This is a genomic window from Roseomonas alba (assembly GCF_019430885.1).
In the GTDB taxonomy this organism is placed as follows: Bacteria; Pseudomonadota; Alphaproteobacteria; order Acetobacterales; family Acetobacteraceae; genus Neoroseomonas; species Neoroseomonas alba.
The window spans coordinates 512158-566043 of record NZ_JAHYBZ010000001.1 but is presented as its reverse complement, the minus strand read 5'-3'; the positions used below and the strand labels follow the sequence as shown (position 1 = coordinate 566043).

General features: G+C 70.6%; 59 protein-coding genes and 1 tRNA gene (2 of these 60 cut by a window edge). 32 read left to right on the top strand and 28 right to left on the bottom strand.

Translation table 11 applies throughout. The features are described from left to right. On the bottom strand, positions 1-79 hold the 5' end (the start) of the coding sequence (locus KPL78_RS02625) for a hypothetical protein (protein WP_219761204.1). Its footprint begins 281 nt before the window's first position; 79 of the gene's 360 nt are visible here — the first part of the coding sequence; the start codon lies at positions 77-79; its stop codon lies off the left edge, out of view. 166 nt (positions 80-245) lie between these two features. Between KPL78_RS02625 and KPL78_RS02620 the strand changes: the two genes are divergently transcribed. After that, a complete protein-coding gene (locus KPL78_RS02620; RefSeq protein ID WP_219761203.1) occupies positions 246-1199 on the top strand; it encodes a LysR substrate-binding domain-containing protein in 954 nt (317 codons plus the stop codon). A 73-nt stretch (positions 1200-1272) separates the two neighbouring features. On the opposite strand, the gene KPL78_RS02615 is transcribed toward KPL78_RS02620, so the two are convergent. Beyond that, entirely contained in the window at positions 1273-2874 is a 1602-nt protein-coding gene (locus KPL78_RS02615; protein WP_255568604.1) for a peptide chain release factor 3, read from the bottom strand. Positions 2875-3197: 323 nt separating this feature from the next. Here KPL78_RS02615 and KPL78_RS02610 point away from each other — a divergent pair, with 323 nt between their 5' ends. From KPL78_RS02610 to KPL78_RS02575, 8 genes are all read left to right on the top strand, one after another. After that, positions 3198-3488 carry a hypothetical protein gene (locus KPL78_RS02610; protein WP_219761199.1) on the top strand — a complete coding sequence of 97 codons (291 nt, stop codon included), beginning with the start codon at positions 3198-3200 and terminating at the stop codon, positions 3486-3488. Between the two features lie 52 nt (positions 3489-3540). Continuing rightward, a complete protein-coding gene (locus KPL78_RS02605; protein ID WP_219761198.1) occupies positions 3541-4704 on the top strand; it encodes a GNAT family N-acetyltransferase in 1164 nt (387 codons plus the stop codon). Next, a complete protein-coding gene (locus tag KPL78_RS02600; protein ID WP_219761196.1) occupies positions 4701-5156 on the top strand; it encodes a GNAT family N-acetyltransferase in 456 nt (151 codons plus the stop codon). The genes KPL78_RS02605 and KPL78_RS02600 overlap by 4 nt, the downstream gene beginning before the upstream one ends. A 5-nt stretch (positions 5157-5161) precedes the next feature. Continuing rightward, positions 5162-6040 (top strand): DMT family transporter, encoded by an 879-nt coding sequence (locus KPL78_RS02595; RefSeq protein ID WP_255568519.1) that lies wholly within the window; start codon positions 5162-5164, stop codon positions 6038-6040. Continuing rightward, the gene (locus KPL78_RS02590; RefSeq protein WP_219761193.1) at positions 6037-8064 is read left to right on the top strand and encodes a DNA/RNA helicase domain-containing protein; all 2028 of its coding nucleotides are present in this window, start codon (positions 6037-6039) and stop codon (positions 8062-8064) included. The genes KPL78_RS02595 and KPL78_RS02590 overlap by 4 nt, the downstream gene beginning before the upstream one ends. Positions 8065-8072: 8 nt before the next feature. Then, positions 8073-8942: an endonuclease/exonuclease/phosphatase family protein gene (locus KPL78_RS02585; RefSeq protein WP_219761190.1), complete on the top strand. Its 870-nt coding sequence runs from the start codon at positions 8073-8075 to the stop codon at positions 8940-8942. Further along, positions 8942-10180 carry an MFS transporter gene (locus KPL78_RS02580; protein ID WP_219761188.1) on the top strand — a complete coding sequence of 413 codons (1239 nt, stop codon included), beginning with the start codon at positions 8942-8944 and terminating at the stop codon, positions 10178-10180. Before KPL78_RS02585 ends, KPL78_RS02580 begins: the two co-directional genes overlap by 1 nt. A 67-nt stretch (positions 10181-10247) precedes the next feature. Further along, positions 10248-11129, top strand: a complete 882-nt coding sequence (locus KPL78_RS02575) for a polyphosphate kinase 2 family protein (RefSeq protein WP_219761187.1) — start codon at positions 10248-10250, stop codon at positions 11127-11129. Positions 11130-11259: 130 nt separating this feature from the next. Here the strand turns inward: KPL78_RS02575 and KPL78_RS02570 are convergent, their stop codons facing one another. The 6 genes from KPL78_RS02570 to KPL78_RS02545 all read right to left on the bottom strand — a co-directional run bounded on the left by KPL78_RS02570 (position 11260) and on the right by KPL78_RS02545 (position 17030). Beyond that, positions 11260-12039, bottom strand: a complete 780-nt coding sequence (locus KPL78_RS02570; RefSeq protein WP_219761185.1) for a hypothetical protein — start codon at positions 12037-12039, stop codon at positions 11260-11262. A 5-nt stretch (positions 12040-12044) separates the two neighbouring features. Further along, the gene (locus tag KPL78_RS02565) at positions 12045-12386 is read right to left on the bottom strand and encodes a carboxymuconolactone decarboxylase family protein (RefSeq protein ID WP_219761182.1); all 342 of its coding nucleotides are present in this window, start codon (positions 12384-12386) and stop codon (positions 12045-12047) included. 34 nt (positions 12387-12420) lie between these two features. Then, positions 12421-13044, bottom strand: coding sequence for a bifunctional nicotinamidase/pyrazinamidase (pncA, locus tag KPL78_RS02560; RefSeq protein ID WP_219761179.1), 624 nt, complete (start codon positions 13042-13044; stop codon positions 12421-12423). A gap of 409 nt (positions 13045-13453) precedes the next feature. Next, positions 13454-15811 carry an ATP-dependent Clp protease ATP-binding subunit ClpA gene (gene clpA, locus KPL78_RS02555; protein WP_219761177.1) on the bottom strand — a complete coding sequence of 786 codons (2358 nt, stop codon included), beginning with the start codon at positions 15809-15811 and terminating at the stop codon, positions 13454-13456. 109 nt (positions 15812-15920) lie between these two features. Continuing rightward, positions 15921-16262, bottom strand: a complete 342-nt coding sequence (clpS, locus tag KPL78_RS02550; protein WP_188970123.1) for an ATP-dependent Clp protease adapter ClpS — start codon at positions 16260-16262, stop codon at positions 15921-15923. Positions 16263-16532: 270 nt separating this feature from the next. Continuing rightward, the gene (locus KPL78_RS02545) at positions 16533-17030 is read right to left on the bottom strand and encodes a phasin family protein (RefSeq protein WP_219761175.1); all 498 of its coding nucleotides are present in this window, start codon (positions 17028-17030) and stop codon (positions 16533-16535) included. Between the two features lie 422 nt (positions 17031-17452). Between KPL78_RS02545 and KPL78_RS02540 the strand changes: the two genes are divergently transcribed. Next, positions 17453-18568, top strand: coding sequence for a D-alanyl-D-alanine carboxypeptidase family protein (locus tag KPL78_RS02540; RefSeq protein WP_408904473.1), 1116 nt, complete (start codon positions 17453-17455; stop codon positions 18566-18568). Positions 18569-18640: 72 nt separating this feature from the next. Here the strand turns inward: KPL78_RS02540 and KPL78_RS02535 are convergent, their stop codons facing one another. Genes KPL78_RS02535 through galU form a run of 3 tightly spaced genes read right to left on the bottom strand, consistent with a single transcriptional unit; the run spans position 18641 to position 20826 of the window. Beyond that, entirely contained in the window at positions 18641-18991 is a 351-nt protein-coding gene (locus KPL78_RS02535; RefSeq protein WP_219761171.1) for a DUF4087 domain-containing protein, read from the bottom strand. Between the two features lie 55 nt (positions 18992-19046). Further along, on the bottom strand, positions 19047-19961 hold the full coding sequence (locus tag KPL78_RS02530; RefSeq protein WP_255568518.1) for a polysaccharide deacetylase family protein: 915 nt from the start codon (positions 19959-19961) through the stop codon (positions 19047-19049). After that, a complete protein-coding gene (gene galU, locus KPL78_RS02525) occupies positions 19954-20826 on the bottom strand; it encodes a UTP--glucose-1-phosphate uridylyltransferase GalU (RefSeq protein ID WP_219761169.1) in 873 nt (290 codons plus the stop codon). Before galU ends, KPL78_RS02530 begins: the two co-directional genes overlap by 8 nt. Positions 20827-21019: 193 nt before the next feature. On the opposite strand from galU, the gene KPL78_RS02520 reads away from it, so the two are divergent. Beyond that, a complete protein-coding gene (locus KPL78_RS02520; RefSeq protein WP_219761167.1) occupies positions 21020-22210 on the top strand; it encodes an MFS transporter in 1191 nt (396 codons plus the stop codon). Between the two features lie 166 nt (positions 22211-22376). Then, positions 22377-22712 (top strand): hypothetical protein, encoded by a 336-nt coding sequence (locus KPL78_RS02515; protein ID WP_219761165.1) that lies wholly within the window; start codon positions 22377-22379, stop codon positions 22710-22712. 273 nt (positions 22713-22985) lie between these two features. On the opposite strand, the gene KPL78_RS02510 is transcribed toward KPL78_RS02515, so the two are convergent. After that, positions 22986-23450: a RidA family protein gene (locus tag KPL78_RS02510; protein WP_219761164.1), complete on the bottom strand. Its 465-nt coding sequence runs from the start codon at positions 23448-23450 to the stop codon at positions 22986-22988. 23 nt (positions 23451-23473) lie between these two features. Further along, on the bottom strand, positions 23474-24976 hold the full coding sequence (locus tag KPL78_RS02505) for a TSCPD domain-containing protein (RefSeq protein WP_219761162.1): 1503 nt from the start codon (positions 24974-24976) through the stop codon (positions 23474-23476). A gap of 158 nt (positions 24977-25134) precedes the next feature. Here KPL78_RS02505 and KPL78_RS02500 point away from each other — a divergent pair, with 158 nt between their 5' ends. The 6 genes from KPL78_RS02500 to KPL78_RS02475 all read left to right on the top strand — a co-directional run bounded on the left by KPL78_RS02500 (position 25135) and on the right by KPL78_RS02475 (position 27924). After that, positions 25135-25470, top strand: coding sequence for an NADH-ubiquinone oxidoreductase subunit NDUFA12 family protein (locus tag KPL78_RS02500; RefSeq protein WP_219761161.1), 336 nt, complete (start codon positions 25135-25137; stop codon positions 25468-25470). Between the two features lie 17 nt (positions 25471-25487). Next, positions 25488-25997 carry an outer membrane lipid asymmetry maintenance protein MlaD gene (mlaD, locus tag KPL78_RS02495; RefSeq protein ID WP_219761159.1) on the top strand — a complete coding sequence of 170 codons (510 nt, stop codon included), beginning with the start codon at positions 25488-25490 and terminating at the stop codon, positions 25995-25997. Further along, positions 25994-26212, top strand: coding sequence for a hypothetical protein (locus KPL78_RS02490; protein ID WP_219761157.1), 219 nt, complete (start codon positions 25994-25996; stop codon positions 26210-26212). Before mlaD ends, KPL78_RS02490 begins: the two co-directional genes overlap by 4 nt. Further along, positions 26209-26568: a DUF2155 domain-containing protein gene (locus tag KPL78_RS02485; protein WP_219761155.1), complete on the top strand. Its 360-nt coding sequence runs from the start codon at positions 26209-26211 to the stop codon at positions 26566-26568. The genes KPL78_RS02490 and KPL78_RS02485 overlap by 4 nt, the downstream gene beginning before the upstream one ends. 316 nt (positions 26569-26884) lie before the next feature. After that, positions 26885-27091, top strand: a complete 207-nt coding sequence (locus KPL78_RS02480; protein ID WP_219761154.1) for a hypothetical protein — start codon at positions 26885-26887, stop codon at positions 27089-27091. 74 nt (positions 27092-27165) lie between these two features. Continuing rightward, entirely contained in the window at positions 27166-27924 is a 759-nt protein-coding gene (locus KPL78_RS02475; RefSeq protein ID WP_219761152.1) for a DUF6065 family protein, read from the top strand. Between the two features lie 337 nt (positions 27925-28261). Here KPL78_RS02475 and KPL78_RS02470 read toward each other — a convergent pair whose 3' ends face one another. After that, positions 28262-28954 (bottom strand): JAB domain-containing protein, encoded by a 693-nt coding sequence (locus KPL78_RS02470; RefSeq protein ID WP_219761151.1) that lies wholly within the window; start codon positions 28952-28954, stop codon positions 28262-28264. Positions 28955-29087: 133 nt separating this feature from the next. On the opposite strand from KPL78_RS02470, the gene KPL78_RS02465 reads away from it, so the two are divergent. After that, positions 29088-30734, top strand: coding sequence for a hypothetical protein (locus KPL78_RS02465; protein ID WP_219761149.1), 1647 nt, complete (start codon positions 29088-29090; stop codon positions 30732-30734). A 147-nt stretch (positions 30735-30881) separates the two neighbouring features. On the opposite strand, the gene KPL78_RS02460 is transcribed toward KPL78_RS02465, so the two are convergent. Further along, on the bottom strand, positions 30882-31670 hold the full coding sequence (locus tag KPL78_RS02460; RefSeq protein WP_219761147.1) for a DUF3108 domain-containing protein: 789 nt from the start codon (positions 31668-31670) through the stop codon (positions 30882-30884). A gap of 95 nt (positions 31671-31765) precedes the next feature. Between KPL78_RS02460 and KPL78_RS02455 the strand changes: the two genes are divergently transcribed. Beyond that, positions 31766-31840, top strand: a tRNA-Val gene (locus KPL78_RS02455). Positions 31841-32151: 311 nt separating this feature from the next. Here KPL78_RS02455 and KPL78_RS02450 read toward each other — a convergent pair. Beyond that, positions 32152-32787 (bottom strand): EF-hand domain-containing protein, encoded by a 636-nt coding sequence (locus tag KPL78_RS02450; protein ID WP_219761146.1) that lies wholly within the window; start codon positions 32785-32787, stop codon positions 32152-32154. Between the two features lie 115 nt (positions 32788-32902). Beyond that, a complete protein-coding gene (locus KPL78_RS02445) occupies positions 32903-34291 on the bottom strand; it encodes a M20 family metallopeptidase (RefSeq protein WP_219761144.1) in 1389 nt (462 codons plus the stop codon). Between the two features lie 159 nt (positions 34292-34450). On the opposite strand from KPL78_RS02445, the gene KPL78_RS02440 reads away from it, so the two are divergent. Beyond that, positions 34451-34747, top strand: a complete 297-nt coding sequence (locus tag KPL78_RS02440) for a DUF1330 domain-containing protein (RefSeq protein ID WP_219761142.1) — start codon at positions 34451-34453, stop codon at positions 34745-34747. Positions 34748-34791: 44 nt separating this feature from the next. On the opposite strand, the gene KPL78_RS02435 is transcribed toward KPL78_RS02440, so the two are convergent. Beyond that, the gene (locus KPL78_RS02435; RefSeq protein ID WP_219761141.1) at positions 34792-35760 is read right to left on the bottom strand and encodes a D-2-hydroxyacid dehydrogenase; all 969 of its coding nucleotides are present in this window, start codon (positions 35758-35760) and stop codon (positions 34792-34794) included. A 75-nt stretch (positions 35761-35835) separates the two neighbouring features. Next, complete coding sequence (locus KPL78_RS02430) at positions 35836-36168, bottom strand: hypothetical protein (RefSeq protein WP_219761139.1); 333 nt, start codon at positions 36166-36168, stop codon at positions 35836-35838. A 307-nt stretch (positions 36169-36475) separates the two neighbouring features. Between KPL78_RS02430 and KPL78_RS02425 the strand changes: the two genes are divergently transcribed. Beyond that, positions 36476-37645, top strand: a complete 1170-nt coding sequence (locus KPL78_RS02425) for an acyl-CoA dehydrogenase family protein (protein ID WP_219761137.1) — start codon at positions 36476-36478, stop codon at positions 37643-37645. Positions 37646-37647: 2 nt separating this feature from the next. Continuing rightward, a complete protein-coding gene (locus tag KPL78_RS02420; RefSeq protein ID WP_219761136.1) occupies positions 37648-38490 on the top strand; it encodes an HAD family hydrolase in 843 nt (280 codons plus the stop codon). 378 nt (positions 38491-38868) lie between these two features. Here KPL78_RS02420 and KPL78_RS02415 read toward each other — a convergent pair whose 3' ends face one another. The 3 genes from KPL78_RS02415 to KPL78_RS02405 are packed head-to-tail and all read right to left on the bottom strand — an operon-like array spanning position 38869 to position 42161. After that, the gene (locus KPL78_RS02415; RefSeq protein WP_219761134.1) at positions 38869-39501 is read right to left on the bottom strand and encodes a hypothetical protein; all 633 of its coding nucleotides are present in this window, start codon (positions 39499-39501) and stop codon (positions 38869-38871) included. A 51-nt stretch (positions 39502-39552) separates the two neighbouring features. Next, the gene (gene glcE, locus KPL78_RS02410) at positions 39553-40725 is read right to left on the bottom strand and encodes a glycolate oxidase subunit GlcE (RefSeq protein ID WP_219761132.1); all 1173 of its coding nucleotides are present in this window, start codon (positions 40723-40725) and stop codon (positions 39553-39555) included. Next, complete coding sequence (locus KPL78_RS02405; RefSeq protein ID WP_219761130.1) at positions 40722-42161, bottom strand: FAD-linked oxidase C-terminal domain-containing protein; 1440 nt, start codon at positions 42159-42161, stop codon at positions 40722-40724. The genes glcE and KPL78_RS02405 overlap by 4 nt, the downstream gene beginning before the upstream one ends. A gap of 111 nt (positions 42162-42272) precedes the next feature. On the opposite strand from KPL78_RS02405, the gene KPL78_RS02400 reads away from it, so the two are divergent. Further along, on the top strand, positions 42273-42653 hold the full coding sequence (locus KPL78_RS02400; RefSeq protein WP_219761128.1) for a hypothetical protein: 381 nt from the start codon (positions 42273-42275) through the stop codon (positions 42651-42653). A gap of 125 nt (positions 42654-42778) precedes the next feature. On the opposite strand, the gene ykgO is transcribed toward KPL78_RS02400, so the two are convergent. From ykgO to KPL78_RS02380, 4 genes are all read right to left on the bottom strand, one after another. Beyond that, positions 42779-42904 carry a type B 50S ribosomal protein L36 gene (gene ykgO, locus KPL78_RS02395; protein ID WP_137125466.1) on the bottom strand — a complete coding sequence of 42 codons (126 nt, stop codon included), beginning with the start codon at positions 42902-42904 and terminating at the stop codon, positions 42779-42781. A 203-nt stretch (positions 42905-43107) separates the two neighbouring features. Beyond that, positions 43108-43683: a dihydrofolate reductase family protein gene (locus KPL78_RS02390; protein ID WP_219761126.1), complete on the bottom strand. Its 576-nt coding sequence runs from the start codon at positions 43681-43683 to the stop codon at positions 43108-43110. 280 nt (positions 43684-43963) lie between these two features. Further along, positions 43964-44497, bottom strand: a complete 534-nt coding sequence (locus KPL78_RS02385) for an SRPBCC family protein (RefSeq protein ID WP_219761125.1) — start codon at positions 44495-44497, stop codon at positions 43964-43966. Next, a complete protein-coding gene (locus tag KPL78_RS02380) occupies positions 44494-44859 on the bottom strand; it encodes an ArsR/SmtB family transcription factor (protein WP_219761123.1) in 366 nt (121 codons plus the stop codon). Before KPL78_RS02380 ends, KPL78_RS02385 begins: the two co-directional genes overlap by 4 nt. A 141-nt stretch (positions 44860-45000) precedes the next feature. Between KPL78_RS02380 and KPL78_RS02375 the strand changes: the two genes are divergently transcribed. The 5 genes from KPL78_RS02375 to KPL78_RS02355 are packed head-to-tail and all read left to right on the top strand — an operon-like array spanning position 45001 to position 47370. Further along, positions 45001-45615 (top strand): TetR/AcrR family transcriptional regulator, encoded by a 615-nt coding sequence (locus tag KPL78_RS02375; RefSeq protein WP_255568517.1) that lies wholly within the window; start codon positions 45001-45003, stop codon positions 45613-45615. Next, a complete protein-coding gene (locus tag KPL78_RS02370; RefSeq protein WP_219761120.1) occupies positions 45612-46088 on the top strand; it encodes a VOC family protein in 477 nt (158 codons plus the stop codon). The genes KPL78_RS02375 and KPL78_RS02370 overlap by 4 nt, the downstream gene beginning before the upstream one ends. A 26-nt stretch (positions 46089-46114) precedes the next feature. Beyond that, positions 46115-46468 (top strand): DUF1428 domain-containing protein, encoded by a 354-nt coding sequence (locus KPL78_RS02365; RefSeq protein WP_219761118.1) that lies wholly within the window; start codon positions 46115-46117, stop codon positions 46466-46468. Positions 46469-46483: 15 nt separating this feature from the next. Beyond that, a complete protein-coding gene (locus tag KPL78_RS02360; protein ID WP_219761116.1) occupies positions 46484-46906 on the top strand; it encodes a VOC family protein in 423 nt (140 codons plus the stop codon). After that, positions 46906-47370, top strand: coding sequence for an SRPBCC family protein (locus KPL78_RS02355; protein WP_219761114.1), 465 nt, complete (start codon positions 46906-46908; stop codon positions 47368-47370). Before KPL78_RS02360 ends, KPL78_RS02355 begins: the two co-directional genes overlap by 1 nt. 62 nt (positions 47371-47432) lie before the next feature. Here the strand turns inward: KPL78_RS02355 and KPL78_RS02350 are convergent, their stop codons facing one another. Further along, complete coding sequence (locus tag KPL78_RS02350) at positions 47433-47801, bottom strand: ArsC family reductase (RefSeq protein WP_219761113.1); 369 nt, start codon at positions 47799-47801, stop codon at positions 47433-47435. Positions 47802-47929: 128 nt separating this feature from the next. Between KPL78_RS02350 and KPL78_RS02345 the strand changes: the two genes are divergently transcribed. Beyond that, entirely contained in the window at positions 47930-48511 is a 582-nt protein-coding gene (locus KPL78_RS02345) for a dihydrofolate reductase family protein (RefSeq protein WP_219761111.1), read from the top strand. Next, positions 48508-49176: a glutathione S-transferase family protein gene (locus KPL78_RS02340; protein ID WP_219761110.1), complete on the top strand. Its 669-nt coding sequence runs from the start codon at positions 48508-48510 to the stop codon at positions 49174-49176. The genes KPL78_RS02345 and KPL78_RS02340 overlap by 4 nt, the downstream gene beginning before the upstream one ends. 220 nt (positions 49177-49396) lie before the next feature. Here the strand turns inward: KPL78_RS02340 and KPL78_RS02335 are convergent, their stop codons facing one another. Continuing rightward, positions 49397-51358: a DUF6212 domain-containing protein gene (locus KPL78_RS02335; RefSeq protein WP_219761108.1), complete on the bottom strand. Its 1962-nt coding sequence runs from the start codon at positions 51356-51358 to the stop codon at positions 49397-49399. Between the two features lie 41 nt (positions 51359-51399). Between KPL78_RS02335 and KPL78_RS30630 the strand changes: the two genes are divergently transcribed. Beyond that, positions 51400-53886 carry the 5' portion of a glycosyltransferase gene (locus KPL78_RS30630; RefSeq protein ID WP_219761107.1) on the top strand. Its footprint extends 90 nt past the window's final position, so the window shows 2487 of its 2577 coding nt (coding positions 1-2487); it begins with the start codon at positions 51400-51402; its stop codon lies beyond the right edge, outside the window.

Genomic DNA, 53886 nt, shown 5'->3' with positions numbered 1-53886 from the left:
CCAACGCGCGGGCGGCGACATCGGCCGGTGCGGGTCTGAGGCCCTCCGGCATCGAGGATGTCACGATCGCGCGCAGCAAGCGGCGCATCCTGGCCCTGAAAAACACTGGCACCTGGTTCCACGAGAAGCAAAACGGGGGGCGGACCCATACCGACTCCGTGTCGCAATCCCGAACGAAAGCGCTGCATTATGGTGTTCGCGATCATGCATGCTGTACCGTCGCGTGATCGCGTTCGGGGGATGTCATGACATCGCTGCGCGGGATGGACCTCAACCTGCTGCTGGTCTTCGAGGCGCTGTATGATACGCGCTCGGTCTCCCGCGCCGGGGAACGGCTCGGCCTGAGCCAGTCCGCAACCAGCCACGCCCTGGGCCGATTGCGCGAGGCCTGCCGCGACGAACTGTTCCTGCGCGCGCCCACCGGCATGACACCGACCCCGGTCGCCAACCGGATCTTCCCGGAAATCCATACAGCGCTCGATTCCCTGCGCCACTCGATCGAGGAAGCCCGTGGCTTCGACGCCATCAGCAGCACCCGCCGCTTCGAGATCGCCATCCCCCATCCGCTCGGCCCCGAATACGCGCTGCGCATCCGCGATGCGGCGGCGGCGGCCGCGCCGGGGGTCAGGCTGCGCTTCGACACGCGGACCCTGGCCGACGACGCCCCGCTGCTGATGCGCGAGGGCCAGATCGACCTGGCCATCGACTGGATCGCCGCCGAGGATGATCGCTTCGTCAACCGGCGCCTGTTCGACGACAGCCTGGTGATCGCCGCCCGCAAGGGCCATCCCCGCGCCAAGGCGCGAATGGGTTGGTCGGAGCTGGCGCAGGAGGAATTCGTCCGCTGCCACCGCCGCGCCTTCGAACGCCGCCCCAAGGCGCTCAGCGGCAAGCTGTGGGACCTGATGTCCGAAAGCCGGCTGACCGTCAGCGAATACCTGGAAGTGCCCTTCGTCGTCTCGCGCACCGACTATCTCGGCGTGCTGCCAAAATCCATGGCCTGCATCGCCGCCCGGGACTTCCGCATGATCGTCGTTGAAGTCCCGGGCCCGTCCATCCGCATCCCGATCTGGCTGGTCTGGCACGAAGGGCGGCGCCGCGACGCCGGCCACGCCTGGCTGCGCGGGCTCGTGCACCGGGTGATGCAGACGGCGGCGGTGGAGGCGGGGCTGCTGGCAGAGGCGTCGTCGCCAAAGTGAGGGGGCGACGGGAGAGGGATGGCGCCCCTCTCCGATCAACCGCGCCGGGACAGGGGCTACCGGCCCTTCCCGTTCACCCGGCCGTCGCCAGCCCGTGCTGTTCGCGCACCGGCAGGAAGCGGATCATCGGGAATTCCTCTTCCGCCCGCTTCCGGCGCCAGTCGGAGGTGAAGAAGGCGACCTGCTCGTCGTCATGGTCCTGCGCCATGTCCATGCGGTTCGCGGCCGAGAAGCGCTCGATCGCCTCGCGGTCCTCGCTCGCCATCCAGCGCATCGTGCTCCAGGGCGCCGCTTCGAAGGATGCCGGCACGCCATATTCGGCGCGCAGGCGGGACTGCAGCACGTCGAGCTGCAGCAGCCCGACCACGCCGACGATGGGCTGGGACCCGTCCAGCGGGCGGAACAGCTGCACCACGCCCTCATCCGCCAGTTCGTCCAGCGCCTTGCGCAGCTTCTTGGCCAGCATCGGATCGTCGAGGCGCACCCGGCGAAGGTGTTCCGGCGCGAAGGACGGTACGCCCTGGAAGTTGAGCAGATCGCCCTCGGTCAGCGTGTCGCCGATGCGGATGCCGCCATGGGTCGCGATGCCGACCACATCACCCGGCCAGGCTTCCTCGGCGACCTGGCGGTCCTTCGCGAAGAAGAAGAGCGGCGCATTGACCGGCACCAGCTTGCCGGTGCGGACCTGGCGCAGGCGCATGCCCTTCTCCAGCCGGCCCGAGCAGATGCGCAGGAAAGCAACGCGGTCGCGGTGCTGCGGGTCCATGTTCGCCTGGATCTTGAAGACGAAGCCGGACAGCTTCGGTTCCTCCGGCCGCACCGTGCGGACATCGGCCGGGCGCGGCCGCGGCGGCGGGGCAAAGCGGGCGAGCCCTTCCAGCAGATGCGCCACGCCGAAATCGCGCAGCGCCGAGCCGAAATAGACCGGCGTCAGCGACCCTTCGAGGAACTTGCCGAGGTCGAACTCGGCGCAGGCGCCGGCCGCGAGCTCCGCCTGTTCGCGCAGCGTCGCCGCGCGATCGCCGGGCACGCGGGCCTCGATGGTCGGGTCGTCCAGGCCCGTCAGCGGGATGACCTCGTCGGAATCCACCATGCGCAGGGATGGGTGCAGGATGTCGTAGACCCCGCGCAGATCCTGCCCCTGCCCCACCGGCCAGGCGACCGGGGTCGCCTCCAGCGCCAGCGTCTTCTCGATCTCGTCGAGCAGGTCAAAGGGGTCGCGCCCCTCGCGGTCCATCTTGTTGACGAAGGTGATGATCGGGATGTCGCGCATCCGGCAGACCTCGAACAGCTTGCGGGTCTGGCTCTCGATGCCCTTGGCGGCGTCGAGCACCATCACCGCTGCGTCCACGGCCGTCAGCGTGCGGTAGGTGTCTTCCGAGAAATCCTCGTGGCCCGGCGTGTCGAGCAAGTTGAAGACCGTGCCGTCCTTCTCGAAGGTCATGACCGAGGTCGCGACCGAGATGCCGCGCTCCTGCTCGATCTTCATCCAGTCCGATCGCGTACGGCGTGCGTTGCCCTTGGCGCGCACCTGCCCGGCGAGCTGGATCGCGCCACCCTTGAGCAGCAGCTTTTCGGTCAGCGTGGTCTTGCCCGCGTCGGGGTGGGCGATGATGGCGAAGGACCGGCGCCGCGCGGCTTCGGCGGCCACGCGGGAGTCCGCGGGTAGGGGCATGTCCATGGTGGGCGGAAACTAGCCGGGATCGTGTCCGGGGGGAATCACGCTGCGCGGCCGTGCCGCCATGCCGGAGGCGCGGCGGTCCGGACCCGGCCCGTCGTCCGACTTCTCCGCCCCGGTCTTCGGGGGCGGCGTCTTCATTTCCGCCACACGTCGAAGAAATATGGCGTCGCACAACCAAAGGTACCCAGGCCTGGTTGTGGGCCCAAAATGTTGGGTGTGGCAGGGTTGCAACGATCACCAATAGGTTGCGTTAATGGATTGCAAGGGCTTCTTGTGGCGTGGTCACATCCGCGCGTCATTGCACAAGGGAACGCCCCATGTCCGAGTTCGGGTTCCGGGGGACTCAGAACCTCCCGCTCGATACCCAGATCGGTCTGACGGCGGAAGGGCGATGGGCCATGGCCCTCGGGATCATGGCGCTGCTGATCGGCCTGGGGGCTGCCGCCGGCGGGGTCTATATCGGCTTCGCCTCCGCGGTCCAGCTCATTGCCCTGCCGGCCGGGCTGCCGGCGGCGGAACCGGAAACGGTAGCGATCCTTCTCGTCGCCTGCGGCGCCATCACCATGCTGCTCGGCGCCATCAGCATCTACAAGGCGAACGAAGTCTGACGCCTTCCTAACTGTCGCTTGCGCTGCCGCCGGGCTGCGCGACATTGGGGTCATGGCTGACGGCTCCGCCCCCCTGTCGATGTCGCTGCACCGGCATATCGCCGAAATCCCCGCACCCGAATGGGATGCCTGCGCCGGGGGCGACAATCCCTTCGTCAGCCACGCCTTCCTCTCGGCACTGGAAGACAGCGGCAGCGCCATCCCCGATCGCGGCTGGCTGCCCCAGCACGTCGCGTTGCGCGACGAGGCGGGCACGCTGCTCGCCTGCGCCCCCTGCTATGCGAAGTCCCATTCCCAGGGCGAATACGTCTTCGACCATTCCTGGGCCGATGCGCTGGAACGCGCCGGCGGGCGCTACTACCCGAAGCTCCAGGTCTGCGTGCCCTTCTCCCCCGTCCCGGGACCCCGGCTGCTGATCCGCCCCGACAGCGCCGTGCCGGCCGGCGCGCTGGGGCAGGCGCTGACCCAGGCCTGCCAGGCGCTCGGCACCTCCTCGGTCCACGTCACCTTCTGCACCGGCCCGGAGTGGGAGGCGCTGGGCGAGGCCGGCTGGCTGCAACGCCTCGGCACCCAGTTCCACTGGGCCAATCCGGGCTATGGCTGCTTCGACGACTTCCTCGGCGCGCTCGCCTCGCGCAAGCGCAAGGTGCTGAAGCGGGAACGGCGCGATGTCGCGGAAAGCGGCCTCACCCTGCGCTGCCTGCGCGGGGCCGAGATCACCACGCGCCACTGGGATGCCTTCCACCGCTTCTACCGCAGCACCACGGACAAGAAGTGGGGCCGCAGCGCCTACCTCACCCGGCGCTTCTGGCCGATGCTGGGCGAGCGGTTGGGCGATGCCGTGGTGCTGATGATCGCCGAGCGCGGCGGCGAACCCGTCGCCGGCGCGCTGAACCTGCTCGGCCGCGACGCGCTCTATGGCCGCAACTGGGGCGCGACGGTCGACGTCCCCTTCCTGCATTTCGAGCTCTGCTACTACATGGCCATGGACTTCGCGATCGCCCATGGCGTGCCGCGCGTGGAAGCCGGCGCCCAGGGCGAGCACAAGATCCAGCGCGGCTACCTGCCCGTGCCGACCTACTCCGCGCATTGGATCGCGCATCGCGGCCTGTCCGGCGCGGTGTCCGACTTCCTCGACCGCGAACGCCCGGCGATGTTGCGGGAAATGGAGATGCTCGCGACGCTCTCCCCCTTCCGCAAGGAGTCCGAGTCGTGATCCGCATCGCCATCGAGGACCCGGACCAGCCCGAGATCCGCGCCATGCTCGCCGCCGGAGAGGCGAACAGCGCGTCGCTCTATCCGGCCGAGAGCAACCATCACCTGCCGCTCGACGCCCTGCGCGCGCCGGACGTGCTGTTCCATGTCGCGCGGGATGCGGAGGGTATCGCCCTCGGCACCGGCGCCGTCGTGCTGAAGGGCGACTGGGCCGAGGTGAAGCGCATGTGGACCACCCCCGCCGCCCGCGGCCGCCGCGTCGCCGCACAGGTGCTGGCGGCGCTGGAAGCCGCCGCGCAGGCGCGGGACGTCCAGGTGCTGCGGCTCGAGACCGGCGTGAACAGCCACGCGGCGCTCGCGCTCTATGCCCGCGCCGGCTTCAGCGCCATCGACCCCTTCGAGGGCTATGCCCCCGATCCGCTCAGCGTCTTCCTGGAGAAGCGGATCGGCTGAGAGGCATGCGCCTCGCCTTTTTCCAACTGGCGCTGTCCATGGTGCTGGTGGGGGCCAATGTCGCCGTGGCGAAGCTGCTCGCCGAGGCGCTGCCCATCGCCATGGTCGCCTTCCTGCGCTGCCTGCTGGCGACCGTCGTGCTGTGGCCGCTCGCGCGCTGGATGGACGGGGCGCAGCGCGTGCCGGGTCCGATCTTGCGCAACCTCGCCTTGCAGGCGGTGTTCGGCACGGCGCTCTACAATGCGGGGCTGCTCGCCGGACTGCGGCTGACGAGTGCGCTGGAAGGCGGGCTGGTGCTGGCGACGCTGCCCGCCGTGGTCGCCATCGGCGGCGCGCTGCTGCTGCGCGAACGCCTGCCGGGGCGGCAATGGGCCGCGGTCGCGCTGGCGGGGGGCGGCATGGCGGCGATCACCGTCGCGCGCGTCGCCGGCGGGTCGCACGGGTCGGTGCTGGGCAACCTGCTGGTCTTCTGCGGCGTGCTGGGGGAGGCGACTTACGTCCTGCTCGCCCGCCGCATCGCCGGGCGCGTGCCGGTGGTGACGGCCAGCCTGTGGATGCAGGTCTTCTCCGCGCTGGTGCTCGCTCCCTTCGCGCTGCCAGGGATTGGCGCGATCACCGCGCTGGCCGAACCCAGCCTCGCCGCGCTGCTCGCGTTCCACTCCCTGACGGCGAGCGTGATCTGCCTGCTGCTCTGGTATGCCGGGCTGAAGCGCGTGCCGGCCGGGATGGCGGGAATCTTCACGGTCTTCCTGCCCGGCACGGCGGCGCTGGTGGCCATCACGCTGCTGGGCGAGACCTTCACCGCCGTCCACGCGGCCGGCTTCGCGCTGATGATCACCAGCGTCGCCGTGGCGACCTGGCCAGTGAGGGCCACTGTGCGATGAGAGCCTGGTTCGGCTGCACCGGCGCCGAGATGCTGGCGCGCGATCCGGCCGAGATCGCCGCGCGCCTCGCCGCAGCACAACAGGCGCGCGGCTATCCCGGCACACCGGACCAGCAGACGGTGTGGGAGACGACGATCGCCGCCCTGCGCGACGCCCTGCGCCAGGCTGATGGCGGTGCATGGACGATCGCCCTGGAATACGACCTGCTGCGCCTGGAAAAGCGCATCGACGCCGTGGTGCTGACCGACCGCGCCATTCTGGTGCTGGAATTCAAGCAGCGCGACGCCTCGCCCGCGGCGCTCGCCGAGGCCGAGGATTATGCGCTCGACCTGCGCGACTTCCACAGCGGTAGCCGTGCCCATCCGATCCTGCCCGTGCTGGTGACCGGCGGCGTCGACGGCTTTCCCCTGCCGCGCCAACCGCCGCTGATCTGGCATGGCGCGCTGCCGCCGATACACTGCGGGCTGAACGGCCTCGCGGCGCTGTTCGCCTGGGTGCAGTCCCAGGCACCGGCCGCGCCGCTCGATGGCCAGGCCTGGCTCGATGCGCCCTACCGCCCTGTGCCCGGCATCGTCGAGGCCGCGACGATGCTCTTCGCGCGCCACGGCGTCGCCGAGATCGCGGCGGCGCGCGCCGACGCCGCCAATCTGCGCGAGACCACCGCCGCCATCACGCGGGCCATTGCCGCCGCGCAGAACGACCGCGCGAAATGCGTCGTCTTCGTCACCGGCATCCCCGGCGCCGGCAAGACGCTGTGCGGCCTCAACACCGTCTTCGGCGCGGAACGGCAGCACGGCGCCGCCTTCCTCACCGGCAATGCCCCGCTCGTCGCCGTGCTGCGCGAGGCCCTGGCGCGCGATGCCGCCGCGCGCCGTGGCGTCGCCCGCACCCAGGCGCTGCGCGAGGTGAAGGCCGCGCTGCAGAACGTGCATCGCTTCCTCGAGGACAATGCCCTCGACCCGACCCGCCTGCCGCCCGAACGCGTGATCGTCTTCGACGAGGCGCAACGTGCCTGGGACGAGGCGAAGGCCCGCCGCGGCACCCAGAACCGCCCCGGCCGCCTCACCCTGAGCGAACCGGCCCACGCCCTGGAGATCATGGGCCGCCATGAGGGCTGGTCCGTCATCGTCGCCCTGATCGGCAATGGGCAGGAGATCAACACGGGTGAAGCCGGCCTGCGCGAATGGGGCCGCGTCATCGCCGCCGATCCCCGCTGGCGCGCCGTCGCCGCACCCCGCGTGCTGTCGGCCGGGGATCCCCTGCAACGCCTGGCGGATGTGGAACCACCCTGGCTTGCCCTCGATCCCGCGCTCGATCTGACGGTCCCGCTGCGCGCGGTACGCGATTCGGCGGTCGCGGAGTGGGTGGAGGCGGTCCTCGCCGATGACGCGCCACGCGCCGCCGCCATCGCCGCGTCCGCGACGGATTTCCCGGTCTTCCTGACGCGCTCGGTGGACGCCACGCGGGACGCGCTGCGCCGCTTCGCCCGCGGCCATCGTCGCGCGGGACTGCTGCGGTCGTCAGGGGCGAAGCGGCTGCGTGGCGACGGCCTCGCCGCCGAGGTCCCGCCGGACGACGTGCCGGACTGGTTCCTCAACCACTTCCTGCATCCGGCCCCGGCGCGCCCGCGCGACATCCGCGCCTCCGACGCGCTGGAAGCCGCCGCGACGGAATATGCCTGCCAGGGGCTGGAACTCGATGTCGCGGGCCTCGCCTGGGGCGGAGACCTGGTCCGGGCCGCCGAGCACTGGACCGCCCGTCGCTTCGTCGGAACGCGCTGGCAGCCGGACAGGGCGGAGGCGCATTACGTCCTCAACACCTATCGCGTCCTGCTGACTCGGGCGCGTTACGAGACGGTGCTCTGGGTTCCGCGGGGATCGCCGGCGCACGACCCCTTCCACGATGCCAGCCGCGATGCCGCGCTCTACGACACCGTCGCGGCATTCCTTGCCGCCTGCGGCGCGCGGCCGCTCGACCCCGCCCTCCCCGCCCCCACGCGCGCCGAACCCGCGACACTGCTATGACCCTCGCCATGCGCCTGCTGACGATCCTCCTCTGCGCCCTCCTCGCCCTTCCCGTCCGGGCCGCCGAGCTGAAGCTCGCCGCATGGAACCTCGAATGGCTGACCACCAAGGCGGCGGGGCATCCGGATCTGCCTTCCTCCCGGCCCGCGCGCTCGTCCGAGGATTTCGCCCGCCTGCGCGCCTATGCCGATCGCCTCGCCGCCGATGTGATCGCGATCCAGGAAGTCGACGGCCCGCTCGCCGCCGCCCGCGTCTTCGACTCCACGCGCTATGACTTCCACTTCCCCGCCGAGACCGACATCCAGCGCGCCGGCTTCGCCTGGCGACGCGGGCTGGCCGTGACGCGCAACCCGGATGTGATGGCGCTCGACCTCGCCCCCACGGCGCGGCGGTCCCTGCGGCGCGGCGCCGACATCACGGTGCGCGACGGCGATGGTCCGCCGATCCGCCTGCTCTCGCTGCATCTCGACGGCGGCTGCGCCCGCGATTCCGTCCTGCAGCCCGATTCCCGCGACTGCCAGAATCTCGGCCGCCAGGCCACGATCCTGCGCGACTGGATCGCCGCCCGCCGGCAGGAAGGCATCGCCTTCGCCATCCTCGGCGACTTCAACCGCCGCATGGCGCGCGACGACGAGTTCCTCGGCATCCTGACCGAGGCCGCGCCGCTCACCCGCGTCACCGAGGGCCTGTCCAACCCCTGCCAGTCGCGCGATTCCCGCACGCGCCCCTTCATCGACCACATCCTGCTCGGCGGGCCGGCACGCGACTGGCTGGTGCGGGACAGCTTCCGCGTCCTCGTCTATGCCGAACGTGATCCGGCGATCCTCGCGCGCCTGTCGGACCACTGCCCGATCAGCGTCCGGCTCGACCCGCGCTGATGGACCGCACGCCCGGCTTCAGCCGCATCACCCTGCCGCTGGCGGCCATCAACTTCCTCAACCAGGGGAACCGCGCGCTGGTCGCGACGATCGGCCCGCTCCTCGCGATCGAGTTCGGGCTGTCAGCGGCGGAGCTCGGCCTGCTCGCCGCCTGCTTCTTCGGCGCCTATGCGCTGGCGCAACTGCCGATCGGTGTCGCGCTCGACCTGCACGGCCCGCGCAAGGTGCAGAGCGTGCTGGCCCTGGTCGCCGCGACCGGCTTCGTGCTGTGCGCCGTCGCCCCCGGCGTGGGCATGCTGGCGATCGGCCGCATCGTCGCCGGCGTCGGCGTCGCCGCCGGGCTGATGGCGATGCTGAAAGCGAACACGCAATGGTATCCGAAGGCGCGCGTCGCCGCGGTGACCGGCGCCGGGCTGTTCCTCGCCGGCATGGGTGGCATGGCCGCGACGCTGCCGGTGCAGGCCGCGCTGCCGCTGCTGGGCTGGCGCGGGATCTTCGTGCTGCTCGCGCTGCTTGCCGTTGCCGTCTCGGTCTGGATCCGGCTGGCCGTGCCGGACCGCCCGATGGGCGCGGTGGTGCCACGGCGGCGCAGCCTGCTGGGCGAGATCGCCGAGTTCGGCCGCATCTTCCGCGACCGCGGCTTCCTGCGCTTCCTGCCGGCGATCATGGTGCTCTCGGCGCAGAACTTCACCTTCCAGGGGCTCTGGGCCGGGCCGTGGCTGCGCGACGTGGCGGGGCTGTCGGACGGGCCGCGCGCGACGGTCTTGCTGATCTATGCGACCGGCCTCGTCACCGGCAGCCTGGTGACCGGGCAGGCGGCCTCCTTCGCCCAGACGCGCGGCTTCTCGCCGATGTTCGTGCCCTATCTCGGCATGGCCGGCGTGCTCGCCATCCAGATCGCGCTCATCATGGTGCCGGAGGGCTTCTGGCCGGTCGCCACGGTGTGGTTCCTCTTCTCCTTCTTCGCCTCGGTCGGCGTGTCGGGCTATGCCGCGATCGGCCAGGGCTTCCCGCCCGAATTGCAGGGCCGCGTCGCCACCGCGATCAACTTCTCCATGCTGTCGCTGGTCTTCGTCCTGCAAACGGGCATCGGCGTGATCCTCGACTTCTGGCCGCGCAACCCGGATGGCGGCTGGGATCCGACCGGCTATGCCGTGGCGTTCTCCGTGACGTTTCTGTTGCAGGTCCTCGCCGCCCTGTGGATCGTGGTGGCGCCGAGGCCGCGGGCTGCGCACTGACGCAGCACCTCGCGGCAACGGGCTTCGTCCGATCGCGCGATGCGGTCACGTCACAGGGAGGGCCGCCATGATCAACAAGCGCGTCGCGAAGGTCCTGGACCGTTTCCGCATCACATCCGGCAAGGGCTTCCGGCTGAAGGACCACGATCCGGGCGACACCGGCGGGCTCGACCTGCAGAAGGACCACGCCGCGGACCTGCTGCAGCAGGGCATCGAGCGGCTCGCCGAATTGCAGGACATGCTCTACGCGCAGGATCGCTGGTCGATGCTGTGCATCTTCCAGGCGATGGATGCGGCGGGGAAGGACGGCGTGATCAAGCACGTCTTCTCCGGCATCAATCCGCAGGGCTGCCAGGTGCATTCCTTCAAGCAGCCGACGCCGGTCGACCTCGACCACGATTTCCTGTGGCGCCATTCGGTGGCGCTGCCGGAACGCGGCCGCATCGGCATCCACAACCGGTCCTGGTACGAGGAAGTGCTGGTGGTGCGCGTGCATCCCGACCTCCTGACCAAGGAGAAGCTGCCGCCGCGCCTGGTGGGCAAGACGATCTGGGAGGAACGGCTGGAGGACATCGCGGCCTATGAACGCTACCTCGCCCGGCAGGGCACGGTGGTACTGAAGTTCTTCCTGCATGTCGGCAAGGGCGAGCAGAAGCGCCGCTTCCTGTCGCGCATCGAGGAGCCGGAGAAGAACTGGAAGTTCTCGGCGGCCGACGTGGCCGAGCGCGGGCACTGGGATGCCTACATGAGCGCCTATGAGGAGGCGATCCGCGGCACGGCGGCCAAGCATGCGCCCTGGTACGTGGTGCCGGCCGACAACAAGTGGTTCACGCGGCTGCTGGTGGAGGCCGCGATCGTCGAGGCGCTGGAAGGGCTGGACCTGCACTACCCGAAGGTGACGAAGGCAGAGAAGGCAGCGTTGGAGGTGGCGCGGAAGGCGCTGGTCTAGCGCCTTTTCCGATCGAACGGCACCGGCCGCACCCCCACCCGGCCACCCATCCAGGATACTGTCGTTGGGTGGCCGGGTGGGGATGCGGGCCGGTGCCGATCCCGCGCGAGCGAAAAACGCCCTAGCGCCTTCAGCAGTTCAGGTAGCGGAAGGCGGCGCCATAGGCGCGCGGCAGATCACGGGTATGCCGCCCGACAAGCCCGCCCCAGTCCGCATCCGGCACGCCGTCGAAGATGCAGGCCTCGAAGGGTTCGAAGGCGGCCTCGCTGTCCCAGAAGAGGCGCCGGCGCTCATCGAGGTCCGCCCATCGGACAACCTGCCGCCGCGGCGGATTCCCGATGGTCCAGGCGCCCCGCGTGATCCCCGACGCTTCCGCCAGCATCAGCGTCGGCGGCGGGCTGCGCCATTCCGGCCGGCACAGCCACCATTTGCGGGCCGCGTCCCACAGCGCCTCGCCCATCATGTCTTCGGACCAGGTCCGGTTGATGTTCACGAGTATCGCCGCACGGTCGGTCCGCAGCGGCTCGGCCGCATGGTCGATGAGGATCGAATCGAGCGTCCGGATGCCGCATTCCGTCCCGGCGCCACGGACGAGATTCGTCAGTCGCACCTTCCATCGCAGAAGCACGTCGATGACGGTCGCCTCGATATCCGCTGCCGCACTGCGTCCGCCGAGCCTGCTCCGCAGGATATGGACCTTCGGCTCCAGCCCGGCGCCATGGATCGCCCTGATGCGGTCGAGCTTCGCACCGGTCTCGTCGGTCGTCAGCGCGGCGTGCGAATGGGCAAGGACGCGGTCGCCGACGCCGCGGCCGACATAGAACAGTATTCCGTCGCGCGGATCCTCCAACGCATAGACGTACTTGCCCAGCGCTTCCCGGACCTCGGCCGGCAGCGCCGACGGCAGCATCGCACTCAGCCTTCGTCCGCCCGGTCCAGCACGTGCAGCGCATAGGTGAAGGCCGCGCCCGCATTCAGCGCGATCGCCACCCCCGCCGTCTCCGCGATCTCCTCCTTCGTCGCGCCGGCGACCATGGCCTTGCGCACATGCGCGTCCATGCAGCCCTCGCATCTCGTGGTGATCGCCACGGCGATCGCGATCAGCTCCCGCATCTTCGCATCCAGATGCGTGGTCTTCGCCGCGCCGTTGTTCAGCGCCACGAAGCCCTTCACGATTTCCGGGTGCAGTTGGCCGAGTTCCTTGCCGCGCCCGCGCAGCGCCTCGGAATAGGCTTTCCAATCCTTGATCGCGCTCATTCTGGCATTCCCCTCGCGGCGCGGGATGGCGCCGTCAGGGCGGCAGGATATCCGCGAGCGTGGCGCGCCGCACCCCTGCCGCCGCCATCGCCTTCCACGCCGCGGCCAGGCTGCCGTCGAGGTCGATGGCCCGGCAGGCATCCTCGATCACCGTCGCCTCGAAGCCGAAGCGCCGCGCGTCGAGCGCCGTCCAGGCCACACAGAAATCCGTCGCCAGCCCGCAGATGTGCACATGCTTAATGCCGCGCGACGTCAGCCAGCCATCGAGCCCCGTGCGCGTGACGCGATCCGCCTCCAGAAACGCCGAATAGGAATCCACATCCCGATGCCCACCCTTGCGGAGGATGAGCTGCGCATGCGGCACGTCGAGATCCGGATGCAGCGCCGCACCATCCCCGCCGGCGACGCAGTGGTCGGGCCAGAGAACCTGATCGCCGTAATGCATCGCCTTGGTCTGGAAGGGCGCATGCCCGTCATGCTGGGACGCAAAGGACGCATGATCCGCCGGGTGCCAGTCCTGCGTCAGCACGACGTCGCGGTAGTGCGGCGCAAGGGCGTTGATCAGCGGGACGACCTCATGCCCGCCAGGGACCGCGAGCGCACCGCCGGGGCAGAAATCCTGTTGGACGTCGACGACCAGGAGGGCGACCGTGGTCATTGGAGGGGCTCCAGCCCATGGGTGCGGAGATCCCGGCGATGGCGCATCGGGGAAGGGCTCTGCCCTCCCCCGAACCCCCACCCGCCAAAGGCCACAAGGCCTTTGGAAACCGATACCTGGCGCTGGGCACCACGGTCAGACATGGGCCGAAACCCACCGTCGCGCACCAAAGGCGCTCGGTGGATGTCGCATGCCCGAAGTGCCCGGCGCCAACAGATTGCGTTCCAAGTGCTCCAAGCACTTGGCGGGGTGAGGTTTGGAGAGGGGCGGCGCCCCTCTCCAATCCCGCGCTGCGTCTCATCCATGCGCAAACGGGTCTCCGCCGCTCCAGTTCTCACCAGCGGAACCATCGGAACGGCCTTCGGCGAAGACAGGTCCGGAGAGCGGCGGCGCCCCTCTCCGACACTCCCTACTCCACCTGCTCCGGCTCCCGCTCCGCATCCCCTTCGCCTTCTTCCGGCTTGGGCAATGCGGCAGGTGCCGCTTCGACGACCTCGAAGGTCAGTGCCCCGTCCTTGAGCCCCACCTTCACCGCGCCGCCCTTTACCAGCTTGCCGAACAGCAGTTCCTCGGCGAGCGGCTTCTTCACATGCTCCTGGATCACGCGGGCCAGCGGCCGCGCACCGTAGAGCGGGTCGTAGCCCCGCTCCGCCAGCCATTCCTTGGCGGCGGACGACAGTTCGATCGTCACGTTGCGGTCGGCGAGCTGCGCCTCGAGCTGCATGACGAACTTCTCGACCACGCGCCCGACGATCTCCGGCGTCAGGCCAGAAAACGGCACGGTGGCGTCGAGCCGGTTGCGGAACTCCGGGGTGAAGAGCCGCTTGATCGCCTCTTCGTCCTCGCCCACGCGCGTCTCGCGTTCGAAGCCGATGGTGGGCTTGGCCATGTCGGACGCACCGGCATTGGTCGTCATGATCAGGATGACGTTGCGGAAGTCGACGGTCTTTCCGTTGTGGTCCGTCAGCTTCCCGTGGTCCATCACCTGCAGCAGGATGTTGTAGAGATCCTGATGCGCCTTCTCGATCTCGTCGAGCAGCAGCACGGCATGCGGATGCTGGTCGATGGAATCCGTCAGCAGCCCGCCCTGGTCGAAGCCGACATAGCCCGGCGGCGCGCCGATCAGCCGGCTGACACTGTGCCGCTCCATGTATTCCGACATGTCGAAGCGGATCAGCTCGATGCCGAGAGTCTTGGCGAGCTGCTTCGCCACCTCGGTCTTGCCGACGCCGGTCGGGCCTGAGAACAGGTAGTTGCCGATCGGCTTCTCCGGATCGCGCAGCCCGGCGCGCGCCAGCTTGATCGCGGCGGACAACGCGTCGATCGCCTTGTCCTGGCCGAACACCATCGCCTTTAGGTCGCGCTCAAGATTCTTGAGCTGCTCCCGGTCGTCGGTCGAGACCGACTTCGGCGGGATGCGTGCGATCTTCGCGACGATGTCCTCCACGTCCTTCAGCGTCACCGTCTTGCGGCGCTTGCCCTCGGGCAACAGCATCCGCGACGCGCCGACCTCGTCGATCACGTCGATCGCCTTGTCCGGCAACTTGCGGTCGTGGATGTACTTGGCCGAGAGCTCCACCGCGGCGCGGATCGCCTCCGGCGTGTAGCGGACCTTGTGATGCTTCTCGTAGTTGGTCTTGAGGCCCTGCAGGATCTTCACCGCATCCTCGACCGTCGGCTCGTTGACGTCGATCTTCTGGAAGCGGCGGACCAGCGCCCGGTCCTTCTCGAAGTAGTTGCGGTATTCCTTGTAGGTGGTCGACCCGATGCAGCGCAGCGTGCCCTGGGCGAGCGCCGGCTTCAGCAGGTTCGACGCATCCATCGCCCCGCCGCTCGTCGCGCCCGCGCCGATGACGGTATGGATCTCGTCGATGAACAGGATGGAACCGGCCTGGTTCTCCAGCTCCTGCACCACGGCCTTGAGCCGTTCCTCGAAATCGCCGCGATACCGCGTGCCGGCCAGCAGCGACCCCATGTCGAGCGCATAGATGGTCGACTTCAGCAGCACCTCGGGGACGTCACCCTCGACGATGCGCTTCGCCAGGCCTTCCGCGATCGCGGTCTTGCCCACGCCCGGATCACCCACATAGAGCGGGTTGTTCTTGGTGCGCCGGCACAGGATCTGGATGGTGCGCTCGATTTCCGGATCGCGCCCGATCAGCGGGTCGATCTTGCCCTGCTGCGCCTTCTTGTTGAGGTTGACGCAGTAGTTGGACAGCGCGTCCTGACCGCGGCCGGCGCGCGGCTTCTCCTCCTTCTCCTGGTTCTCCTCATTGTTGGAACCGGCGGAGGCGGTGGGCGAACCCTGCACCGGGCGCGGCTGCGACCGGCCGGGCGCCTTGGCGATGCCGTGGCTGATGAAGTTGACGGCGTCGAGCCGCGTCATGTCCTGCAGTTGCAGGAAGTAGACCGCATGCGACTCACGCTCGCTGAACAGGGCGACCAGCACATTCGCGCCGGTCACCTCGTCGCGCCCGGACGACTGCACGTGGATGGCCGCGCGCTGCACCACGCGCTGGAACCCCGCGGTCGGCTTGGGATCGCCGCCGCGCTCGGTCACCAGCCCGGCGAGGTCCTTGTCGAGGAACTCGGTCAGGTCGCGTTTCAGCCGGTCGAGGTCGACGCCGCAGGCGCGCAGCACGGTGGCCGCATCCTGGTCGTCGCCCAAGGCCAGCAGCAGATGTTCGAGTGTCGCGTATTCGTGGCGCCGTTCACTGGCCAGGGCCAATGCCCGGTGGAGCGTCTGCTCGAGGTTGCGGGACAGCATATCAGTGACGCTCCCCTGTCGATGGTGCACCGGTCCCCTCGGACCGGGATCGCACCGTGTATCCAGACGTGATGTGGGCTTCTCCCGGGGTTTCTGCGACCCCTTTTCCCTATTCCTTTTCGATCGTGCACTGCAGAGGGTGCTGGTTCTGCCGCGCCAGATCCATCACCTGGGTCACCTTGGTCTCGGCGACCTCGTAGGTGAAGACGCCGCATACGCCGACTCCGCGACGATGGACGTGCAGCATGATGCGCGTCGCCTCCTCGCGGTTCTTCTGAAAAAAGCGTTCGAGGACATGCACGACGAATTCCATCGGCGTGTAGTCGTCGTTCAGCATCAGAACCTTGTACATGGCGGGCTTCTTGGTGCGTGGCCGCGCCTTGACGACGACGCCGGTCTGCGACCCGTCGTTGCCCTGTCCGTTCCCCGTGCGCTTGTCCGGATCGCTCATGGCTGCAGAAGTGGTTCCCTTGGCAGCGGCGTCAAAGTCACCCGCCGCGATGCAGGATATCGGAGCGTGCGGCGCGAGGTGAAGGGCTGACCGCATGCCGGCCGCAGATTGTGCCGCGCCGTGCCCGGTGCAAGACGCGGAAGGGCCCGGCCCCTGCCCCGTCCCCGCTGATGCGGAGACCGGACCGGATGCCGGGCCCTTCGTGTGGCCACCCCGTCCTGGGTGGGAGGGGAGGGAAGTTCGGACGGAGCGGCCGTAGTCCCGTTGCGATCAGGCCGCGAGCGGCTTCGCGAACTTCTCCATCGCCGCCGTCATGCGGGCGCTGAGCGGAGCCACCGAGGCCTCGGTCAGCTTGAAGACGGCTTCCTGGAACTTCGCGGTCTCGGCGACGGTCTTCTCGACCGCGGCCTTCGCAAACTTCGTCTGGATCTCGGCGGCCTCGTTGAGGCTCTTCACCGCCGCGAGCGCCTTCGCGCCCTCGAGGGTGTGGTCCGTCAGGCCCTGGGCCAGCGCCATCGCCTGGCGGGCGAGGTCCTGCGCACCGGTCGCCCAGGTCTGCGCGGCCTTGGTCACCGCCTCGACATTGCCGCGGCTGAACTCGGCCACGTCCTCGGCCGCCTTCATGAAGCCTTCGGCGCCCTTCGTCATCTGCTCCATGCCCTTCTCCATCGCAGCGCGGGCCTTCTCCGCGCCTTCGGTCACGAACTTCTGCGCCTGGGCGGTGCCCTCGGCGGCAAGCTTCTTCACATCGGTCTTGGCTTCAGCCATGTCTTCGGTCCTTTCCTCAATCGTTTCGGGCGCCTGGACGGCGCCGTTCTGCCGGGCTGGCCCGGGCTTCCGGACCGTCTTGCTGCGCTGCAACATGGCTATCGTTTAGGCGGCGTGACGGTCTGAGTGCAAGTGTTATTTTGCGCCGCACAAAAAACCTTCATGCAATGGCACGCAGGTGTCGGTAACGGTTTGCCCCAAGAACGGAAGGTAAACCCTTGCCCGGAAACGAACTCCGTGCCGTTTTGCGGTGGACTACCCGGACCGGGCCCGTTATCTTTCGCGCGAGTGTGACCCGCCGCGCCCCAGGCGCGCCGGACCCAGGGGGATTCTGCATGACGTCATCGAGCGCCCGATCGCGCCCGACCCGCTCTCGCCGCGCCCCCTGGCGCGGGGTCGCTGCCCTCTTCGCGGCGTGCGCCGTGTGGTTGACCGCCTTCCCCGCTGCGGCCCAGATCGGCAGCGAGCGCTATTCCGCCATGGTCGTTGATGCCCGCACCGGCACCGTCCTGATCGCGGCGAACCCCGACGAACAACGCTACCCCGCGTCGCTCACCAAGATGATGACGCTCTATATGTTGTTCGAGGCCCTGCGCGAGGGCCGCGTCCAGCTCAACACCCCGATCCGCATGAGCGACGAGGCCGCCTCGCGCCCGCCTTCGAAGCTTGGCCTGCCGCCGGGTGCGACGCTCACCGCCGAACAGGCGATTCTCGCCCTGGTGACAAAGAGCGCCAACGACGTCGCTTCGGCCGTCGGCGAGCATCTGGGTGGCAGCGAGGAACGCTTCGCGCAGCTCATGACGTTGCGCGCCCGCGCCCTCGGCATGTCACGCACGACTTTCCGCAACGCCTCCGGCCTGCCCGACCCCGACAACGTCACCACGGCGCGGGACATGGCGACGCTCGGCCTGCGGCTGATCCACGACTTCCCCGACCGCTACCGCTACTTCAGCACCATGCACTTCGCCTGGGGGCGGCAGATGATCCGCAACCACAACCGGATGCTCGGCGACTATGATGGCGCGGACGGCATAAAGACTGGCTACATTCGCGACTCCGGCTTCAACATCGTCACCTCCGCCCAGCGCGACGGCGTGCGCCTGGTCGGCGTGACCATGGGTGGCTCCTCCTGGGTCGAACGCGACCGACACATGGGCGCGCTGCTCGACCAGGGCTTCGCCCGGCTCGGTGTCGCGGCGCGGCCGCCATCGGCGCTGATGGCCGCGGCGGCGGCCACCGGGGCGGTCGGCGCAGCGCGTGCGGCCACCGTTTCCCGTCGCGCGGCGACCACACGGCAGGTCGGTCCCGGCCAAGGCAGCACCGCCGCCGCTGCGGCGCGGCGCGCGGTTAGCACGCCGCGGCGTGCCGCGACCCCGACGCCACCGGCGCGCCAGGCGATGGCGCGGCCCGTGGTCCAGCGCACCCGCGTGGTCGTACCGGAACAGGGCAGCCGCTCGACCACCTCCCTCGGCGCGCGCCGTAGCAACAGCCTGCCCGCGCCGGTGCGCCGCTCGGGCGCCACGGCGGCCCAGCGCTAAAGGTCGGCTAGCGCCGGAACAGCGGCCGGAGAGCCCCGGCTCGCGGCCGCCATTCGCCGCGTGCGCTTGGCGCTACCCCGCGGCGGCAACGATCGGTCCGCCTCGCAGCGCGCGATGGGCAGTTGCGGCGCGGATCCGCGGCACCCGGCGCGCGGCCGGATCGGCGTCCACCGTGCGGCAGGCGCACCCATAGCCATAAGGCCCGCCGAGCGGCCGCACCCAGTCGCGATCCGTCATGCCGGTTACCGGCAGCATGCCCGGCGCGAATGGCCGCCCCTGGGTCCGGAGGTCCCAGGGCGCATCGCGATCCTCCAGGACCCAGTTCGCCGGGCCGGGGTTCCGCAGCCATCCGCAGCGGCGCTCAGCGGCATCCGCGAATGCGCTCATCACCGCGATTGCCAGTACCAGCCAGACCGACCGCACCACCCCGCTCCCAGCGCAGCATTGCGCCGGAACGGTGGTGCCAGCCGCCCCGGCGCTATCCGAAGCGCTTCAGCCAGTGCCGCGCGATGTCCATCCGCCGCGCGACCCAGACGCCATCCCCGGCCGCCGCGACATGGGCGAGCAACTGCTCCAGCCCCGCGATCCGCCCCGGCCGCCCGATGGTGCGCAGATGCAGCCCGACCGACATCATTCGCCCGCCTTCCTTCATCAGCCGGTCGAAGGCGGCGATGCAGTAGCGCGCGAAATCCTCGGCGAAGGCGAAGCCCTGCCCGGTGCGGAAGCGCATGTCGTTGGTGTCGAAGGCATAGGGCAGGATGACATGCGGCCCCGCCGGCCCCGCCGCGATGCGCGGCAGGTCGTCGTCATAGCAGTCGGAATCGTAGAGGAAGCCGCCCTCCTCCATCAGCAGCCGCCGGGTATTGCCGGACGGCGCGCCCTTGGTGTGCCATCCCACCGGCCGTGCGCCGCCATGCTCGGCGAGCGTCGCGACGGTGCGCGCGATGACCAGCCGTTCGACCGCCTCCTCCATCCCGGCATGGGCTTCCCAGCGCCAGCCATGGGCGCTGACCTCATGCCCCCGCGCGGCGGGCGCCGCCGCAAGCTGCGGCGTCACCGCCACCGCCCGCCCGCAGGCCGAGAAGGTCGCCTTCACTCCGAAGGCATCGAACTGGTCCAGCACCCGCCACAGCCCGACCCGCGCGCCATAGTCGAAATGGCCCTCGGTGCAGGGATCAGGCGCGCCCTGGGTGACGATCCCGGTCTCCGGATTCGCCTCGTTGCGTCCGTCGCCGGACCCGATGCCGAACTCCGCCCCTTCCTCGACATTCACCACGATGGACAGGGCGACCCGCGCCCCGCCCGGCCATTGCGGATCGGGCGGGTTGGGGCCGTAGCCGACCAGGTCGCGGCTCGCCGGCGGCATGCCGCCGGGCAGGCGGGCCTCAGGCATAGGCCTTGAGGATCGCCTTCATCGCCGGCGCAAGGTCCGGCCGCTTCAGCGCGAAGGCGACCTGGGCTTCGAGGAAGCCGGCCTTGTCGCCGCAATCGTAGCGCCGGCCTTCATAGCGCAAACCGTGGAAGGGCTGGCTGCCGATCAGCTTCGCCATGGAGTCGGTGAGCTGCACTTCCCCGCCCGCGCCCTTCTCCAGCTTGGCGAGGTGCTGCATCACCTCGGGCATCAGCACGTAGCGGCCGATGATCGTCAGGTTGGACGGCGCCTGCTCGACCGGCGGCTTCTCGACCAGCCCCTTCACCGACACGAGCTTGCCCTTGTCCTCGGCGACATCGAGCACGCCGTAGCGGTTCACCCGCTCCATCGGCACTTCCTCGATGGCGACGACATTGCCGCCGGTCTCGCGATAGGCCTCGGCGAGTTGCCCCGTGCAGGGCGTCTCGCACATCATGAGGTCGTCCGGCAGCAGGATGGCGAACGGGTCCTCGCCGACGAAGGATCGCGCGCACCAGATCGCGTGGCCGAGGCCCATCGGCACCTGCTGGCGCACCGTGACGATCGACCCCGGCACCATCGCCTGGGCACGCAGCGCGTTCAGCTCCGCGGTCTTCTCCCGCGCCTCGAGCGTGCGCTCCAGCTCATAGGCCACGTCGAAATGCTCGACGATCGCCGTCTTGCCGCGGCCCGTGACAAAACAGAACTGCTCGATGCCGGCGGCGCGCGCCTCGTCCACCGCATATTGGATCAGCGGCCGGTCGACGACCGGCAGCATCTCCTTCGCCAGGGCCTTGGTGGCCGGCAGGAAGCGGGTGCCGAGGCCAGCGACGGGCAGCACGGCCTTTTTCAGAGGCTTCAGGGTCACGGACAACACATCCCCTCGATTCCGATTGCGTCGCGGCAAGAAAGCACGCCAGGGCGACGAGAATAAGACGGCACGCCTTCACCATTTGGTTGCAACTGCATGGCCGCTCTCGCGTGTCATGCCGGCGCAATCGCCGGAAGGCGCCGATTCCGTAAGCGTGGCACGCCGGTCGCGCACAACGGAACCGGAAACGATGCCGACCGCAACCCCCCTCTCCCGCCTCGCCCTCGCCGCCTTCGGACTGCATGGCGCCGATCAGCTTGTCACGGCGGCGCTGCCGCTGGTGGCCGTGCTCGCGATCGGCGCCGGCCCGCAACTGGTCGGTGCGCTGCTCGCCGCGCAGGCCGCGGCCTGGCTCGCCTTCTCGCTGCCCGCCGGGCTGCTGGTCGACCGCATCGGGCGCACGCGGCTGCTGAGCGCGGCGACCCTGGCGGCAGCCGGCGGCGCGACCCTCGCCCTGCCGGCGGTGGCGGGCGGCGCGCCGGCGCTGCTGGGCCTCGCGGCCTTCCTGGCCGCCTGCGGCACGGTTCTGTTCGTCCTCGCCGCGGGCAGCCTGGTGCCCGCCCTGGCCCCGCCCGATGGCCTCGCCCCGGCCAATGCGCGCCTGGAACTGGCCCGCGCCGTGGCGAGCCTCGGCGCCCCGCCGCTGGTCGGCCTGCTGGCCGGGCGAGGCCTGGCGGTCGCGGCCTTCGGCCTCGCGATCGGCGCCGCCCTGCTCGCCTTCGCCGCCGCTCGCGGCCTGCCGATGCTCGCCGCCCCGGTCACGGCGACGCGTCCGCCGATCCGCGCGCAGCTCGCCGAGGGCGCCCGATTCGTCCTCGGTCATCCGCTGCTGCGCGGCATCTTCGGCTGCGCGCTCTGCTGGAACTTCGCCTTCTTCGCGCTGCTCGCCGCCATCGTGCCTTACGCGCTGGGGCATCTCGGGCTCGATCCCGCGCGGCTTGGCCTGGCCCAGGCGGGGTATGGCGCGGGGATGATCGCGGGGGCCGCCGCGGCAGCCCCCGTGCAGCGGCGCTTCGGGCCGAATGCGATCCTGCTCGCCGGGCCCGGCCTGTCGGTGGTGGCGCCCATCCTGCTGCTGGCCGCCCCGGCCGGCGGCGTGGCGCTGCCCTTCGCCGCGCTGTTCCTGGTCGGCTTCGGGCCGATGATGTGGCTGATCTGCCAGACCGGCATCCGCCAGATCGTGACCCCGCCCGCGATGCTCGGCCGCGTCGGGGCTGTGCTGCAGGTGGCGATCTACGGGGTGCGGCCGCTCGGCGCGCTGCTCGCCGGGGCGCTCGGGCCGGAAGGCGGGGTGATGCTGGCGGCGGCGGGGTTCACGGCGTCGCTGATGGTGGTGGCGGCATCGGAACTCGCGGGGCTGCGGCGGCTGCCGGCGATATGACCGGCCGGGGGCGCCGCCGCCTTCTCGGCTCGCGCAGGAGCCCCGGCCATCCGGTGTCCGGGACGCTTCCGGCGGAAGAAAGACATCCGCGGGACACGGCGTGTCGTCGTTGACTTGTCCCGCCATCCCGGCCACGGCTGTCGATGAGCAGAAGGAGCACCCGACGATGAAGCCACACGAAGTGCAGGTTCCGTTCCCGCTGGACATGCTGGGCGACCTCGACACGACGCTGCGGCATGTCGAGGACAACCATCTCGCGACGCTCGACACGCCGGAAAAGCAGCAGCCCTTCCACGCCCTGGTCGCCGCGGCCCGGGCAATCCGGGCCGCGATCCACGCGCATCGCGCCAAATCGGCGGATGCGCAGGATCTGCCCTACATTCCCCTGGAACGACAGCATGTGTCGGACGTCGTCGCATTCGCCAGGGGTGCGCAGGATGTCGGGGCCGACGCGCACCGCGCCGCCACCAATGTCGCGGACTGGCTCGATCGCGGCCTCTGAGAGCCCGTTTGGAACTGCGCCGATTGGCGCATGTCCAGGTCCGGCACCGGCCCACGCCCCCATCGCCCGGCCACCCAACGACAGCATGCTGAATTGGGCGGCCGGGTAGGGGCGCGGCCTTTTCAAACGGTCTCTGAGTCCATCGGCTTCGTCTGATCGGTGGAACCGGGAGGGGCCCAGCCCCTCCCGCAACAATACCGGGGTGACCCTGGGGGCCTTTCACCCCCTCGGCCCGCGGCCGGCGAGAGGGGCCGCGGCCCCTCTCCAACCGTTTCAGCCGATCTCGAACATCCCTTCGACCTCGACCGCGGCATCCCCCGGCAACGACGGCACGCCGATCGTGCTCCGCGCATGGCGCCCGGCATCGCCGAACACCTCGACGGCGAGATCCGACGCCCCGTTCATCACTGCCGCGTGCTGGGTGAAGGATGCCGGCGCCGCGATGAACCCGCCCAGGCGCAACACGCGCTTCACCGTATCGAGGTCCCCCGTCGCCGCCTTGAGCTGCGCAAGCAGGTTGATGAAGCAGAGCTTCGCCGCCTCCTTGGCGACCTCCGGCGTGACCGTCTCGCCCACCTTGCCGGTATAGACGATGGTCCCGTCGCGCAGCGGGATCTGGCCCGAGATCACCACCAGCGACCCGCTGACGGTGAAAGGCACGTAGTTGGCGATCGGCGCCGCCGGTGTCGGCAGGGTGATGCCGAGCGCCTTCAGGCGCTCCTCAATGCGTCCGGCCATGGGGTCTGGTCCTTTCTGGGTGGTCAGGCGGCGTGGCGAAAGCCACGCCCGCGCCGCGGCGCCGGCTGCGCCGGCAGGTCGAGCGGCAGCAGCGGCGGCTGGCTCTCGGCCACCGGCAGCGGCATTTCCTCCTCGGCGGGATCGGGCAGGTCCACCCGGCCGAGATAGTCGATGGCGAGCCGCCGGAATGCCCAGTCGAGCACCGAGGTGGCGCGCTGGATGGCGCTGTCGCCCTCCACCACGCCGCCCGTGCCGGGCGCATAGGCGTAGGAATCGACGAAGGCATCGAGCGGCACGCCGCTGCCGAGGCCGAGCGTCACCGCCTGGGCCAGGGCCTCCAGCAGCCCCCGCGCCGACATCCCTTCGCGCGGCGCGCTGAAGGCGATCTCGCGCAGCCGGCCGCGATCATCTTCGGAGGCGCGCAGCGCGACCCGGGCGCCGCCGATGGTCACGCGCCAAGTGCGCGCGGCAGGGGCGGCAACGGAGCGCGGCACGGACCGGCGTGGGATCTGCGGCGCGGCGGCGATCGCCGGCGGGGCCGGCGGCGCGGCATCGAGGAAGGGCAGCACCGCCGCTTCCATCGCCGCGCGGGCGGCCGGCGGCGGCGGGGCCAGCAGGGCGGCGGCGGCCGCACCGGCACGGTGCGCCGCCCGGGTCGGCAGCAGCACATGCCGACCATCGGCATCGCGGCCCGGGCGCACGGCGCCGGGGGCCGGCGCCAGGCCAGCCGTCTCGGCACCCAGCAAGGCCTCGGCCGCATCGGCCGGGGCCAGGGCGACGCAGCCCTCATGGCGCAGCCCGGGGGCGGAGGCCGCCATATCGAGTGCCGCGCGCGCCGCTTGGGCGAGGCCCGGGACGACGGTCTCGGCCGGCGGTTCCGGCCAGATCAAGGCGACCGGGTGCAGCGCACCGTGGCGAGCGGCAAGGCGGCCCGACTCGGCCTCCGCCGCGCCGCGCGTCAGGGCGGCGATGGCGGTGGCGACGGCGCGCGCCTCGGCGCTGTCATAGGGCAGGCGGAAGGCGGCCAGCAGCCCCGCGAGATCGGCGAAGCCCACGCGCAGCCGCGGCGCCCGGCCGCTGCCCAGGATGTCCAGCACCCGCACCGCCATGCCGACCGCCGCCGCATACCCCGCCGAGTCGAACCCACCCGCCGCATCCAGGAAGGCCGGCAGGCTGAGGACGAAGCGCGGTTCCTCCTTGCGGTCGCGCCACACCTCCATCCCCGGCGCGCCGCGGCGGGCCAGCAGCAGGGCGCGCAGCGCGGCGGCAAGGTCGTCCGCCTCCTCCGGGCTTTCCAGCAGGCCGAGGCGGCGGCCGCGGGTGGTCACCCGCCGGATCCAGCCTTCGGCGAGGGTCGGGAAGACCACCGGCCCGGTGCCGGGGGCGAGGCCGGCCAACGCCTCGGCGGCATCGTCATCCCAGGCGGCCGGAAGGGCCACGGGCCGTAGGGGAGCATCGGGATCGGCCCCGCACCGCATCCGCCGCAGCGCCACACCATCCCACAGAGTGCCGATCATGCCTGCCATGAGGCGATGCTATAAGCGCCGACGCGGGGACGGAAGCCGCATCTTGTGCCAAATCGCGACTCTGACCCCAATATCCTGTGGATCGCCCATGCTTTGCGCGCCGGCCCGTGCTGTGGCATCAGGGGGCTTCCGGCATTCCCGCTTAAGGACGCGCCGCCATGGCCATGTTCGACGCCCTGTTCATCCGCCTCACCAGCCGCCGCGTCGGCCAGGACAAGGTCGGCAACACCTATTGGGAGGCGCGCCGGCGCAAGGATTTCTACGGCCGCCCGATGCGCCGCGTCATCTATCCGGGCGCCAATGACCCCACCACCGTGCCCCCCGAGTGGTGGGGCTGGATCCACCACACCACCGAACAGCCCCTGCCCCAGGACGCGCCGAAGAAGCCCTGGCAGAAGGAGCACCGGCCCAACCTGACCGGCACGCCGCAGGCCTGGAGCCCCGCCGGCCAGGCACCGTCCGGTGACTATGAGGCCTGGACGCCGGGGCGCTGAGCCCCGACATCAGCCCCATGCAGAAGCGCAGCCTTGCCGAGGTCCTGACCGGCGCCGTCGTGCTCGTCGTGGCGATCGCCTTCCTGGCCTATGCCGTCACCGGCAGCGGGCGGGCCTTCACCACCTCCGGCATCAGCCTGACCGCGCGGTTCGACCGCATCGACGGCCTCGCCCAGGGGGCCGATATCCGCATCGCCGGGGTGAAGGTCGGCCAAGTGGTCAGCCAGCGCATCGACCCCGAGACCTTCCTCGCCGTGCTGACCCTTCGGGTGGAGGAAGGGCTGCGCCTGCCCACCGACACCTCGGCCGAGATCCAGTCCGAAGGGCTGCTGGGCGGCAAGTATGTCGCGCTGGTGCCCGGCGGGTCCGAGCGCTACCTCGCCAATGGCGGCGAGATCACCATCACCCAGAGCGCGGTGAGCCTCGAAAGCCTGCTCGGCCGCTTCATCTTCAGCGTGACGGAGATGAACCAGCAGCGCGACCGCGAGCAACCTGCCCCCGCCCCCGCGCCGGCCGCGCCGCAATGATGGCCGCCGCCCCAACCACCTGGCCCGGCGCCGACGGCCAGCCGCTCTCCTGTCGCGAGAAGCTGAAGGTCCTCGCCGAGAATCACGAGGAAGCCCGCCAGGCCCTGCAGGACGTCTTCGAGGATGCCGTGCTGATGGGCGTGGACGAGGCCGCGATGCGCCGCATCCTGGCCGAGATGGTCGCCGGCCTCACCACGCCGAAGCGCCGCGCATGAGGCGGCTGCTCGTGCTCGCCCTGCTGATGGCGCCCCTGCCCGCCGCGGCCCAGGGCTGGGTGCCGATGCAGACCGCGAAGCTGCAGGCACTCGACAAGGTGACGGCGCGCATCACCATCCTCGAGGCGCGGGTCGGCACGCCGATCACCTTCGGCGCCCTGACCATCGATGTGCGCGCCTGCCAGGCGCGTCCGCCGGATGAGGTGCCCGACGCCGCCGCCTGGATGGAGGTGACCGACAGCCGCGCCCGCCCCGGCGCGCCGCCGGCCTTCCGCGGCTGGATGTTCGCCAATGCGCCGGGCGTCAGTATGCTCGAGCACCCGGTCTACGACCTCCGCGTGCTGGAGTGCCGCTGACCGGCATCGCGGAATTTTCTCCGCACATTCTGGCGTTCTAGGAATTCACTCTTGACCGTCATGCACCGGGGGCGATAGCCTCCGGCGCATCAAGGGGCGAGGTGCGCCCGCGGCGCACCGCTCCGTTTTCCTCGACATCCCGCTTGTTCCCGACCGCCGGCCCGCACGATGCAGGACGGCGATTGGGAATATTTGCCCCGGCTTCGGCCGGCATCCCCGGCCCTGCCCATTCCGGGCGGCGGCACCGACGCGGCCTGCGCCGCGGCGACCCCCGGCCTCCCCCGAGGCCACACGCTGACACGAAGGAACCCCCGCCATGACCAAGACCCTTCCCGCCCTGCCCGCCACCGACGCCAAGCCCGCCGCCGAGGCCGGGACCCTGCGCCTCGGCGGCCTGTCGCCGCTCTTCCCGCCGGCCGCCGCCGATGCCGGCACGCTCCGTCTGGGCGGCCTGTCCCCGCTCTTCGCCGATGCCGGCCGGCTGCGGATGGGCGGGCTCTCGCCATTGTTCGGCCGCTCCTGAGCCTCCGGGCCGCCCGGTCACCGCCGGGCGGCTCCGCCTTCCCGGGGAACGCAACGAAAAAGGGACATCCCGGCATGACCGAGGACACCACGCCGCTGGTCCGGTTCTGGCAACTCACCGAGGGCGGCCGCCCGCCGCAGCGCGCCGACCGCGCCGCCGGCGGCACCCTGCCGACCCGCGCCTTCCGCTATTGCGAGGCCTCCACCACCGCCTCGGCCTTCGGCTGGTTCCTCTTCCCGCCGATGGACCTCGCCGTGGTCTGGGACGGCAGCGAGACCCGCTGGACCTGGGAAGGCGCCGATGCCTGGTACCCCCTGTCCGTCGCCCAGTTCCCCGGCCTGCGCGACCGCTTCGATGCCGCTGCCCCCGAGGCCCTCCGCGGCTGGTCGCCCCCCTTCATCGGCGCGCTGCCCGAGCCCGGCCTGCTGAACCTCTGGTCGGGCCTGATGGCGCGCACGCGCCCGGGCTGGTCCCTGCTTGTCCGTCCACCCGTGAACCTGCCGCGCACCGCCGGCTTCGAGCCCTTCGAGGGCATCGTCGAGGCCGATCGCTGGTTTGGCCCACTCTTCGTCAACCTGCGCCTGACCCGCACCCACACCCCGGTCGAATTCCGCCGCGACATGCCCTTCCTGCAGGTCCAGCCCATCCCCCGCGCCGCCTACGCCGACGCCGCGTTGAACGACGCGCCGGTGGCGGTCGGTCTGGAGGCGCTGAGCGCCGAGGAATGGGCGGACTACGACCGCAGCATCGTCGCGCCGCGCCGCGGCGGCGGCTGCCCGCTGGGCCGCGACGCGGCGGACGTGCGCAAGCGGCGGCGGGCGGAAGCGGGGTGAGCCTCCCGGGGGCTCCGTGCACGCACCTCCCGAGCCCCCGCTTGATGGCCGGCGACGCCCCGCAGGCACAAAGCGCCTGGCGGGGGCAGAGCGGGGAAGAGATCTGGCCCATGAGCGCGAGGATAGGGCCCCCGACGCGACGGTGAGGGGCTTTGCCACCCCCCGAAGCCCCACCCCACCAAAGGCCTTGTGGCCTATGGCGGGGTGAGGTTTGGAGAGGGGCAGCGCCCCCTCTCCGTCTCCGTCAGCGCCTCATCCCCGCGCGCATGGGGGACCGAGCGCCTACCTGCGCGACAGAACGGGAAACGGCGCCGCTGGCACCAGGGACATGTGGCCGTCAGCCCGGCCTGGACGGGGCCATCAGCGAGGCGTGCCCCGCCCGCCCCAGCAACAGCACGTCACGCAGCCGCAATCCCATCACCATCGCCGCCTGATCGAGGCTGTGCATCATCGCCAGGTCGCTCTCCGATGCCACAGGCTCCCTTTCCCCGCAGCGGCGCGCCAGCACGATCCCCTCGGCCTCCAGCGCCAGGGCGCGGCGGATTGCCAGGCCCGGCGCGGCCGACGATGCGATGGCGCCCAACGTCTCCTCCGCCAGCAACCTGCCACGCCGGTTGAGGAAAAGGGCGTGGATCTCGCCCGGCAGCAGCCGTGTTGCGCCGCGGCGCAGATGCGCCACCCAGTCGGCGGGCTGCGCCAGCACCACCATGCGTCCGCGCCGCTGCCGTTCGAGCCGCCGCGCCGCCATCTGCACGGCATGCAGCACCGCCGCCCCCGCCTCACCCACTTCCGGCATGATGGCAAGGTCGCGCAGGCTGGCCGCGACGGCCTCGGCGAAGCTGCCATAGCGCGCGATCAGCGCCTCCATCGCCTCCGCCGCCTCGATGCAGCCGAGGCAGGGAACGAGCAGTGCATAGAGCACTTCCCGATCTTCCGGTTCGACCGCTCCCCGGGCGGCGCAGGAGGTGCGGCTGCGCATCGACATGGGCGGGGCGGCGATCACGACCGGCTGGCAGGCGTGGGCATCCATCAGGGGTCTCCAGCCAAATTCTACTAATTGGTGAATTTTGTTTGTCCTTTTCCGCGCATTGAGGCACATCGGAACAGCGTCGGCAGGCGTCGGAATGTCGTCGGCGCGATCACCGATCGGGAGGTGTTCCGCGTTGTCCAGCGTCGGCTCCCCGCAGCAGGCGCCGTCCGTCATCGACGGTCGGCTGCGCATCCGACTGGCCGACACGATGCAGATCACCGATCCCGGGGGCCGCCCCCTGTTGCCGGGCGGGCCCCGCCCGCGTGCCCTGATCGCCCTGCTGGCGCTGGCGCCGGGGCAGCGCATGCCGCGCCGGCTGCTCGCCGGCCTGTTGTGGTCGGGGACGGAGGCGCGCCACGGCCTGGGCCGCCTGCGCGACGTGCTTCACGATCTGCGCGCCCTGCTGTCCGCGGCGGGGGCAGACATCATCGGCGCGGACCAGGCCACCATCTGGCTTGATCCCGACGCCGTCGCGGTGGAGATCCCGGTGCGCAACCCGGGTTGGCCCTTCCTGCCGGAACTGCGGGGCATCGACCCGCAGCTCGACGACTGGCTCGACCGTGCCGGGCAAGGTGATGCGGCGAACGAGGCCCGCCCCCAGGCCGACCGCACCACGCCGTCGGCGCCACGTCGGACCAGCGTGCTGGTGATGCCCCTCAGCAACCTGGCGGGCGCGCGGGCGGGGCATATCGACGTCGCGGCGACGGACGCGATCCTTGCGGCGCTGTCCGCGCTGCGCTCGATCTCCGTGCTGGTCGAGATGCCGGGGCGCAGCCCGCCCAGCCCGGACTACATGCTCGCCGGCAACATCCATCTGGCCGGGCAGAGGCCGCAGGTCTCGCTGCGTCTGGTCGATGTCGCCGGCGGGGGTGCCGTGGTCTGGTCCTCGGTGATCGCGCCGGAGGAGACCGGACCGTCCGGCTTCGCCGAGGAGGTCGCCGCCCGGGCCTGCGCGCGGCTCGAACACGAATTGCTGCTGCTGGAAGCCGAGCGCGCCACCCAGCGCCCACTGGCCGAGGCCTCGGCGCAGGAGATGGTCCTGCGCGTGGTCCCCGACATCTACCGGCTGGAACGCGATGCCTTCGAACGTGCGGGCAAGGTGCTGGTCGCCGCGACGCGGCGCGATCCACGGCTCGCCTCGGCCCAGGCCTGGCTTGCCTATTGGAACGTGCTGATGGTGGGCCAGGGCTGGGCGCCGCTGGAACGCGAGGCGCTCGCCGTCGCCGGCCAGGCGGCGGAACAGGCGGTCCTGCTCGATCCGCGCGACGCCCGGGGGCTCGCCATCGCCGGCCATGTGCGGGGCTTCCTGCACCACCAGATCCCCGAGGCGCTGGCGTTGACCCGCCAGGCGCTGGAGATCAACCCGGCGCTGCCCGCGGCCTGGACCTTCTCGGGCATGGCGCATGCCTATGCGGGGGAGCTGGACACGGCGCGGCGGCATCTGCGCCGGGCGCTCGCCCTGTTGCCGCGCAACCCGCATGCCTTCTTCACCGAGGCAGGACTCGCGACGGTCGAGATGCTGCTCGGCAACCATGACGCCGCGATCGGGGTGGGCCGCGCGGTGCTGCAGATCCAGCCGCGCTTCACCGCGGCGCTGCGGGCGCAGATCGCGGCGCTTGGCCATCTGGGACGCGCGGAGGACGCGCGGCCGCTGGTGCGCGGGCTGCTGGAACTCGATCCGGGCTTCACCGTGGCGCGGTTCCGCAGCGCCGCACCCTATGTGCGGCGGCGCGACATGGACCACTTCCTGCGCGGATTGCGCCAGGCCGGGGTAGCCTGAGAGCCCGTTTGAGCACGCCGGCACCGGCCCGCACCCCAACCGGTCACCCAACGACAGTATCCTGGATGAGTGGCCGGGTGGGGGTAAGGGCCCGGTGCCGGCATCAAGCATGCGCCGCATGGCGCATTCTCAAACGGTCTCTGAGCCCTACGGATCCGCCCGTCCGACCCGTACCAGGTCGAGCCGCATGGCGCCGAGGAAGGTCGAGGGGAATTCCACCTTCACCGGCAGCGGCGGCAGGCCGGCGCCGAACAGGGCGACCCAGGCCTCGGCCTCCCGCGGCCGGCCGGCCTGGGCCGGATCGTCCTCACGCCGGAAGCCCGACACCAGACGACTTTCGAGCTGGCAGCGCAGCGCCGGCGTCGCCGGCTGGCCCTGCGTCAGCGGCAGCGCGGTGGTGCCCAGCGTGCGGGAGGTCCATTCCAGCCGCCGGCGCCCGTCGAACACCGAGCCCGCCAGATCGCACCGCCGGGTCGCCGCTGCGTCGAGCGACAGGCGGACCAGGGCCGAGAGCGTGTCGATCGTGCCCTCGCGCTGTTCCGGCGGCACCGGGATGCGGTCAGGCCCCTCCGGCGGTTCGAGCACTGCGAGTCGTGGCGTGCCGCCGAGATAATCCATGATCGTCCGTCGCGTGCCGCTGCGCCAGTTGCCCTCCGCCACATAGCGCAACGGCTGCACCTGCCTCCCCACCAGGCCGCCCTGGACTTCGGCGCGCTGCTCGGCAGGCAGGAATAGCCGCGCCAGACCGCGGGCGCGGGAAATGCTGGTGAGCCGGTAGGACGCCTCGGTCAGCTGGATGGCGAGTTGCACATCCATCACCGGCAGGCCGGATTGGGTAACGCGGTATTCGGCCTCGATCGGATTGGCGCGCGCGCCGGGCACGCCGCCCGCGAGAGCGGCTCCGGCCAGCACGACGACGGCGAGGCGCGGCAGCATGAATCAAAGAATGGCGCATTCGCCGGCCGGAACAAGGGGGAGCACCGCTTGACACCCCCACCCCACCGCTTCTATGTCCGCGCTCCCTGCTGGATGGGCGCGTAGCTCAGCGGGAGAGCATTCGCTTCACACGCGAAGGGTCACAGGTTCAATCCCTGTCGCGCCCACCATTCCCTCCGATTGCCGATGTCATGCATGAGCGGCCCGCGCGGCTGAACGGTTCCTGCCGCGTCGGTGGGCGTTGAAGAGGGGCTTTTGCCCCGCTCCAGACCTCACCCCACCAGGATGCTGGGCATCCCGGACCGCAATCTTCTGATGTTGGGCACGACAGGCGCTCTGCGCCCGCCAGGCGCGCTTCGGGCGCGGATGCGGGTCTCGGCGCCATTCCGCCCGTGGCGCACAGCGCCAGGTGACGGTTTCCAAAGGCCCTGTGGCCTTTGGTGGGAAGGGTTCGGGAGGGGCAAAGCCCCTCCCGAGACACTCAGCGCGGCTGCGCCGGCTGGCCCGGCGTACCGGGCTGCCCCGGGCCGCGCATCGGCGGGCCGCGGCGGCCTTCGCCGCGATGCCCGCGCACCTCGTCCCGCGACAGCGAGCCGTCACCATTGGCGTCGGCAGCGCGGAAGGCTGCCTCGGCCATCGGCCGCAGCTCGTCCATGCTGATCTTGCCGTCCAGGTTCACGTCGATGAAGCGGAAGACCACCCCACCGCGCTCCTGCATGCGCTCGGTCGCGCGTTCCGGCATCGGGCGGCGGTCTTCGGGGCGCTGCGCCTGGATGAAGGCAACCACCTCCTCGATCGTCACGCCGCCATCCTTGTTGGCGTCGACCTCGGCGAAGCGGGCCTGCAGCCAGGCCATCGCCTCGTCGCGGGAGACCTGCCCGTCGCCATTGGCATCCGCACGGGCGAAGGCCTCGCCCAGGAAAAAGCCGCCGGCGCCGCGCGGGCCGTGATGGGGGCCGAAGCCGCCGGGGCCGCGGCCAGGGCCCGGGCCACCACCCCAACCCGGCGCGCCCGGGGGCGGGCCCGGCGGGGTGCCCGGGGCCGGCTGCGCCATCGCCAGGCCCATGCTGCCCGCCACCATGGCCGCCGCCAGAGCCGTGATCGTCGTCTTACGCATCCTCAGGTCCTTTCTCTCCGCGGCCTTACACCGCTGTGAGGAAACTGGCCCTGCCGTGTAACGGCGGCATTGCGCCACCGCACAATACTGGTGAGGAAGCGTAACCCGAAGATGGTCAGGGCGTGCCCGCCTCGCCCAGATCCCACCACATTCCGGCGAAGGCCAGGATGCCTTCGCGCGCGGGGGCGATCAGGTAGTGCTCGTCCGGCCCGTGCTGCTTGCAGCCATTGTAGCTGTGCGGCACCCAGACCAGCGGCACGTGCAGGTGGTCGACGAAGACATCGCCCGGCAGGCCGCCCGAGGAATTCGGGATGATCTGCACCTTCTTGCCCAGCGACTTCTGCATCGAGGCCTGCGCCCAGCGCACCCAGGGATGATCCGGATCGGTGCGGGAGGCCGGCATGCGGATGAAGGCGTTCTCCACCGCGATGTCCTGGAAGCCGTGCGCGTCGAGGTGGTCGCGCACCGCCTTGGCGAAGGTGGTGGGATCGCTGTCCACCGTATAGCGGACCTGCATGTGCGCGCGCGCATCCGGGGCGACGGCGTTGACGGGGTTTTCCGGCCGGCCGGAGACCATCGCGAGGACGATCAGGCTGTTCCAGCCATAGATCTTCTCGGCGGAGCTGAGGCCGGGCTCGCCCCAGCCCTCGTCGATCGTCGCGGCGCCGTCGCCGCCGCCGACCGGGCAGCCATCGAGCACGGCGCGGACGGAATTGGACAGGGACGGCGGCAGGATGCCACGGACCAGCACCTTTCCGTTACGGTCCATCATGGTGGTCAGCGCATGGGCGAGCAGGATCGCCGGGTCGCGCGTCAGCCCGCCCCAATGGCCGGAATGCACCCCGCCGGGCCGCAGCTTCATCACCAGGTCGAAGTGGAAGGTGCCGCGCGTGCCGGTCGCGATGGTCGGGATGCCGGGTTCGACGCGCGGGCCGTCGGAGGCAATCAGCACATCGGCGGCGAGTTCGTCCGCATTCGCGGCGACGAAGTCCTTGAGGCCGGTGGAGCCGCGCTCCTCGGCCATTTCCAGCACCACCTTCACGTTGAAGCCGAGCTTGCCCTCGCGCTCCGCGATCACCGCTTCCAGGGCGGCGATGTTCAGCGCGTGCTGGCCCTTGTTGTCGGCCGTGCCGCGGCCGTACCAGCGGTCGCCTTCCTCGATCAGCTTCCAGGGTTCGAGGCCGGCGCGCCACTGGTCCTCGAGGCCACGCACCGTATCGCCGTGGCCATACAGCAGCACGGTCGGGCGCGACGGATCCTCGATGCGGGCGGCGGTCAGGATCGGGCCGAAGCCTTCGCGCGGGTTCGGCCGCACCTGCACCGTGAAGCCCAGCCCTTCCAGCCAGGGCCGGATCGCGCCGTTCAGGTAGCGGTCGAGATCGGCCTCGCGGCCTTCCTCCTGCGCGGTGGAGGGGATGGCGACGAGATCGGACAGCAGCGACTTGAAGCCGCCATCGTCGAAGAAGGAGGCGGCGCGGGACAGGGCGCCTTCGCGGGTGGGCATTGCTGACTCCACATGGGTCCGGCCGGATGCCGGAGCCGTCGCCGTTCCCCTAGCCCCGCTTTGGCCGAAGCGCAAAGCGGCGGTCAGCGCCTTCCGGGAGGCATTGGTGTGCTAGCCTCCGCGCGTCCGGGGGGACGTCAGCCACGCGAGGGCAACAAGATGACAGCATACCTGGTTGCAAACATCACGGTCACCGACCCCGAGCGTTACCCGGCCTATCGGGCGCAGGTCCCGGCCGTGATTGCACAATATGGCGGCCGCTTCCTGGTCCGCGCCGGGACGGTGCATCCCCTCGAAGGGGAGTTCGGCCTGGACCGCTTCGTCGTGATCGAGTTCCCCTCGCTGGAGGCCGCGAAGGCGTTCTACCACAGCCCCGAATACGCGCCGCTCCTCAAACTCCGCTCGGAAACGACGCGGTCGCAGGTCGTCTTCGTCGAGGGCTATCGTCCCGCATAGCCTTGCGGGACGATAGCCGCGACACGCCCGGATCGAGCGGCCGCTCAGACGATCTGGTTGACCAGGGTGGCCTCACCCCGCTGCAGCCGGGCGATGTTCTCCACCATGAAGTCGAGGACGTTGTCCTCGTACATATGCGTCTCGCCGCCGGTATGCGGGGTGATCAGCACATGCGGCATGTCCCAGAGCGGGCTGTCGCCGGGAAGCGGCTCGTCGGCCGTCACGTCCAGGCCGGCGAACGCGAAGGACCGCTTGCGGCAGGCCTCGATCAGCGCGGGTTCATCGACCACGCGGCCGCGCGCGACATTGATGAACAGCGCAGAGGGCTTCAGCAGCGCCAGCGCTTCCGCATCGATCAGCCCGCGGGTGTCGTCGGTCAGCGGGCAGGCAAGGATCAGCACATCCGCGCGCGGCAGCAGCGTCTTCAGGTCGCGGAAGGAATGCACCTCATCGGCCCCTTCCGGCCCACCGGCGACATTCTGGCGCACGCCGATCACGTTCATGCCGAAGGCCTTGCACAGGCGCGCGATCCGCCCGCCGATGCGGCCCAGGCCGACCACGATCGCGGTCTTGGCGCCGACCTCGTCCTCGCGCTTTGCGAAGTCGCCCTGCATGCCGCGCCAGACATGCTTCGCCTGGTTGTCGCGCGCCTCGGGGATGCGGCGCAGCAGCGCCAGCATCAGCGCGATGGCGTGTTCGGACACCGCATTGGCGTTGATGCCCTGGCCGCTCGCCAGCCGGATGCCGGCCTTCTTCAGGACCTCCCGGTCGTACTGGTCGGTGCCGGCCGAGCAGGACTGCACGAAGCGCAGCTTCGGTGCGATGGCCGGCAGGTCGTTGCGCCACATGCCCGAGCACACCAGCACATCGGCCTGGGCGATGTTGGCGTCGAGTTCCTCACGGGACCGCGCCTCGATGACTCGGATGCCGGTGCCGCGCGGCGCGAAGCGGTCCCCGAAGCGATAGGCGACATGGGCGAAGAGCACGGTCAGTTGGTCGCTCGGCGGCAGCATGGGTTGGCGGACTCCCGGTTCGAAAAACGGGCGCGACCCTGGCCCCGGCCCTGCGCCGACGCAAGAGGCCCGCGATCAGCGCCGCGTGGCCGCCGTGCTGGCCGTCGCCGACCCGCCGCCGCTGCTGCCGCCCCCCGCGCCGGCGAAGAGCGCCGCGGCCGCACCCGCCGCGGCAAGACCCGCCGCGGCAAGGGCCGAGGGCCCTGCCAGGGTCTCGCCCGACGGGGCGACCATCACCATGCGCTGCTGCGGGCGGGGCGCCGGGGCCAGATGCAACCGGGGCGGCGGCGCACCGCGCGGCCCGATGACCACGCTGCTCTCAGGCGGCACCACGACGCTGCGCGTCTGCGCCGCGGCCGGAAGCGCAGCGAGCGACAGGAGCAGAACCCAGGGCGAAATTCTATCCATGGTAGAAATTAGCCTAAGATGCTCGCCCCGCTCCTGCAAGGACCGGCGCGAGATCACGCGCGCCTCGCAGCCATGATTGCCGCCGCGCCGGCGCCACCTGCCCCGCCACCGCGGCGGACAGCGCGCGGACTCAGTATGGCATGGAAGCCGCGGAGCTGGCGGAGCTGCCTGGCGCGCCCCATCGCGGATTGCGGAGCGACACCGCTTGCGAACTCCGCGCGGCAGCGGCCCGTCCCCGATCGTTCTCGGGCCTCCTTGCCAGCTACCGCCCCCCGGCCTAATGCCGGCGGATAAGGAGAGACGCGCCATGGACACGCATGTGCAGACCGACACCCACGCCGAGATCCGCGAGGAGGTGCGCAAGCTCTGCACGCGCTTCCCCGGCGAATACTGGCGCGAGCTCGATGCCCGCCGCGGCTATCCCACCGAATTCGTCCAGGCGCTGACCGAGGCCGGCTGGCTCGCTGCCCTGATCCCCGAGGAATATGGCGGGTCGGGCCTGCCGTTGTCCGCTGCCGCCGCGATCCTCGAGGAGATCCACGCCTCCGGCTGCAACGCCGCCGCCTGCCACGCCCAGATGTACACGATGGGCACGGTGCTGAAGCACGGCAGCCCCGAGCAGAAGCAAAAGTACCTGCCCAAGATCGCGACCGGCGAACTGCGCCTGCAGGCCTTCGGCGTGACCGAGCCGACCTCCGGCACCGACACCACCGCGCTGCGGACCGTCGCGAAGAAGGAAGGCAACGGCAAGTACATCGTCAACGGCCAGAAGATCTGGACGTCGCGCGCGGAGCATTCCGACCTGATGCTGCTGCTGGCCCGTACCACGCCGCGCGACCAGGTGAAGAAGAAGACCGACGGTCTGTCCACCTTCCTGGTCGACATGAAGGCGGCGCTGGGCAACGGCCTGACCATCCGCCCGATCCGCACCATGATGAACCACAACACCACCGAGGTGTTCTTCGACAACATGGAGGTCCCCGCCGAGAACCTGGTCGGCGAGGAAGGCAAGGGCTTCCGCTACATCCTCGACGGCATGAACGCCGAGCGCATGCTCATCTCGGGCGAGTGCATCGGCGACGCCAAGTGGTTCATCAACAAGGCGGTGGAGTATTCCAAGCAGCGCGTGCTGTTCGGCCACCCGATCGGCAAGAACCAGGGCGTGCAGTTCCCCATCGCCAAGGCCTATGCCGCGATGCGCGCGGCCGAGGCGCTGCTGCAGAAGGGCCTGCAGAAGTTCGAGGCCGGCCTGCCCTGCGGCGAGGAAGCCAACATGGGCAAGATGGTCTGCGCCGATGCGGCCTGGGCGGCCGCGGAGGCCTGCCTGCAGACCCATGGCGGCTTCGGCTTCGCCGAGGAATACGACGTCGAGCGCAAGTACCGCGAATGCCGCCTGTATCAGGTGGCGCCGATCAGCACGAACCTGGTGCTGTCCTATATCGGCGAGCACGTGCTCGGGATGCCGCGGAGCTACTGACCATGGCCGGCGTGCCTGTCGCCATCGCCTATGATTTCGACGGCACGCTCGCCCCGGGCAACATGCAGGAGCACGTCTTCCTGCCGAAGCTCGGGCTGAACGCCGCGTCCTTCTGGGCGCGGGCGAATGCGCTGGCCGAGGAGCAGCAGGGCGACCCGATCCTGACCTATATGCACCGCATGCTGGGCGAAGCGGCAAACGCCGACATCCCCATGCGGCGCGAGGATTGGGCGGCCCACGGCGCCGGCATCACGCTGTTCCCCGGCGTGGAGACCTGGTTCGACCGGGTGAACGCGGCGGGTGCGGCGCGCGGCCTCGCGATCGAGCACTACGTCATCTCCTCCGGCCTTCGCGAACTGGTGGAAGGCACGGCGATCCGGAAGCATTTCCGCGCGGTCTTCGCGTCCGGCTTCCTGTACAGCGCGTCCGGCGTCGCGGTCGCGCCGGCGATCGCGGTGAACTACACGACCAAGACGCAATACCTCTTCCGCATCAACAAGGACGCGCTGGACCTCGCCGACAACAAGGCGGTGAATGCCTACCAGCCGCAGGACCAGCGGCGCGTCCCCTTCCCCAACATGATCTTCATCGGCGATGGCGACACCGACATCCCCTGCTTCCGCACGGTGAAGGAACAGGGCGGGCATTCCATCGCCGTGCATCCCGCCGGCGACGCTGACCGCGCCGCGCGCACCCGCAAGCTGATCGCCGAAGGTCGCGTCCACTGCGCCGTGCCCGCCGACTACCGCGAAGGCGGGGTGCTGGAACGGCGAGTCCTCGCCATCCTCGACCTGCTCGCCGCGCGGGAGGCGGTCACGGCACCGACACCCGAACCCGGCGCCTAGAGCAGATCCTGTCCGGATGAACTCATCCGGACCGGTGAAGATGCTCGCAGAAACAAATACCTGGAGCATTGCAGGTGAACGGACGTTCGCCGGCAATGCTCCAGTCTCGCCTCATGGCGAGGTTCCTGCCCCTGCCCTTCACGAGCCCCTCCGCCCGACCAGGATCGCCCTAGGGGCCCAGATACACTCGGCCCAGGTTGCAGCGTGCCGGCGGGGTCCGGGCCTGCCTTCACGCGGCGGGCGGCCGCGGCCAGCGGCGCGGGTTCGGCCGGCGGGACGGGCACCGACAGGCGCAACGCCTTGGCCATTCGCGGCGTGGTTGGGGGGCAGAGTCGCTCCAATTCCGCCCGCACCGGCCATTCCCAAGGGCCGCCGGCATCAGGGCGGCAGATAGGTCCATATCGCCACCGCCCCGAACCATTGCCGGTCGCCCCCGGGCCGGCACCGCGCCACGGCATGGCTCCAGCTTCCGTAGGAAGCGGCAACCTCCCCCACGAAGTCGAAGCGATGGAGCTGCGGCCGCTCGATCGCGCGACCGGCGGTATCGGTGGCCGGCTCGACCCGCTGCAGCCACAGCCATGACATCGACAGCAGGGAGGGCGCATCGGCCGGCATTCCGGCCGGGCGGGAGACCTCCGTGCGGATGAAGGGCGTCACGGCGCGCCGCCGGCGCTCGCCATCCGCGCCATAACCGGTGACATAGACCGTGCCGAGCTGGGTCGTCGAAGACAGCTCGCCATGCGCATCGAGGCGCAGCACCAGGTCATAGAAGGCCCGGAGCCCGTCCAGCAGGTCGTGCGGCGGCGTGGTGACCAGCGACAATTTCTGCGCCTGGGCGACGACCTGCTCGATATGGCCAGCGCAGGCCTGGGCTGTCTTGCCTTCGACGACGACCGCCGTGATGTCGATCTGGTCGGCGGCGGACTGGCCTGCCGCCACAGCGGGCATCAGCAGGGCCAGCAGCGCCACGAGGCAGGCGGCGGCGCGCGGCGTCGGCCCGGTCGGTGGCATGGCCCGGCCGGTATCGCATCTCGGCGGAAGGCGCCTCGCCTGCGCCACGGGTCAGCCGCCGGCGCGCATGCGCCCGGGATTGAGGATGCCCGCCGGGTCCAGCACCGCCTTCACCCGCCGCGCGATCATGGCCAGCGCCGGGGGTTCCTGCGGCAGGACCGCGACCGTGCGCCGCAGGGCCTCAGGGCCATGGAACAGCGTGCAGGTGCCGCCAGAGGCCGCCGCGGCGGCAGCCAATGTCTCATGCGCCGATGCCTGTGCCGGCGCGGCCACCCAGACCAAGCCGCCGCCCCAGTCCAGCATCGCGCGGCCACCCAGCGCCTCGGCAGCCCGCGCCACCGCAGGACCCGCCGAGGGCCGCACCGAAATGCGCCACACCGCCTCCTCCGCCGCCGCACCGAGCGGACGGACATCGCGCACCTCGCGCCAGAAGGCCCGGGCCGCATCGCCATCCAGCACCGTGTTGTTGCCGAAGCTCGCCAGGGCTTCCCGCAGGCGGGCGAGGCGATAGGTGACGGACGGCGCGAAATCCTCGATGCGCAGCGCGGCCATCATCGGTTCGCCGGGCAGCAGGGCCGCGCCGGACACGCCGAAGGGACTGCCCAGCCCGGCCGAAAGCGCCCGCACGCCCATCTCGGCATCCGCGACGGCGATGAGCAGCGTGCCGGTGGCCTCGGGCGCGGGCAGAACCTTCAGCGTGATCTCCGTCATCACGCCGAGCGTGCCGTAGGACCCCGCCAGCAGCTTGCACAGATCGAGGCCCGTGACGTTCTTCAGCACGCGGCCGCCGGAGCGCATCACCTCCCCCGCGCCGTTCACGAAGCGGATGCCGAGCACATGGTCGCGCATCGCCCCCCAGGCGACGCGCCGGGGCCCCGAGAGGTTCGCCGCGACGATGCCGCCCAGCGTCGCGGGCTCGTCGGTGCCGAAGATCGCGCGGGTGTCGGGCGGCTCGGCGATCAGATGCTGGCCCTTCTCGGCGAGCGCGGCCTCGATCTCGGGGATCGGGGTGCCGGCGCGGGCGGACAGCACCAGCTCCGCCGGGCTGTACAGCGTGATGCCCGACAGGTTGCGGGTCGAGACGGTGCGCGCCGCCTGGACGGGACGCAGCAGGCCGCGCTTCGAGCCATTGCCCTCGATGGCGATCGGCTCGCGCGCCGCATGCGCGGCGGCGATGGCAGCCGCGAGGCCAGCTTCGTCGGGCGGGGACAGCAGTTCGCTCATTCGGCAGCCAGAGGCATGTCTTGCAGCGGGAAGACCTTGGATGGATTCAGCAGCCATTGCGGATCGAAGGCCGACTTGATGGCGCGCTGCTGGTCGAGCTCGTGCGCGGTGAACTGCACGGTCATCAGGTCGCGCTTCTCGACGCCGACGCCGTGCTCGCCGGTCAGGCAGCCGCCGACCTCGACGCAGAGCCTCAGGATGTCGGCGCCGAAGGATTCCGCGCGATGGAAGCTGTCGGCATCATTGGCGTCGAACATGATCAGCGGGTGCAGGTTGCCGTCGCCGGCGTGGAAGACGTTCGCGACGCCGAGGCCGTATTGGGTGCTCATCTCCCCGATGCGCTTCAGCACGAAGGGCAGTTCCGAGGTCGGGATGGTACCGTCCATGCAGAGATAGTCGGGGCTGATGCGCCCGACCGCGCCGAAGGCGCCCTTGCGGCCCTTCCAGATGGCGAGGGATTGCTCGGCCGATTCGGCGACCTTCAGGCTGATCGGGTCGAAGCGTTCGCAGATCGCCTTGATGCGGGCGAGGAGGTCGTCCTGCTCCGCGACGGACCCTTCTACCTCGATGATCAGCATTGCCTCGGCATCGAGCGGATAGCCGGCATGGGCGAAGGCCTCGCAGGCATGGATGCAGGGCTTGTCCATGAATTCCAGCGCGACGGGGATGATGCCGGAACCGATGATGGCATCGACGGCGGCCCCCGCGATCTCGGTGCCCTTGAAGGCGGCGAGCATGGCGCGCGCGCCCTCGGGGCCGCGCAGGATGCGCACGGTGACCTCGGTGACCATGCCGAGCTGGCCCTCGGACCCCGTGATGAGGCCGAGCCAGTCATAGCCGGCGGCATCGAGATGGGCGCCGCCGATGTCGATGACCTCGCCCTCGATGGTGACGAACTTCACGCCGAGCAGGTTGTTCGCGGTGACGCCGTATTTCAGGCAATGCGCGCCGCCGGAATTCATCATGACGTTACCGCCGATCATGCAGGCGAGCTGGGAGGACGGATCGGGCGCATAGAAGAATCCGTCGCCGGAGACGGCATTGGTGATGCCGATATTGGTGACGCCGGCCTCGACCACGGCGAGGCGGTCCTCAAGGTCGATCTCGATGATCCGATTCATGCGCATCAGGCCGACGACGACGGCGTCTTCCATCGGCAGCGCGCCGCCTGACAGCGAGGTGCCGGCGCCGCGTGGCACCACGCGCACGCCGGTCTCGTGGCAGTAGCGCAGCACGGCGGCGACCTGGTCCGTCGTGCGCGGCAGCACCACGGCGAGCGGCACCTGGCGATAGGCAGCCAGGCCGTCGGTCTCATAAGGCTTGAGGCGCGTCGGTTCGCTGATCACCCCGTCGCCGGGGACGATGGCAGACAGGGCGGCCACGATCTCGGCCTTGCGGGCGAGAATCTCGGGCTTCGGGGCTGGCAGGGTGATCACGGCGGCGTTCCTCCGACAGGCGGAAGATGCGCATGGCACCGCGCCGCGGCAAGCGTTGCATGGCCGCACCAAACCCGTCACCCTGACAACCACTGCCGGGGATCGGGAGGGATGATGCGCAAGGTGGTGATCGCGGCCGCGCTGACGGCTGCCCTGGCCTCGCCGGCGCTGGCCCAGCGCCAGGGGAGCTACAGCGTCGAGGGGCAGAGCCCCGACGGGCAACGATACGACGGCACGGCCATGCTCGCGCCGACCGGCGGCAACACCTGGCGAGTGGTGTGGAATGCGGGCGGCGGCACGGCGCAGGGCGTGGCCATCCTCATCCCGCAAGGGCCGCTGCTGGTGGTGGGCTACACGATGCAGGGCGATACCGGCGTCGCGGTCTATGCCGTGCAGCCGGATGGACGGCTGCTCGGCACCTGGACCCAGGGCCAGGGCGGCGGAATCGGCACCGAGACGCTGACGCCGACCGGTGGTCAGAGCGGCAAGTAGCGCGCGCGCAACCTTACGCGCCGTGCCTGGTCAGGCACGGAGTCAGCGGCGCGAGGCAGTGACGGCCCCAGGCATGACAAAGGGGGCCGGAGCCCCCTTCCCCAGGCACACCCTGGCGGGTGGGCTCAGCCCTGGCGGGCCTTCAGCCGGGGGTTCTTCTTGTTGATGACGTAAACGCGGCCGCGGCGACGCACCAGCACGCAGTTCTTGTCGCGGGTCTTCGCGGTCTTCAGGGAATTGCGGATCTTCATGGCTTACCTCGTGAGGGGGCGCTTCTAGGGGCGCCATTGCGGCAAGTCAACCGCGTGGAGGCGCATCCATAAGCATCTGCGTGTCGGTTTCGGACGAATTCCCGGCGCCGGCATGGGAGGACAGCGGGGACGGATGGAACGCGTCAAAGAGCAGCCCGCACCCTATCCCGTGCCGACGCAAGGATCAAGGAATTTGATCCTAATCAAGCCATGGCGTAGGTCATGCTCACCCGCCCGTCCGGCAGGCGCCGCAGATCCTGCAGCGCGAGTCCCTGCCGCCGTGCGGTCGTCGCGAAGAGCGACCGCCCCTCCCCCGCGATCAGCGGATAGGCCAGCAGCCGGATCTCATCGACCAGCCCGGCGTCCATCAGGGCTGCCGTCACGCTGGCCCCGCCGACCAGGTAGATGTCCCGCCCCGGCTGCTGCTTGAGGGAAGCGACCGCATCGAAATCCCGCAGGAACCGCGTCGTCGGCCAGGCCGTGCTGTCGAGGGTCCGCGACAGGACATAGTGCGGCGTCCGCGTGATGAACCTGGCCCAGGCCAGCTCCGCCTGGGACGGCGCGGCGCCGGTGATCCAGACAGGCGTGTCAGGGTCCGCCTGAATGGCCGACCAGTAGCGCTCATAGCCAGGATACATGCCGCCGCCGAGCAGGCAGGCGTCGATTCGGTCAGTCAGGCCATATTCCTCGGACCAGGTCTCGACCCAATCCGCGGTGCCGTCCGCACCCTCGGTCTTGCCATCGAGAGAGACCTTCAGTCCGGCGATCAGCTTGCGCATGGTGGTGTCCTTTCCTGTGTGATGCGGGACAGCAGGTCAGGAGGGGCTTTGCCCCTCCCGAACCCTCCCCACCAAAGGCCGCAAGGCCTTTGGAAACCCTGACTTGGTGCCTTGCGCCCAAGGCTGGATCAGTGCCGAAACCCGCTTCTGCGCACCGAAGGCGTTGCGGGGGTCCGGAATCCCGGCGGTGCCCAGCACCAGGTATCGGTTTCCAAAGGCCCTGTGGCCTTTGGCGGGGAGAGCCCGAGAGGGGCGGCGCCCCTCTCGGTCCCGCCCTCACTCACTCGGGAATCCGCTTCGCATATTCCCCCTTCAGCCGCAGCCACTCGTCCCAGAATGGCGCGGGTTCCACGCCTGCCATCCGCGCCGCCAGCACGTCGAGGTGTCCGTGCCACCCGGCCGAGACCTTCAGCAGCATGTCGCGATCCGGCAGGCGACGGTGGGTGATGGTCAGCAGCACCTTCTGCCCCACCGGGGCGAGCTCGAAGGTCACGCCGTCGCTGCGGCCCCAGGTGATGACCAGGCGGCGGGGCGGGTCGATCTCCAGCACCTCGCACAGCAGGCGGTGTTCCTCGTCAAACCCTTCGGGCCGGCGGCTCGGCGGGGTGTTGAGCTCGTCGTTGCGCCAGACGAATTCGACGGTGGCGCCGACCTTCTGGTCCATCGGCCCGGCGGCGAGCCACTGCCGTCGGAGGTCGCTGTCGGTGATGTAGGCCCAGACGCGCTCGATCGGCCCGGGCAGCATGCGCTGGATCTGCAGCGTCATGGGCTCGGTCAGCGCGCCGTAGCCATTGGGCGGGGTGAGGTCGTTCATGACTCGTCTCCTTGTTTCTCGGGGGCAGGCGTCTCGGCCTCCTGACGGAGGAGGCGTTCGAGGATGGCGAGCCGGTCGGTCCAGAACTGCTCGTAGAAGCCCAGCCAGTCATGGGCGGTGGCGAGCGGTCCGGCTTCGAGCCGGCAGACATGGGTGCGGCCGCGGATGTCGCGGCGGATCAGCCCGGCCTGTTCCAGCACCTTGATGTGCTTCGACGCGGCGGCGAGCGAGATGGCGAAGGGGTGGGCGAGCTGCCCCACGGTGCGTTCGCCGTCGGCCAGGTCGCGCAGCATGCGGCGGCGGGTGGCATCGCCGAGGGCGTGGAAGACGGCGTCCAGCGGTGGGGGCTGATATTCAACCATACGGTTGAATGTTGACTTCCTTGCCCGAATAGTCAACCAATTTGTTTAGTGTTTCACATCCATCCCCTCGCCGCGCCCATCCCCCCGATCACGGCATTGTCGCTTGTCGTGACATACCGACCAGTTGGTATGTTCCTGCGCATGGAAGCCGCCCGTCCCCGCCGCAACGAAGCCCGCACCCGCCTCCTCGATGCCGCGGTGACCGTGCTGCGCCGGCAGGGCTATGCCGGCACGACGGTGGAGGACATCTGCACCGAGGCGGGCGTGACCAAGGGCGCCTTCTTCCACCATTTTCGCAGCAAGGATGACCTCGCGGTCGCGGCGGCGGGGCGGTTCAGCGAATGGCTGGAGGCGCTGTTCGAACGGTCCGGCTGGCGCGGCCACGCCGATCCGCTCGACCGCGTGCTGGCCTATGTCGACTTCCGCATCGCGATCTTCCGCGGGGCCATCCCGCAATACACCTGCATGCTCGGCATGATGGTGCAGGAGACCTACGCGACGAATCCGGCCATCCGCCTCGCCTGCGAAGCCGGCATCCGCCTGCATGCCGCGCCGATCGAGGAAGAGATCGCCGCAGCGATGCGCGAGCACGGCGTCACCGGCTTCACCGCCGGGAGCCTCGCCGTCCACATCATGGCCGTGGTCCAGGGCGCCTTCGTCCTCGCCAAGGCGGTCGATGGCCCGGACGGCGCGGTCGAAACCCTGCGGCACCTGCGCCGCTACATCGCAATGCTGTTTCGGGAGAAAGCGCCGTGACCGAACTCTCCACGTGCCTGTGGTTCGCGACGCAGGCCGAGGAGGCCGCGCGCCACTACGTCGCCGCCATCCCCAATTCCGCGATCGGCGAAGTGACCACGCGCCCGCCCGGCGTGCCCGGCGCCGAGGGATCGGTGTTCATGGTCACCTTCACCCTCGCCGGCGCGCCGATGCTCGCCTTCAACGCGGATCCGCCGCCGGGCTTCACCAACGGCCTGTCGCTGGTGGTGTCCTGCACCGACCAGGCCGAGCTCGACCGCGTCTGGGACGCGATGCTGGAAGGCGGCGGCAAGACCCAGGCCTGCGGCTGGCTCACCGACCGCTTCGGCGTGTCCTGGCAGATCGTGCCGGAGGCGCTGCCGCGCCTGATGAAGGCCGGCGACGCCGCGCAGCGTGGCCGCGTCATGGCCGCGCTGATGACGATGATCAAGCTCGACGCCGCCGCGCTCGAAGCGGCGTTCCACGCGTCCTGACGCGACAGCAACCAGGAGAGACGACCATGTCCTATGTCGACGGCTTTGTGCTGGCCGTGCCCAACGCCAAGAAGGACTCCTACCGCGCGCATGCCGAGAAGGCCGGTGCGGTGTTCAAGGAGTACGGCATGCTCCAGATGTTCGAATGCTGGGGCGACGACGTGCCCGAGGGCAAGCTCACCTCCTTCCGCATGGCGGTGAAGCAGGAAGAGGACGAGACCGTCGTCTTCTCCTGGATCACCTGGCCGCCGAAGGAGGTCCGCGACGAGGGCTGGAAGAAGATCATGGAAGATCCGCGCATGAAGATGGATGGGCAGGAGATGCCCTTCGACGGCAAGCGGATGATCTATGGCGGCTTCAAGGTTCTGGTTCAGATCTGAGACGGAGGACGCGTCATGCCCATCACTCCCTACCTCTTCTTCGAAGGCCGCGCCGAGGAGGCGATCGCCTTCTACAAGACCGCGATCGGCGCCACGGCGCCCGTGATGATGCGCAACAGCGATTCTCCCGAGCCGCCCCCGCCGGGCATGATGCCGCCCGGATCCGAGCAGAAGATCATGCATGCCGAGCTGAAGATCGGCGATTCCACGGTGCTGGTCTCGGACGGCCATTGCGCGGGGGCGGCGCAGTTCGCCGGCTTCGGCCTGTCCCTGCCTGCGCATGACGAGGCGGAGGCGAACCGCTTCTTCGCCGCCCTGTCGGATGGCGGAGAGGTGCGCATGCCGGTGTCGAAGACCTTCTTCAGCCCCGCCTTCGGCATGGTGCAGGACCGCTTCGGCGTGTTGTGGATGGTCGGCGTCTTCGAGGAGCGCCCGTGATGGTCTTCGATCCCGCGCGCGACCTGGTCTTCGAGCGACGGCTCGACGTGCCGCCGGCGAAGCTGTGGGCGTGCTGGACGCAGCCGGCGCTGCTGGAGCAGTGGTTCTGCCCGGCGCCCTGGCGCGCGACGGATTTCGACATCGACCTGCGCCCGGGCGGCCGGTTCAAGAGCATCTTTCGCGGCCCTGAGGGCGAGGTGATGCCGCAGAGCGGCTGCGTCCTGGAGGTCGTGCCGGAACGGCGCCTCGTGTGGACCGACGCGATGGAGGAAGGCTACCGCCCCCGCGCCGAGCCCTTCATGACCGGGACGATCACCTTCGACCCGATCCCGGAGGGCACGCTCTACAAGGCCGTCGTGCTGCACGCCAATGCCGAGACCCGCGCGAAGCACGAGGCGATGGGGTTCCAGGAGGGCTGGGGGAAGGCCGCCGATCAGCTCGTCGCGCTGGCGCGCGGGCTGTGACCCGAGGCAGCGGGCGGCACGGCGTAACCGGAGGAGGGCAGTGCCCTCCCTCGGGGTCGCGCTCAGTCCCGTGGCAGCGACGCGATCGCGCGTTCGTATTCGCCCGTGTCGAAACCCACGATCAGCCGGTCGCCGAGCGCGAGCACGGGCCGCTTGATCATGGATGGCTGGTCCTGCATCAGCGCCAGGGCGCGTGCTTCGGTCAGGCCTTCCTTCTGCACGTCGGGCAACTTGCGGAAGGTGGTGCCGCTGCGGTTGAGCAACCTCTCCCAGCCCACCTTCTTCGCCCAGGCCTTGAGCGTCGCGCCGTCGATGCCCTTCGCCTTGTAGTCGTGGAAGTCGTGGGCGACGCCGTGGCTTTCCAGCCAGGCCCGGGCCTTCTTCATCGTGTCGCAGTTCTTGATGCCGTGGATGGTGATGGGCGTGGGCACGGGCAGGCTCCGATGATGCGTCCGGCCGCGAGCCTAGCCCGATTTCGCGCGCCAGGCCCCATCGGGCGTGCGCACAGGGCCCCTGTCCGACACGGAGGACCGGCCCGCATCGTGACGGGAGGAACCGCATGGCCGACCTGGTCCTGAGCATTTTCACCAGCCTCGACGGCTATTTCACCAAGCCTGGTGGCGCATTCGCGCCCCCGCCCTGGTCGGATGAGGTGGAGCGCGAATGGTCGCTCGCCGCGCTGAAGCGGGCGCGCCACCTGCTCTATGGCCGGGTGAACTTCCTGTTCAACAAAGGCTTCTGGAGCCCCGCCGAGACCGATCCGTCCAGCATGGCGGCGGGCATTTCCTATGCGCCGCTGATGAACGGGCTGCCCAAGACGGTGGTGTCCCGCACGCTGACCGGCGACCCGGGATGGAACGGCCGCATCGCCGGACCGGATCTCGCGGCCGAGGTCGCTCGGCTGAAGCGCGAGGTCACCGGCGGCGACATCTTCGCCTTCGGCGGCGGCGGGCTGGCGAACAGCCTGCTGGCCCTCGATCTCGTGGACGAGTTCTGGCTGTTGATCACGCCCGAACTCTATGGCTCGGGCGACCCCTTCTTCCGCGCCGGGCGGCCGGAAGTCCGGATGACCCTGACGGAATGCCGCCCGCTCGATGTGGGCTCCGTCATCCTGCGCTACCGCCGTCAGCGGCGGGCATGATCGCCATGGCCCTGACGCTCTACGCCCATCCCTTCTCGGCCTTCTGCCAGAAGGCGCTGGTCGCGCTCTATGAGAACGCGACGCCCTTCACCGTCCGCCCCATCGACCTCGGCAGCGAGGCCGATGCGGCGGCACTCGCCGCGCTCTGGCCGATGCGACGCTTCCCCGTGCTGGTGGATGGCGACACGGTGCTGCCCGAGGCGACCGTCATCATCGAGCATCTCGACCTGCACCATCCCGGCCCGATGCCCCTGATCCCCCGGGATCGCGACGCGGCGATCGAGGCGCGCCTGCTCGACCGCGTCTTCGACAACGACATCCTGGTGCCTATGCAGAAGGTGGTGCTGGACGCGATCCGGCCGGCGGGCGCGCGGGATCCCTTCGGGGTGGCGCAGGCGCGCACGGCGCTCCGCACGGCCTATGCGTGGCTCGACGCCCGCCTCGCCGGCCGTGCCTGGGCGGCGGGGGAGAGCTTCTCGCTCGCCGATTGCGCCGCCGCGCCCGGGCTGCTCTACGCCGACTGGGTGGAACCGATCCCGGAGGCGTTTGCGACGCTGCGCACCTATCGCGCGCGGCTGCTGGCGCGGGCGTCCTATGCGCGGGCGCTCGACGAGGCGCGGCCATATCGGCGCCTGTTCCCGCTCGGCGACCCCGGGCGGGACTGATACCGGCGGCTCCTCGCCCTGATCTGGCGGACCGACCGCGGCCCTGCCACAGGCGCGCGAAGACACGACGCTGACGGCAACGGAGAGGGGCTCTGTCCCTCCCTGTCGTGTCGCATGCCTGCGCACCGTGCCGCACGCCGCCGCTGCGGGCCGGGTGACGCGAGGGCGCCGCCCCTACGAACCACCCGGGAATGGCGTCCAGCCCGGCCGGCTCCCGCCGTCAGCCCTCAGCGCCGAGCCGTTCCGCCAGCCGTCCGGCAGCCTCGGCGAAAGCCCCGGCATCCTCCTCAGTCAGGATCTCGGCCACCAGGCGGGGCATGATCCCCGCGAGCACCGCGACAAGGGCCGCATCGCGGCCCGGCGCCACCCGGTCCAGCCCGTGCACCACCTCCTCATCGAGGACGAGGAAGAACTTGTCGCCGTATTCGTCGCTCTCGGTGCCCGGCCAGGCCTCGAAGACACGCGGCCAGGACGGTGCGCGGCGGAACTCCAGTACCACCTTGGTGCCCGAGACGCCGAACTTGAATTTGACCTCCCGCCAGCGCTCGCCGCGCGACGCGAGGCCGGTCAGCCGCAGGTCGATCAACCGTCCGCTGGGCTCGTCCTGCCGCGCATCGAGCACCACCTCGGCATAATGCGCCTTCCCGTCCAGCCCGGTGACGGCCTCGGTGCCGGATGGTGGGGCCTCCGGCCATTGCTCGCGGGGATAGGCCTCCTCCAGCGCCCGCAGGGGCCGCGCCTGGACGATCGGCGGTGCCGGCGGCTCCACGGCCCCGGCGGCCTCCGGCGCGACGCCCCCTGTCACCGCGTTCGCGAACAGCACGGGCGCCAGCACATCGAGCACGGCCGGTCCGACGCCGCGCAGTTCCAGCGCGACCTCCGGCGCAGCGTCGCCGGCGGGCAACGAGAAAGGCCGCGTCTCGTCCGGCGACAGGGGCCGCCATTCCGTTGCGGCCGCACCATCCCCCAACGCCAGCCGGGCCTCCATGATCCCGCTGCCGAGGCGCAGGTCGCAGCGCAAGGCAGCACAATGATCGGGCAAGGGACCGAGAAGCAGCCGCGTGGTCTCCCACGCCGCGGGCAGGGTCAGCGTGCGCCGCTCGCGCGATCCGGCGTCGAGGTCCCCGGGCCCGTCCAGGCGCGCCGCGGCGAGCATCTGCGCGGGGGCGAGGCGCGGCACGCGCGGAGCCGCCTCCCCGTACCAGTCCTCCCAGGCCATGTGCAGCGGCTGCACGAGGCAGGCGCCGATCGGCAAGGTGGCCACGGCCAGGGCCGGTTCCCCCGGGCGCTCCGCCGCGGCCGACAGGGCGACCTCGCCTGCCTCGCCCTCCGCCTGCACGCTGATCAGGAGCGTCTGCGGCCGCCCCGACACTGGTTCCGGCGTCTCGAGATGCAGCCAGCCAGCCTGCAGATCCGCCGCCGGCACGCGCCAGGCGCAAAGCACCCGATCCGTCTCCGCGCCGATCAACCGCACCGACAGCCCCGCATTCGCCGCCTCGGCGAGGTGCAGGCTCAGCCGCGCAATGCCCGCGGTCGGCATGCCCGGCTGGAACAGCCGCGCCTCCGCGCCCGCCGCCAGCCGCAGCGGCACGGCGGCCTCGTCGACGGCGAGGTCCATACGGATCTCCGCCTCGGGCGGCGTCCGCCCCGCCGCGGCCTGGAGCAGGGCGGCGACCGAGCCGCGCAGCTGCTCGACCTCCATGCGCAGTGCGACGATGCGCTGCTCCTGCTCGCAGACACGCCGCGTGGCGGCCGCGGCATCGTCCAACGCCACGGCCAGGAGTTCCGGCAGCGCGGCGAGGCCGCTCTCGGCGACGATCACCGTCGGCGGCTCGAGCCCATGGTCCCGCCACCAGGCGGCGAGACGCCGGGCCCCCAGGGGGGTCTGCGCGACGATGGCGATCACGGCGCCGGGCGGATGCGCCAGGACGATTGGGCCGGTATCGCCATCATGCGCCGGACCAAGGCGCAGCATGACCCCGTCAGCGAGGAAATGGGCGTGACAGAGCCGCGCCCCGGCGCCATCCAGCGCCACCGTCTCCGGCAGGCGGCTGTCGACCACGATGGTCGGGCGGCCATCGAACAGGGCGGCCAGCGCCGCCGCCGGCGCATGGACGCGAAGGCCAGCGGCAACCTCCGCAATAAGAGGTTGCGTGATCCCGACCTCACCCTGAAATTGCATTCCAGTCTGGACCTTTGAACCTGGGCCTGTTCAGGAACGGCATGAACGAACACGCGGACGTAACGGGCACCGATTGCGACGTCGTCGTCATCATTCCTCTATACAGGCAGCCGGCTCTGTTCTCGGAAGCCATCGCCTCGGTTCTGGCGCAGCAGGGCGCGCCAGCCTGCCGGATCATCGTTGTTCTGGATGGATGTGTCTATCGCCAAAGCCTGGACTCCGCGCGCGCCTGGGCCCGCGCCCATGCACCGCAGGTCGTCGTCCTGGCGCAGCCGAATCGGGGCCTCGCCGCCGCGCGCAATGCCGGCATCCGCTTCGCGCTCCAGGCCTGGCCGGGTTGCCGGGCGATGTTCTTCCTCGACGCCGACAACCGCATCGGGCCCCATTTCCTGCGCCGCGCCTGGCAGGCAATGTCGGCTGCCGCGCCCGAGGTCGGCTGGATCTATCCGGATTTTGATCTCTTCGGCATCGGCGGTGCGTGGTCCACCGCCGGGACCCACGACCTGCTGCAGCACCTGACGGAGAACATCTGCGACGCCGCGGCGCTGGTCCGGCGGGAGGTCTGCGAGGCCGGCGTCGTCTTCGACGAATCCCTGCGCGCAGGCTTCGAGGATTGGGACTTCTTCCTGCGGGCCGCCAGCGCCGGGTTTCGCGGCGCACATCTGCCGCAGGCCGGCTTCACCTACCGCCGCCGGCCGGAAAGCATGCTGACCGAGGCGCGACGCGACCGTGCCGCCCTGCTCTCCACGTTGCGGTCGCGGCACCGGTCGCTCTACGCACCGCGCGCCGTCCTCGGCCTGGAGGCGCGGGAAGCGCCGCGCTTCGCGCTGTTCGAGCCTGACGCGGCCCTCGCCTGCCTCGACCCCGAGGCGCCGCCGCGGGCCGACGCGCCCGCGTCGCTGATCCGGCGCCTGGCCGCAGCACATCGCGCCCCGGGGCGGGAACATGCGCCCGCCCTCGCCGTCTTCGCCGCGGCGGGCGTCCTGCCGGCGCTGCGCCGCTCGGGCCTGCTACGCGGCATCCTCGCCCATGCCGAGCGGTTGCTGGAGTCGGCACCGGTCTGCGGCGTCACCCTCGGCGCCTCGCCGGATGGGCAGATCGGCCTCAGGCCGGACCACCAGCCGAAGGTCGACGACGCGGCGCTCGTCGTGCTGCGCAGCGCGACACTGGCCAAGGCCGCCGGCGCCGGCGGATCGCTCGCCGCCCTGCCCGCGCGAGGCATGACGGCCTGGCTCACCGGCCCCGTCCCGCCACCGGGGGGCGCGGTGGCGCTGGCCCAGGCGACGGCGCGGGGCTTCGCCGCCGCGCTGCGGGACCTGCCGCCCTCCCGCATCTGGCGCCCCGACGGACGGATCGCGCGGGCGGAGGCCGCAGGCCGCGTCGCCCGTTCCGCCCTGCGCGCCTGGCCGCTGCTGCCGCTGGCGCCGCAGACGGACCGTCGCGACATCGCCTTCATGACCCCGGTCTTCGGCATGGGCGGGGTCGAGCGCGTGCTCTGCTGCCTGGCGGCCGAGATGCGCCGGGCCGGCTGGCGCACGCATCTCGTCGTCACCGACGCCGAGACCATCGCCCGCCCGCCGGCCGAGGCCTTCGACGGCATCGTCCTGCTGCCCGGCTTCGATGCCGAGCGACACGGGGGCGGGCGGAACGCCTATGCCGGCGCGGCGACCTCGCTGCTGCCCGAGGACTCGGAGGAGACGGAGGCGCTGCTCGGGCTGCTCGCGCCCATGCAGGCGGTGCTGGTGACGCATGCCTTCGCCGGCCATGCCCTGGTGGGGCGGCTGCGACGCTTCGGCATCCGTACCGCCTGCGCCCTGCACCTGTCCGAGCGCGGCGCTTTCGGCGAGCCGATCGGCAACCCGCAGACCGCCCTCGCCTATCAGCACGCCTATGACCTGTTCGTCGCGCATTCCCGGGAACTCGGCCTGTGGTGCGCGGCCTCGGGCGTGCCCGAGGAGGCGGTCCTGACGCTGGAGAACGCGCCGGGCTACCCCGCCGGTACCGAAGGCGTGGCGGCCGCGGTGGCAGGACGGCGCATGCCGCGCGAGGGACGCCGGCTACGGGCGCTCTTCCTGGGGCGGCTCGACCGGCAGAAGGGGCCGGACCGGCTGGCGGCGATCATGGCGGCGACCCGCGACGCGGTGGACTGGCGCGTGGTCGGCCGCGCCGTGCTGGACGAACCGCCCGCGCTGCCGGTCGACCCCGAACCACCCGTCGAGGATCCGGCCGCGCTCGACGCGCTCTATGCCTGGGCCGATGCGCTGGTGCTGCCCTCCCGCTTCGAAGGGGTGCCGCTGACCGTGCTCGAGGCCCAGCGCATGGGCTGCGTTCCCGTCGCGACCGATGTCGGCGGCGTGGCGGAAGCCGTGACCCATGGCGAGGACGGCCTGCTGGTGCCGAACGGGCCCGATGGCGAGGTCATCCGCGGCATGACGGCGGCACTGCTGCGCCTTGCGGGGGATGACGGGCTGCGCCGGGCGCTCGCCGAGGCCGCCGCCACGCGCGGGGCACGGCGCGGCTGGGACCGG

What these genes read in the sequence shown, in the direction of transcription:
- KPL78_RS02620 (WP_219761203.1), top strand. Translation starts at nt 246, where the DNA reads ATGACATCGCTGCGCGGGATGGACCTCAACCTGCTGCTGGTCTTCGAG.
- KPL78_RS02615 (WP_255568604.1), bottom strand. Translation starts at nt 2,874, where the DNA reads ATGCCCCTACCCGCGGACTCCCGCGTGGCCGCCGAAGCCGCGCGGCGC.
- KPL78_RS02610 (WP_219761199.1), top strand. Translation starts at nt 3,198, where the DNA reads ATGTCCGAGTTCGGGTTCCGGGGGACTCAGAACCTCCCGCTCGATACC.
- KPL78_RS02605 (WP_219761198.1), top strand. Translation starts at nt 3,541, where the DNA reads ATGGCTGACGGCTCCGCCCCCCTGTCGATGTCGCTGCACCGGCATATC.
- KPL78_RS02595 (WP_255568519.1), top strand. Translation starts at nt 5,162, where the DNA reads ATGCGCCTCGCCTTTTTCCAACTGGCGCTGTCCATGGTGCTGGTGGGG.
- KPL78_RS02590 (WP_219761193.1), top strand. Translation starts at nt 6,037, where the DNA reads ATGAGAGCCTGGTTCGGCTGCACCGGCGCCGAGATGCTGGCGCGCGAT.
- KPL78_RS02585 (WP_219761190.1), top strand. Translation starts at nt 8,073, where the DNA reads ATGCGCCTGCTGACGATCCTCCTCTGCGCCCTCCTCGCCCTTCCCGTC.
- KPL78_RS02580 (WP_219761188.1), top strand. Translation starts at nt 8,942, where the DNA reads ATGGACCGCACGCCCGGCTTCAGCCGCATCACCCTGCCGCTGGCGGCC.
- KPL78_RS02575 (WP_219761187.1), top strand. Translation starts at nt 10,248, where the DNA reads ATGATCAACAAGCGCGTCGCGAAGGTCCTGGACCGTTTCCGCATCACA.
- KPL78_RS02570 (WP_219761185.1), bottom strand. Translation starts at nt 12,039, where the DNA reads ATGCTGCCGTCGGCGCTGCCGGCCGAGGTCCGGGAAGCGCTGGGCAAG.
- KPL78_RS02565 (WP_219761182.1), bottom strand. Translation starts at nt 12,386, where the DNA reads ATGAGCGCGATCAAGGATTGGAAAGCCTATTCCGAGGCGCTGCGCGGG.
- pncA (WP_219761179.1), bottom strand. Translation starts at nt 13,044, where the DNA reads ATGACCACGGTCGCCCTCCTGGTCGTCGACGTCCAACAGGATTTCTGC.
- clpA (WP_219761177.1), bottom strand. Translation starts at nt 15,811, where the DNA reads ATGCTGTCCCGCAACCTCGAGCAGACGCTCCACCGGGCATTGGCCCTG.
- clpS (WP_188970123.1), bottom strand. Translation starts at nt 16,262, where the DNA reads ATGAGCGATCCGGACAAGCGCACGGGGAACGGACAGGGCAACGACGGG.
- KPL78_RS02545 (WP_219761175.1), bottom strand. Translation starts at nt 17,030, where the DNA reads ATGGCTGAAGCCAAGACCGATGTGAAGAAGCTTGCCGCCGAGGGCACC.
- KPL78_RS02530 (WP_255568518.1), bottom strand. Translation starts at nt 19,961, where the DNA reads ATGCCTGAGGCCCGCCTGCCCGGCGGCATGCCGCCGGCGAGCCGCGAC.
- KPL78_RS02520 (WP_219761167.1), top strand. Translation starts at nt 21,020, where the DNA reads ATGCCGACCGCAACCCCCCTCTCCCGCCTCGCCCTCGCCGCCTTCGGA.
- KPL78_RS02515 (WP_219761165.1), top strand. Translation starts at nt 22,377, where the DNA reads ATGAAGCCACACGAAGTGCAGGTTCCGTTCCCGCTGGACATGCTGGGC.
- KPL78_RS02510 (WP_219761164.1), bottom strand. Translation starts at nt 23,450, where the DNA reads ATGGCCGGACGCATTGAGGAGCGCCTGAAGGCGCTCGGCATCACCCTG.
- KPL78_RS02505 (WP_219761162.1), bottom strand. Translation starts at nt 24,976, where the DNA reads ATGGCAGGCATGATCGGCACTCTGTGGGATGGTGTGGCGCTGCGGCGG.
- KPL78_RS02500 (WP_219761161.1), top strand. Translation starts at nt 25,135, where the DNA reads ATGGCCATGTTCGACGCCCTGTTCATCCGCCTCACCAGCCGCCGCGTC.
- mlaD (WP_219761159.1), top strand. Translation starts at nt 25,488, where the DNA reads ATGCAGAAGCGCAGCCTTGCCGAGGTCCTGACCGGCGCCGTCGTGCTC.
- KPL78_RS02490 (WP_219761157.1), top strand. Translation starts at nt 25,994, where the DNA reads ATGATGGCCGCCGCCCCAACCACCTGGCCCGGCGCCGACGGCCAGCCG.
- KPL78_RS02485 (WP_219761155.1), top strand. Translation starts at nt 26,209, where the DNA reads ATGAGGCGGCTGCTCGTGCTCGCCCTGCTGATGGCGCCCCTGCCCGCC.
- KPL78_RS02480 (WP_219761154.1), top strand. Translation starts at nt 26,885, where the DNA reads ATGACCAAGACCCTTCCCGCCCTGCCCGCCACCGACGCCAAGCCCGCC.
- KPL78_RS02475 (WP_219761152.1), top strand. Translation starts at nt 27,166, where the DNA reads ATGACCGAGGACACCACGCCGCTGGTCCGGTTCTGGCAACTCACCGAG.
- KPL78_RS02470 (WP_219761151.1), bottom strand. Translation starts at nt 28,954, where the DNA reads ATGGATGCCCACGCCTGCCAGCCGGTCGTGATCGCCGCCCCGCCCATG.
- KPL78_RS02460 (WP_219761147.1), bottom strand. Translation starts at nt 31,670, where the DNA reads ATGCTGCCGCGCCTCGCCGTCGTCGTGCTGGCCGGAGCCGCTCTCGCG.
- KPL78_RS02450 (WP_219761146.1), bottom strand. Translation starts at nt 32,787, where the DNA reads ATGCGTAAGACGACGATCACGGCTCTGGCGGCGGCCATGGTGGCGGGC.
- KPL78_RS02445 (WP_219761144.1), bottom strand. Translation starts at nt 34,291, where the DNA reads ATGCCCACCCGCGAAGGCGCCCTGTCCCGCGCCGCCTCCTTCTTCGAC.
- KPL78_RS02440 (WP_219761142.1), top strand. Translation starts at nt 34,451, where the DNA reads ATGACAGCATACCTGGTTGCAAACATCACGGTCACCGACCCCGAGCGT.
- KPL78_RS02435 (WP_219761141.1), bottom strand. Translation starts at nt 35,760, where the DNA reads ATGCTGCCGCCGAGCGACCAACTGACCGTGCTCTTCGCCCATGTCGCC.
- KPL78_RS02430 (WP_219761139.1), bottom strand. Translation starts at nt 36,168, where the DNA reads ATGGATAGAATTTCGCCCTGGGTTCTGCTCCTGTCGCTCGCTGCGCTT.
- KPL78_RS02425 (WP_219761137.1), top strand. Translation starts at nt 36,476, where the DNA reads ATGGACACGCATGTGCAGACCGACACCCACGCCGAGATCCGCGAGGAG.
- KPL78_RS02420 (WP_219761136.1), top strand. Translation starts at nt 37,648, where the DNA reads ATGGCCGGCGTGCCTGTCGCCATCGCCTATGATTTCGACGGCACGCTC.
- KPL78_RS02415 (WP_219761134.1), bottom strand. Translation starts at nt 39,501, where the DNA reads ATGCCACCGACCGGGCCGACGCCGCGCGCCGCCGCCTGCCTCGTGGCG.
- glcE (WP_219761132.1), bottom strand. Translation starts at nt 40,725, where the DNA reads ATGAGCGAACTGCTGTCCCCGCCCGACGAAGCTGGCCTCGCGGCTGCC.
- KPL78_RS02400 (WP_219761128.1), top strand. Translation starts at nt 42,273, where the DNA reads ATGATGCGCAAGGTGGTGATCGCGGCCGCGCTGACGGCTGCCCTGGCC.
- ykgO (WP_137125466.1), bottom strand. Translation starts at nt 42,904, where the DNA reads ATGAAGATCCGCAATTCCCTGAAGACCGCGAAGACCCGCGACAAGAAC.
- KPL78_RS02390 (WP_219761126.1), bottom strand. Translation starts at nt 43,683, where the DNA reads ATGCGCAAGCTGATCGCCGGACTGAAGGTCTCTCTCGATGGCAAGACC.
- KPL78_RS02385 (WP_219761125.1), bottom strand. Translation starts at nt 44,497, where the DNA reads ATGAACGACCTCACCCCGCCCAATGGCTACGGCGCGCTGACCGAGCCC.
- KPL78_RS02380 (WP_219761123.1), bottom strand. Translation starts at nt 44,859, where the DNA reads ATGGTTGAATATCAGCCCCCACCGCTGGACGCCGTCTTCCACGCCCTC.
- KPL78_RS02375 (WP_255568517.1), top strand. Translation starts at nt 45,001, where the DNA reads ATGGAAGCCGCCCGTCCCCGCCGCAACGAAGCCCGCACCCGCCTCCTC.
- KPL78_RS02365 (WP_219761118.1), top strand. Translation starts at nt 46,115, where the DNA reads ATGTCCTATGTCGACGGCTTTGTGCTGGCCGTGCCCAACGCCAAGAAG.
- KPL78_RS02360 (WP_219761116.1), top strand. Translation starts at nt 46,484, where the DNA reads ATGCCCATCACTCCCTACCTCTTCTTCGAAGGCCGCGCCGAGGAGGCG.
- KPL78_RS02355 (WP_219761114.1), top strand. Translation starts at nt 46,906, where the DNA reads ATGGTCTTCGATCCCGCGCGCGACCTGGTCTTCGAGCGACGGCTCGAC.
- KPL78_RS02345 (WP_219761111.1), top strand. Translation starts at nt 47,930, where the DNA reads ATGGCCGACCTGGTCCTGAGCATTTTCACCAGCCTCGACGGCTATTTC.
- KPL78_RS02340 (WP_219761110.1), top strand. Translation starts at nt 48,508, where the DNA reads ATGATCGCCATGGCCCTGACGCTCTACGCCCATCCCTTCTCGGCCTTC.
- KPL78_RS02335 (WP_219761108.1), bottom strand. Translation starts at nt 51,358, where the DNA reads ATGCAATTTCAGGGTGAGGTCGGGATCACGCAACCTCTTATTGCGGAG.